We start from the raw sequence: 54,546 nt of genomic DNA, 5'->3' as shown, positions 1-54,546 counted from the left end.
CCGGCGTCAGCGAGGGCCTTGTTGGCCGCGCTGAACGGGCGGGAGCCGCGGAAACCCTTCGGGTTGAGCGGGCTGGGGTGCCCCGCTTCCAGGACCGCATGCACCGGGTTGGTGATCAACGCGGCCTTCTTGCGGGCATAACCGCCCCACAGCAGGAACACCACGCGCTCCTCGCGGGCGTCGAGCGCCCGGATGGTGGCGTCGGTGAACGCTTCCCAGCCCTTGTTCGCGTGCGACGCCGCCGCGGCCGCGCGGACCGTCAGGACGGCGTTGAGCAGGAGCACACCTTGCCGCGCCCAGCCGGTGAGGTCGCCGCTGGTGGCCGGCGGCACGTTGACGTCCTCGGCCAGTTCCTTGAAGACGTTGCGCAGCGACGGTGGGATCCGCACCCCCTCGCGGACGCTGAAGCTCAGCCCGTGGGCCTGACCCGGCCCGTGATAGGGGTCCTGCCCGAGGATGAGCACCCGGGTCTGCTCCGGCGGGCACAGCCTGTACGCCGCGAAGAGGTCCTCGATCGGCGGGTAGACCGTCTGCGTCCTGTACTGCTCGTCCACGAACGCGCTCAGCGACGCCGTGGCGTCCGCGTCGAGGAACGGGGTCAGCTCCGTACGCCAGGCGTCAGGAAGCAGGTCAGGCAGGTTCACATTTTCTCCAGTCGGGCGGCCCAGTCGCCGCCGCAGGGAACGAGGTCGATGATCCGGGTGTCGTCGTCGAGCCGGTCGATCCGGACGGCCAGGTATTCGTCGTTGAGCTGCTCCACCAGGCCCGCACCCCACTCGACCACGGTGACCGAGTCGTCCGCGGAGGCGTCGAGGTCGAGGTCGTCGATCTCGGCCCGCGGATCGATGGCATCCCCCAGCCGGTACGCGTCAGCGTGCACCAGCGCCACCGAACCGCCCCGCACGGGGTCGGGCCGGTGCACCCGGGCGATGACAAACGTCGGCGAGGTGATGGCGCCCAGGACACCGAGGCCGGCACCGATCCCCTGCACCAGCGCGGTTTTCCCGGCGCCGAGCGGACCCGTCAGCAGCAGCAGATCGCCGGGCCGCAACACGGCAGCGAGCCGCCGGCCGAACTCCTGCGTGTCCTCCACAGTGGCCAGCCGGATCCCGGTGGTGTTCATGAGATCTTCTCCAGGAACGGGATCAGCGCGGCGTTGACCTCGTCGGCCTTCTCGAGCATGACCACGTGCCCACTGTTGTCGATCTTCACGAGCTCCGCCTCGGGCAGGTGCCGGAGGATCTCCTCGGAATGCGTCACCGGGGTCAGATAGTCCTTGGTTCCGACCAGTACGAGCACGGGCACACCTCGCAACGCGGAGAGCGCCGGGAAACGGTTGTGCGTGTAGAGGGTGTGCAGGTATTTCGTGAGGGTCTCGACGGAGGTCTTGGAATTCATCTGCTCCACGAAGGTGACCAACGACGGACTCGGCCGGGCATCACCGAAGCCGTACCGGCGGGTCAGCAGCCAGGCCAGGTCCGAGGAGGCGTACCGCGCCTTGTCGATCGCGCCGCCGCCGAGCCGGGCCGCACCACCCCAGATCGGGAAGAACGGCGCGCTGGCCCGCGCGACCAGTGACTGGATCCCGAGCTTGGTCTTGTCGACCAGACCGGCCGAGGTCGACATCAGCACCACACCGGTCACACGGTTCCCGAACCACTCCGGATACTGCTCGGCGAACGCCATGATCGTCATGCCGCCCATCGAGTGCCCGACCAGAATGATGTGTCCATCGGGGACAGTCGCATCGAGCACCGCGGCGAGCGACTTGCCGAGCGCGGCGATGTCGTAGTCTCCGGACTGGAGCCGGCTGGACCGCCCGTGCCCGGGCTGGTCGTAGAAGACGAGCCGCTGATCACCGCGTTCGGTGAGAGCCTGCCGCTGGAAGTAGAACGTCCCCATGTCGAGCGCAAAGCCATGCACAAAAACAATCGTGGGTTTGCCGGCGTCCGTCCGCGGCTCCACGATCTCGACATGCAGATCGGTGCCGTCGGCTGCGGTGACGGTCAGCTCGGTGTCGAAACGCTGATCACCGAACCCCTCGTCGGCGTGCGGATCACCGGGCGCGTTGAGCGACTTGCGCACAAGCACCCGCTCAACGGCAAAGGCAGTGGCCAGGCCGGCCGCGGCAACACCGATGGCGGCGCCGACGATCCCGACCTGCTTGGCCCGCCGCCGCGGACCCGCCTTGACAGGCGGCTTGGCCTGACTCATGCGCCCTCCCCGCCCGAAGCCTCAGCAGGCAGAACCCCACCGTCCCGCCCCGATCCGAACGCCCCGCGCGCACCCAGATCAGCCCCGCCCGAGCCTGCGCCGCCCGGCAGAACGTCCGAGGCCCCTGCCCCGCGGCCCGACAGCAATACGTCCGACGCCGTCACCGCGCTCCCCGACGGCAAAGCTTCCGAGCCCCCCACCGCGACGCCCGACGGGGAAACGGCCGTAGCCCCCACCGCACCGCCCGACGAAGAACGTGCCGTAGCCCCCATCGCACCGTCCGACGGAGAAACGTCGGAGGTCCCTGCCGCGCGGCCCGACGGCAATACGTCCGACGCCCCCACCGCGCTCCCCGACGGCAAAGGCTCCAAGCCCCCCACCTCGCCGACCGACTGAGAAACGTCCGTGGCTGCTGCTGTGGGCGGCTCGGCTGGGAGGCCGGCGGTGCCGTCGTAGACGCGGGGGACGCGGGAGCCGCCGAAACGCGTCACGATCTCGTAGTTGATCGTGTCGATGGCGTCGGCCCAGTCGGTGGCGGTCGGCGTGCCGTTGTCGCCGGGGCCGAAGAGGACGGCCACGTCGCCTGCCGCGACCGGGTCGTCGCCGCAGTCGAGGATGATCTGGTCCATGCAGACGCGGCCCGCGATGGTCCGGGTGCGCCCGCCGAGCGAGACCGGGCCCACATTGGACGCGTGGCGGGGCACCCCGTCGCCGTATCCCAGCGGCACCAGGGCCAGCGTCGTCTCGCGCGACGTGTAATACGCGTGGCCGTACGAAACGCCTTGCCCGGCCGGGACCCGTTTGGTCAGCGTCACTCGGGCGCGGGCGGTCATAGCGGGGCGCAGACCGGTCTGGTGCTCACGGGGCAGCGGCGACAGGCCGTAGATGGCCACGCCGGGGCGGACCAGGTCGTAGTGGGCGTCGGGCCGGGTCAGCGTGGCCGCCGAGTTGGCGATGTGCCGGTAACGCGGCTCGATGCCGAACTGTTCGGCCGTCGCCAGTCCTTCGGCGAACACCGCCAGCTGGTGGTCGACGGTCTCGTGACCGGGCGAGTCGGCGTAGACGAAGTGGCTCCACACGCCCACGACGTCGATCTCGCCGTCGGCCTGGGCCTTGGCCGCCGCCTCGAGCAGCGCCGGCCAGTCGGCCGGGGTGGCGCCACCACGGGCGAGGCCAGTGTCGATCTTGAGGTGGGTCCGGGTCGGCCGCCCGGCGCGGCGCGCGGCCGTGACGAGCTCTCCCAGCTGGGCGAGGCTGCCCGCGTTGAGGTCGACATCGGCCGCCACACCCTCGTGCAGCGGCAGGCCTGGCGCCAGCAGCCAGGCGAGCACCGGCGCCGTGATGCCTTCCCGGCGCAGGGTCAGCGCCTCGTCGAGGGTGGCGACACCGAGCCAGGTCGCACCGCCGGCGAGAGCGGCGCGGGCGGACGGCAGCATGCCGTGCCCGTAGCCGTCAGCTTTGACCACCGCCATGACCTCTGCGGTGGTGCCCGCGCGCAGCGTCGCGACGTTGTCCCGGATGGCGTCCAGATCTACCCGGACCTCGGCCTGCCACATGCTCACCAGCCTACTGATCGGTATGACAGAACTGCGTCACAGCAGGTCCGCGAGCACCGGGCGCAACGCCGCGGCCACGTCCGGTGCGGTCACCGGTCCACCCTCCGCGGCGAGCCGGCCCGCAAGCCCGTGGGCGTAGGCCGCCATGATCGCCGCCCGCTCGGGCGGCAGACCGGCCGCCAGGAGCGAACCGAGCAGACCCGCGAGCACGTCGCCGCTGCCCGCGGTGGCCAGCGCGGAGCTGCCCGTCGGATTGACCCAGACCTCACCCGCTGGGGTCGCCACGATCGTCCGGTCGCCCTTGAGCAGCACCACGGCGTTGATCCAGGCCGCCAGCTTGCAGGCGGCACCGATCCGGTCCGCGCCTGGCCGCTCGAGAGCCAGCCGGGCGAACTCGCCGTCGTGCGGCGTGATCACCAACGGGGCATCCCGGCGCAGGTCGGTCGCGTGCTGGCCGTCCACGAGCAGCGTCAGCGCGTCCGCGTCGAGCAGCACGGGCAACGACGTGGCGAGGACGCTGCGCAGCTCGGTGCGGGCGCCGTCGTCGGTGCCGAGCCCCGAACCGCAGACCCAGGCCTGCACCCGGCCCGCGTCGGCAACCCGCTTGGCGGCGACAACCGACGGATGGTGCTGCACGACCTCGCTGTCGGCACTGCCCGCATAACGAACCATGCCCGTCGGGCCCGCGAGCGCACCGGCAACGGAGAGGATCGCCGCGCCGGGATAGGTCGCCGACCCGGTGGCCACACCGACCACACCGCGGCTGTATTTGTCCGAGCCCGGCCCGGTCCGCGGCCACCACTCGGCGATGTCGGCCGCGTCGGGTACGCGTACAGCAGGGTCGGCGTGCAGCGTCGCACCCAGGCCGATGTCGACGAGCTCGACGTGGCCCGCCAGGGCCGCGGCAGCACCGACCACGTGCGCGGGCTTGAGGCAGCCGAAGGTGACGGTGACGTCCGCCTGCACCGCGTCGCCGGGCACGTCACCGGTGTCGACGGCGACCCCGCTGGGCACGTCGACGGCCACGACCGGCGGCCTGGCACCGTCCCGGCCCCGAAGGTCGGACAGGCTCTTGACCAAGGCGGCTGCCGGCTCGCGCAGGCCACCGCTCGCCCCGATGCCGACGATGCCGTCGACGACCAGGTCGGCACGGGACGGAAGGCCGGCGACCGTGACACCGCCGGAGCGGCGCAGGGCGGCGAGCCCGGCGAGATGCACCCGCTCGGGGCTCAGGAGGATCGCTTTCACCGCCGCACCGCGGGCGGCAAGGGTGGCACCCGCATAGAGCGCGTCACCACCGTTGTCACCGCTGCCGACCAGCAGCACGACGGTCGAGCCGTAGACGCCACCGGACTCCCGCAGCAGCAGCGCGCACCGGCGGGCCAGACCGGCCGCGGCCCGCTGCATCAGTGTGCCCGGCGGCAACGTCGCCATCAGGGCCTTCTCCGCAGCGCGAACGTCCGCCACCCGCCATGCCTGCCGCATGCTGCAACTCCCTCCGCGCTCGGCGCGCGACGTAGATCAGGCCTCCGCGACCACCATCGCCGAGGCGATGCCGCCGTCGTGCGACAGCGAGAGGTGCCAGCGGTTGACACCTCGCTCGGCGGCCACCGCGGCGACCGTACCGGAGACGGTCAGCCAGGGTCGCCCGTCCGGATCGGTGACGACCTCGCAGTCGTGCCAACGCATCCCGACAGGCGCACCGAGAGCCTTGGCCACCGCTTCCTTGGCCGCGAACCGTGCGGCCAGTGACTCCGGTGATCGCGGGTTGCCGGACGAGGTCAGGCGCTCCGAATCGGTGAAGAGGCGGTCGGCGAGCAGCGGTGTGCGCTCCAACGCCCTCCCGAACCGCTCGACCAGCACGACGTCGATCCCGACAGACACGATCACAGGCCCAACCCTAGCGGCCCCGGCCCGCTCACGGTCCGTCGTGCGCCCTGCCTGTGGACAACCCGCAGCCCGTTGTCCACAGGGGCAGTTCCGCACCGCCGGACTCCCCTAACGTCTGCGGCCCGAACCGTTCCCACAGGAGGTTGCCGATGACGTCCGAGCTCGAGGTCGACACCGCGGCGGTCCGCGCCTGGGCGGCGGCGCTGTCCGGCACAGCTGCCCGGATCAGCAGCGCTCCCCCGTCGCCGCCGGGAGGGCCGCTCTGGTCCTCCACCGAAGCTGCCGTCGCGGCGGCCGACGCAGCGCAGGTGCAGGTGCGGCTGTTCGCCGACGCCGTCGCGGAGGCAGCACGCCAGGTGCGGGCGGCAGCCGACGACTACGACGACGCGGACGATCGTGCGGCCGCCCGGCTCCGGAAGATCCGATGACGGACGCTGCGGCACGGCTCCGGGCGACGGAGCCGGCGACCTGGCGCGACACCGCATCGGCCTGGCGTTCGTGGGCGTCCGCGGCGGGCCGGTGGGCTGCCGAGCTGCGCAGCCATGCGGCCCGGCTGGCGGCGATCTGGACCGGGTCAGCGGCCGCGGCGGTGACGACACGACTCATCCGGCTGATTCATCGGCTGACGGTGTTCCGGCTGGGGTGCTGGGCGGCTGACCAGGCGTTGAGCGAGTTCGCGGCGGATCTGGCCCGCGGCCGGGCGATGCTGGCGGCCGCCGGCGAATCCGGGGTGGCGAGGCAAGCAATCCTGTCGCTGGTCGCGCGCTCCGACGCCGCCACCTGCGAGCGCCTGAATGAGCAGGCCGACACCACCACGGCCGAGGTGGGGAGCACACCTCCGTGCACGGCGACGCCGGCGGAGGTCCAGCGCTGGTGGCAGACGTTGAGCCCGGCCCAGCGCCGCGAGATGCTCGCCACACGTCCTGGCTGGGTCGGGGCTGCTGACGGCGTACCGGCCGGGGTCCGGGATCTGGCCAACCGGCTGACCCTGGAGGAGGCGCCGGGCCTGGACCGGCTCAAGGAGCGGCTCGACGACGGGCGGTGGCCGCGGCCGTATTTGATGCAGCTCGACACCGCGCAGGACGGCCGGGCCGTGGTCGCGCTGGGTGATCCGGACCGGGCCGGTGCCGTGCTGACCCAGGTGCCGGGCATGACCGCCGACCTGGAGTCCTTCGGCAAGGAACTGGCGCGGGCCGAGCGGATCGCGGTTCGCGCGACGGAACTGACCCCGGGGGCTTCGACCAGCGCGATCCTGTGGCTGGGCTACGACGCCCCGGACTTCGTGGACGAGGCGGCGAACCGGTCCAGGGCCGAGGCGGGCGCCGCCGGCCTGCGACGGTTCCAGGACGGTCTGCGCGCCACGCACCTCGGTGAACCCGCGCACCAGACCCTGCTCGGGCACAGCTACGGCTCGCTGGTGGTGGGTGAGGCCGCGGCCGAGCGGGGCCTCGCCGCCGACGACGTGGTCTTCGTCGGCTCACCCGGCGTCGGGGTCGACTCGGCGGCCGAGCTGCACGGCGCGCCGGCCGGTCGGGTGTGGTCGTCGACCTCCTACACCGACGTCATCCAGTGGGCGGCCGTCTCGCCCAAAAGTCTGGTCGAGGACCTGATCGTCGGCCAGGCCGTGCCCGGCGGGGCTTTGACGGCCTTCGCCCGGCCCGAGAACGATCTCTTCTACGGCACCAACCCGAGTGACCCGGCGTTCGGAGCCCGCGTATTTGCGAGCCGGCCGGACGCCGGGCACGACGGTTACTGGAACGCCGGGAGTGAGTCTCTCGACACCCTCGCGGCCATCACAACAGGGCAGGGCGATGTCATTCCACGGTGACGGACTTCGCCAGGTTGCGCGGCTGGTCGACGTCGTAACCCCGGGCCGACGCGATCTCGCAGGCGAGGATCTGCAGCGGCACGGTGGTCATCAGCGGCGCGAGCAACGTCGGCGTACGCGGCACCTGGATCAGGTGGTCGGCGTAGGCGCGGACCTCCTCGTCGCCCTCCTCGGCGATCACGATCGTGCGGGCGCCGCGGGCGCGGACCTCCTGGATGTTGGAGACCACCTTGTCGCGCAGCACACCACGACCGGCGGGCGAGGGCACCACGCACACGACAGGTGTCCCCTCCTCGATCAGGGCGATCGGGCCGTGCTTGAGCTCACCCGCCGCAAAACCCTCGGCGTGCATGTAGGCGAGCTCCTTGAGCTTGAGCGCACCCTCGAGCGCGACCGGGAAGCCGACGTGACGCCCGATGAAGAGGACCGTCGACGCCGTCCGCAGATCGCGGGCCAGGGCGCGGACGTCCTCCATGCCGGCGAGCAGGTCGCGCAGGTTGTCCGGCGTGCGGCGGAGTCGCGACACGACGGCGGCGACCTCGTCGGCGTACATGACGCCGCGGATCTGGGCCAGGTGGAGCCCGATCAGGTAGCAGGCGACCAGCATGGTCAGGAACGCCTTGGTCGACGCGACAGCGATCTCCGGGCCGCCGTGGGTGTAGAGCACGGCGTCCGACTCCCGCGGGATCGTCGAGCCGTTGGTGTTGCAGATGGCCAGCACCCGGGCCTTCTGCTCCTTGGCGTGCCGCAGCGCCATCAGTGTGTCCATGGTCTCGCCGGACTGGCTGATCGCGATGACCAGCGTCGAGCGGTCCAGCACCGGGTCGCGATAGCGGAACTCGCTGGCCAGCTCGACCTCGCACGGGATCCGCACCCAGTGCTCGATGGCGTACTTCGCCACCATGCCGGCGTGGTAGGCCGTACCGCAGGCGATGATGAAGACCTTGTCGACGTCACGCAGGTCCTGATCGGTGAGGCGCACCTCGTCGAGCACGATGTCGCCACGCTCCGAGAGGCGGCCCAGCAGCGTCTCGGCGATCGCCTGAGGCTGCTCGGCGATCTCCTTGAGCATGAAGTAGTCGTAGCCACCCTTCTCCGCGGCCGAGGCGTCCCAGTCGATGTGGAACTCCTTGCCCGTGGCGGGCGCGCCGGTGAAGTCGGTGATCTCGATGCCGGCGGGCGTGATCAGGACAACCTGGTCCTGGCCCAGCTCGACCGCTTCGCGGGTGTGCTCGATGAAGGCCGACACGTCGCTGGCCAGGAAGTTCTCACCGTCGCCACGACCGACGACCAGCGGCGAGTTGCGGCGGGCGGCGACCACGGCATCCGGCACCTGCACGTCGACCGCGAGCAGGGTGAACGCGCCCTCGAGCCGGCGGACCGTGCGGCGCATGCCCTCGGCCAGCAGCTGCGGGCCGTCCTCGGCGCCGGACTCGCGCAGGGCGCGCATCTCGGCCGCCAGCAGGTGGGCGGCGCACTCGGTGTCGGTGTCACTGACGAACTCGACGCCGGTCGCCTCGAGCTCGGCGCGCAGGCGGCCGAAGTTCTCGATGATGCCGTTGTGGATCACCGCAACGCGGCCGTCGGCCGACACGTGCGGGTGGGCGTTGCGGTCGGTCGGGCCGCCGTGGGTGGCCCAGCGGGTGTGGCCGATGGCGGTGGGGCCCACCGCGATGCCGTCACCCGCCCGGTCCGCCAGCGCCTTTTCCAGGTTTGCCAGCTTGCCGGCCTTCTTCTCGGTCAGGATGACGGAGTGGTCGATGACCGCGATGCCGGCGGAGTCATAACCGCGGTACTCCAGCCGGCGGAGCCCGTCGAGGACGATTTGCAGAGCCGGCCGACTGCCGACGTAACCCACGATCCCACACATGTGGGGGAGCGTAGCGGACTTCCGCTCACGACTGCTGCGCAAGAACCATACTTTCGCGCATCACACGTGATCGAAAGGACCGTTCAGACCGCTGCGCACCGACCGGTGGGCTGGTCAGCAGCGCGTGTGACACGACCGGGTGATCCGGATCTGGCGCCGGTCGCGTACCGTCGGGCGGACGCCTGCTCTGGAGAGACTTTTGAGCTACCCACCGCCTTCGGACCCGACTCGCCAGTACCCCGGGGACGGCCCCGTGTCCGGGCAGCCGTGGTCCTCACCGTCGGGCGACCCCCTCGCGGCCGAGCCGTACCAGCCGCCACCGCCGCCCGCGCCCACGTTCCAGCCCGGGTACGCCTCACTGCCAACACCGAGCGAACAGGCCAGCGGGCCACCGGACGGCTACCCGCCGACCTCGATGTTCCCCGCCGACCCCGGGCAGTACCCGCCTCCGGGCTACCAGCCGCCGCTCGGTCAGGCTCCCCCGGGACAGATGCCGCCACCCGGGTACGGCCCGCCACCCGGCTACGGACCACCGCCCGGGTACGGCGCACAGCCGCCGCCCCCACCCAAGCGCAGCAACGCGCCGCTGATCGCCGTGCTCATCGCGGTGACCCTGCTGCTCTGCGCCGGTGGTGTGACCTCGGCCGTGATCCTGGTCAACAACGCGACGAACAAGGCCAAGGAGACGATCGACTCGCTCCCCCGGCCGACGTTGCCCACCGAACTGCCGACGGACCTGCCGACAGACCTCCCCACGGAGCTGCCGACCGACCTGCCCACCGGCCTGCCGAACCTGCCGGACGTCGACCCGAACCAGCAGATCGAGGTCGAGTACGAGGTCACCGGCGACGGTCCGGTCGAGATCGTCTACATGGAGGAGCTCGGCGGCGAGCCGCAGCGTGTCCGCAACGCCTCCCTGCCCTGGACCAAGAAGCTGACCATGAAGGGCTCCTCACTCGTCTCGGTGGTGGCCGTCCGCGGCAGCACCGAGGAGGGCGAGCTCAACTGCAGCGCCAAGGTCGACGGCGAGGAAGTGGCCCAGAAGAGCACCTCGGGCACCTTCATCACGGCGTCGTGCACCAAGGTCGTCTTCTGACGGAACGCCGCAGTCGTAGGCTGTCGGCGTGACGACGTCGACCCCGGCCGATCCCCTCGTCGGACGCATGCGCGCGTTCGGCACCACGATCTTCACCGAGATGTCCGCGCTCGCCGCGCGGACCGGCTCGGTCAACCTCGGACAGGGCTTCCCGGACACCGACGGGCCACCTGAGATGCTGGCTGCCGCCGCCGAGGCGCTGCGGTCGGGTGCCAACCAGTACCCGCCGCTGCCCGGCATCCCGGCGCTGCGAGCAGCCATCGTCGAGCACGAGCACCGCTTCTGGGGGCTGAGCCGCGACCCGGACACCGAGGTCGTCGTCACCGCCGGCGCCACGGAGGCGATCGCGGCCAGCATCCTCGGGCTGTGCGAGGCGGGCGACGAGGTTGTGTGCTTCGAGCCCTACTACGACTCGTACGCCGCGTCGATCGCGCTGGCCGGCGCGGTCCGGCGACCGGTGACCCTGCGACCTGGCCCGGACGGCCGCTACGGCTTCGACGAGGACGAGCTGCGGGCGGCCTTCGGCCCACGCACCCGGCTGATCCTGCTGAACACCCCGCACAACCCCACCGGCAAGGTCTTCACCGCCGACGAGCTCACCCTGATCGCCCGCCTCTGCCAGGACCACGACGTGTACGCCGTCACCGACGAGGTCTACGAGCACCTGGTCTTCACCGACGCCGCCGCACCGCACATCCCCCTGGCCGGACTGCCGGGCATGCGGGAACGCACCCTGCGCATCTCCTCGGCGGGCAAGACGTTCTCCTGCACCGGCTGGAAGGTCGGCTGGGCAACCGGTCCGGCACCACTGGTGTCGGCGGCACTGCGGGTCAAACAGTTCCTGACGTTCGTCAACGCCGGGCCACTCCAGCCGGCCGTGGCTGTCGCACTGGGCCTGCCGGACTCGTACTTCGAGGGCTTCCGCGCCGGCCTGCAGTCTCGCCGGGACCGGCTGGTGGCCGGCCTGACCGACGCGGGCTTTCACGTGCTGCCCTCGGACGGCACCTACTTCGTGACAGCCGACATCACCCCACTGGGCGGCACGGACGGCGTCGACTTCTGCCGGGCGCTGCCCGAACGCTGCGGGGTGGTGGCGGTGCCGACCCAGGTCTTCTACGACCACCAGGAGCAGGGACGCCACCTGATCCGCTTCGCCTTCTGCAAACGCGAGGACGTCATCGACGAGGCCGCCAAACGCCTCCGCACCCTCGCCTGACCAACCCGACCAAGCCCGCCTCCAGGCCGGACAAACCATGCCGCGCTCAGCGCGGGTCCGGGCCGGGCGCTGCGGTCCGGCTTGCTGCCTGGCCCGGTTGGGTGGGCTCGGAGCTTGCGGACTCCGGCCGCGGGCCTGGCCGGTTTGAGCACGGCCCGCGCCGGGCCGTGCTCAGGCGCGCCAAGCCGGAACCCACAAACGCCCAACCCGGCGGCGAGGTGTGGGCGCAGGTGGAGCAGAAGGCCGGCCAGGCGAGCCGGACCGCAGCGCCCCGGTCAGGCCGGGCTGGCTGTGCGGACTTCGTCGGCTACGCGTTCGGCGATGGTGCGGGCCTGGTCCTCGGTGGCGGCTTCGACCATGACGCGGACGAGGTGTTCGGTGCCGGAGGGGCGGAGGAGGACGCGGCCTGTCTCGCCCAGTTCGTTCTCGGCCAGAGCCACCGCGGCCTGCACGGTCGGGGCTGCGGCGCCGGCCTGGCGGTCCTTCACGGGCACGTTGATGAGGACCTGGGGAAGCTTGTGGAGCACGGAGGCGAGGTCGGCCAGGGACTTGCCGGACGACGCGATCGTGGCCATCAGGTGCAAGCCGGTCAGGACGCCGTCGCCGGTGGTGGCGTACGCGGGCATGACGATGTGGCCGCTCTGCTCGCCGCCGAGGGCGAAGCCGCCGGAGGCGAGTTCTTCCAGGACGTAGCGGTCGCCGACCTTGGTCTCCAGGAGGCGGATGCCGGCCTGCTTCATGGCCAGGCGGAGGCCGAGGTTGCTCATGACGGTCGCGACGAGGGTGTCGTCGGTGAGGGTGCCGGCGTCGCGCATGGCCAGGGCCAGGATCGCCATGATCTCGTCGCCGTCGACCACGTCGCCGGCGGCGGTCACGGCGAGGCAGCGGTCGGCGTCACCGTCGTGGGCGAGGCCCAGGTCGGCGCCGTGTTCGAGGACGGCCTCGCGGACGGCTTCGAGGTGGGTCGAGCCGCAGTTGTCGTTGATGTTGAGGCCGTCCGGCTCGGCGTGGATCTTGATGACCTCGGCGCCGGCTTCCTCGTAGGCGGTGGGGCCGACCTCGCTGGCCGCGCCGTTGGCGCAGTCGACGACCACCTTGACGCCGTTCAAGGGGTGAGGCGTCGCTTCGAGCAGGTGCTTGATGTAGTGCTCGGCGCCGTCGAGCAGGTCGTGCACGCGGCCGACACCGGCGCCGGTCGGGCGGCCCACCAGGCCGTGCCCGTCCGCGATCGCCTTCTCGATCTTCTCCTCGAGCTCGTCCGGGAGCTTCTGGCCGCCCGGGGCGAAGAGCTTGATGCCGTTGTCCGGCATCGGGTTGTGCGAGGCGGACAGCATGACGCCGAGGTCCGCTCCGGCCTGGCCGACGAGGTAGGCGACCGCGGGTGTCGGCAGGACGCCGACCCGGACGACGTTGGCTCCGGCGCTGGTCAGGCCGGCGACGACCGCGGCCTCGAGCATCTCTCCGCTGGCGCGGGGGTCGCGGCCCACGATCGCCAGCGGCTGGTGGCTGGCGTCGCTCTCGATGAGGACCCGGGCGGCCGCGACGGCGACCGACAGGGCCAGTTCCGGGGTGAGGACATCACCGTTCGCGAGGCCGCGGATGCCGTCCGTGCCGAAGAGTCGCCCCATGGCGGTCGTTTCCTTTCGCCGGCCTCCTGCCCCACTCGCGGAGTGGCGGACCGGTGCAGTTTGTGGGGAGGGAAACGCGAACGGCCGGGCACGCCCCGAAGTGAGGGGGCGCACCCGGCCGTCCGGTCAGACGTGGTGCAAGACGAGCGCTGCGATCAGCGCTTCGAGTACTGCGGAGCCTTACGGGCCTTCTTGAGACCGTACTTCTTGCTCTCCTTGACGCGGGAGTCCCGGGTCAGGAAGCCGGCCTTCTTGAGGGCCGGACGGTCGTCCGGGTCGTTCGTGATGAGCGCACGGGAGATGCCGAGGCGCAGCGCGCCGGCCTGACCGGTGATGCCGCCACCACGCAGGTTGGCGACCACGTCGAACATCTCGGGCTTCTCGGCGGTGGCGAGCGGCTCACGGATGAGCTGCTGGTGCACCTTGCTCGGGAAGTAGGCCTCGAGGTCGCGGCCGTTGCAGGTGATCTTGCCGGTGCCCGGCACGAGGCGCACGCGGACGATGGCCTCCTTGCGGCGGCCCACGGTCTGGATCGGACGGTCACCCGGACGGGGAGCGCGAACGGCCGGCGCCGGCGCCTCGACGACCACAACGGTCTCAGCCGGGGTCTCGGCGGAAGCCTCGGCCGGGGTCTCGGCAGGGGCCTCAGCGGGAGTCTCGGCGGGGGCCTCAGCGGCGGGCTCCTCGACGGTCTCGACGACCTCGGGCTCGACGATGTCGGTCATGCTGTTTCCTTCGCCCGCGCTCACTGCGCGATCTGCTTGATTTCGAACGGCACCGGCTGCTGCGCGGCGTGCGGGTGCTCGGCGCCCGGGTAGACCTTCAGCTTCTTGAGGATCTGACGGGCCAGCTTGTTGTGCGGGAGCATGCCCTTGACGGCCAGCTCGACCGCGTGCTCGGGGCGCTTGGTCAGCAGCTCCTCGTAGCGGACCTGCTTGAGACCGCCCGGGTAACCGGAGTGACGGTAGGCGACCTTGGTCTGCCGCTTGTTACCGGTCAGCGCGACCTTGCCGGCGTTGATGATCACCACGAAATCGCCGGTGTCGACGTGCGGGGCGAACGTGGGCTTGTGCTTGCCGCGCAGGAGCGTGGCGGTGTGGGTGGCGAGCCGGCCCAGAACGACGTCGGAAGCGTCGATGATGTGCCACTGACGCTCGATCTCACCCGGCTTCGGGCTGTACGTACGCACAGAATTACCTTGTCTCGTCGTCGGTCTGGGGGCGCGCGCTGGTCGCAAAACGCACGAACATCGAGCGTACCCGAAGGGACACGCTCGCAGCTGTCGCACAACAGCAGGCAACAATACCCGCCTGCGCGGCGCGCGGTCAAAACGGGCGGTGGGCCCGTCGAGCAGACGGGACCGGATAACGTAGCGCCACCAGTTTAGGCGGTGACCCACGGCACGCCGACACGGGGTTGCGTGATTCCACCCACGGTGGTGACCAGCGTGCGTGAATGCCTCTTAGCAGGTTCGAAACATACGGGACCCGGATCGGAAATTACCCCCCGGCACGCTTCCCGACATGGCGAGTGGTGCGGTCACCTCGACGATGCGGCCAGGGCTCCGGCCCGGTGGCGCGTCCGGGCGCATCACCCACGAGCCGCCGCCAGGGTTGAGGACGGACCTGGCGGTGCCCGCCGGACCGGTAACACGGTCCGGCAAAGGGAAGCCGCGGCGTGTGCCGGCCGGAGGTATGGCGGAGAACGCAGGCGTGACATGGGAGCGGGTCGACGCCGAGGACGGCGGTCTCCGAGCGTGCCCTTCGGTGGACCGGTCGGCCACGCCGCGGCTTTCTGAAAACTCTCCCTGCGCCCAGGCGCAGGGAAACCCTCCCCGCGCTCAGGTGCAGGGAGATCCTCCCGGCGCTCAGGTGCAGGGAAACCCTCCCCGCGCCCAGGCGCAGGGAAACCCTCCCAGCACTCAGGTGCAGGGAAACCCTCCCCGCGCTCAGGTGCAGGGAGGGCGGACCGCCGGATGACGACGGACCGCACCGGGGAGAAGCGCAAAACCGTGATCACGGCCTCGGCTCTCACGGAGCCGACGGCATCACTGTCCGGCTACACGATCGGCGTAACTTCCGACCGCCGCCGCGACGAGCTCGCCGGTCTCCTCGAACACCGCGGAGCCCGTGTCGTGATCGCCCCGGCTCTCCGCATCGTCCCGATCGCCGACGACGCCGAGCTCCGCGCGGCCACCCGGGCCTGCCTCGAGACACCTCCGGACATCCTGCTGGTCAACACCGGTATAGGCATGCGCGGCTGGCTCGAGGCGGCCGAGGGCTGGGGGCTGGCCGAGCCGCTGAGGGTGGTGCTCTCCCGCGCGTACCTGGTGGCCCGGGGTCCCAAGGCCCGCGCGGCGATCAGGTCGGCCGGTCTGCACGACCAGTGGTCTCCCGAGGGTGAGAGTTACGAAGAGGTCGTGGAGCATCTGACGGCCCGTGGCATCGCCGGTCTGACGGTGGCCATGCAACTGCACGGTGAGAGCCAGCCGGAGTACACGGAGGCCCTGCGGTCCACGGGCGCCCGTGTGATCGAGGTTCCGGTCTACCGCTGGGCGCCCCCGGTCGACCCGGCGCCGCTGCACCGCCTGGTCGATCTGATCACCAGCCGTCTGGTCGACGCCGTGACCTTCACCTCGGCCCCGGCGGTCGCCGCCCTGCTGCGGGCGGCCGGTCCGAGCACCGACACCCTGCTGGAGGCCCTGCGCGGCGACGTCCTGACGGCCTGCGTCGGCCCGGTGACGGCTGCTCCCCTGCGCCGCCACGACATCCCGGTCGTCACTCCGGCCCGGGCGAGACTGAGCGCACTGGTCCGCACGATCGTCGACGAGTTGCCCCAACGGGCCATGAAGCTCGAGGTCGCCGGCCACTCCCTGGTCCTGCGCGGCCACGCGGCGATCGTCGACGGCGACCTGAAACCGCTCGCCCCGGCACCGATGGCTGTTCTCCGCGCGCTGGCGGCGACACCGGGCCGGGTTCTCTCCCGCGCCGCGCTGCTGCGCACGCTCCCCCGGGGCGCCGACGAACACGCGGTCGAGATGGCCGTGGCCCGTCTCCGCGCCGGCCTGGGCACCCCAGGGGTGGTCCAGACCGTCGTCAAACGCGGCTACCGCCTGCCCGCCTGACCGTTCCTCAGCACGACAAAGGGATGGACCGCACGATCGCGACCCATCCCCCGTGACAACGAACGGTCAGCCGACGGTGGCGGGGAATCCGCGGCCCTGCTCGGCGACCAGCGTGCGCATGGCGTGCTCGACCACACCGACCAGGACGGACTTCACCGAGTCGCGGTGGCGGGCGTCGCACATGATCAGTGGCACGTGGGGCGCGATCGCCAGGGCTTCACGGATCTCCTCCGGCTCGTACCGGGGTGCACCGTCGAAGCAGTTGAGCGCCACCAGGTAGGGCAGGTGACGGTTCTCGAAATAGTCGAGCGGCGCGAAGGCGTCGGAGATGCGCCTGGTGTCCACCAGGACGGCCGCGCCGACGGCACCTCTGATCAGCTCGTCCCACATGAACCAGAAACGGGTCTGGCCGGGCGTGCCGAAGAGGTACAGGATCAGGTCGTCGGCCATCGTGATGCGGCCGAAGTCCATGGCGACCGTGGTGGTCTCCTTGCCGGGCACCTTGGACGCGTCGTCGATGCCCTGCCCCGCCGAGGTCATCACGGCCTCGGTGGTCAGTGGCTCGATCTCGGAGACCGCACCGACGAGGGTCGTCTTGCCCACGCCGAACCCGCCGGCTATGACGATCTTCGCGGAGGTGATCTCCTTGGGTTGCGCCCCCGCCCGCTCAGAGCTTGCGAAGTCCACTCAACACCCTTTCCAGCAGATCCATCCGCTCCGTGAAGCCTTCCTTGGGAGCGGCACTGTGCAGCGACAACAGCCCGTCGGCGACCATGTCGGCGACGAGCACCCGGGCAACACCCAGCGGGAGCCTGGAGTAGGCCGCGATCTCGGCCAAGGACTGCGCCCGCGGCTCGCACAGCACGGCGATGCGGTACTTGTCGTGCCCGGCGAACCGGGCTTCCTGAACGGCGGCCTGACTGGCGACCAGAACCGCCTCGATGGGGATGTCGCGACGCGGCTCCGTCCGGCCCCGGGTGACCGCGTACGGACGGACCAGGTTGCCCCGGGGGTCGTTGGGCTGCCCCATCGTGCGGTCACCTCCTTCCGGCTCTCAGCTGCGTTGCGGGGTGGTACGGGTGGTACGGGTCAGACCTGGTGGGACACGGCCTCACGAGGCGCGGGCACCAGGGCGGCACCGACCCGTTCGACCAGCAGTGCCATTTCGTAGCCGACCTGACCCACGTCGCAGCTGCGCGCGGCCAGGACGGCCATCGACGATCCGTCACTGATCGACATCAGGAACAGATAGCCGCTGTCCATCTCGATGATCGTCTGCTGCACCTCGCCGGCGTTGAACATGCGTGAGGCACCGTCGGTGAGGCTGACGACGCCCGACGTGATCGCGGCGAGCTGGTCGGCACGGTCCGCCGGCAGGTCCCGCGACGACGCCAGCAGCAGGCCGTCTGCGGAGACCGCGACGACGTGCGCGATACCGGCCACGCTGTCGGCGAAGTTGCTGAGCAGCCAGCCCATGTCCTGCATGGTGGGGGGCCTGGTCACTGTTCGTTCTCCTTCGGAGCAGGGGCGCCCGCGGCAGCTTCTTCACTGCCGGCCGTACGCCCACGTTGCACACCGCGGTGGTACGCGGAGAGGAGGCCGCGTACCTCGTCCGGGCTGCGACGGTTCTGGTTGCGCGGGCTGCTCTGCACGCCACCGGGGACGAGCTGGGCCTGGGGTACCCGCTTGGGTAGTCCGGAGCGGGTGGTGTCGGCCACGGTGGGTTCCGCCGCCGCCATCGCCCGCTGCCATCCATCGTCGGCGGCGGTGCGCCAGGCGTCCTCGGCCGACTTGCGTGGCCGGGGCACAGCTTGGGCACCGCTGTCCGGACCGGCATCCGCCGGCCGCGAACCATTCTGCCCCGCGTTCGGAGAAGCGGAAGGGGGCCTGGAGATCGGTGCAACCGGCGGTACGGCCGGCGAAACCGGGGCGGGCCGGGCCGGCGGGGCCGGCCGTGCGGGCGCGGCGACCGGAGCGGCTGCTGCCGGTGCGGCCGTCGCAGCCGCGGATTGCGGCTGGTTCGGCGGTGGCGCGTAGCCCGCAGTCGGCATGCTCCACTCCTCGGAAATCGGCCCGTCGTGACCCTTGAACCAGCTCTGCTGCATTTCGAGGAAGATCGGCGAGGTCTCGGCCCGATCGTCCGCTCGCGCCGGCGCCGGCGGCGGGGGTGCCGGCGGCATGGACGCGAGCGCGGCTCCCCAGCCGTTCGGGTCGGGGCTCGCGGGCCGCCGGGGCGCGGGGATCGTGCCGCCCTCCGGGGTGACAAATCCCACCGACGGGGCGAGGTTCTGTTGCACCTCACGGTCCGGCGCCGCGGTCTTCATCGTCGGGTACGCCATGGTCGGCGATCCGGCGCCGTAGGCCGGGGCGGGCTCACCGGGCGGCACAGGTTGCGTGACGCGGGTGGGCAGCGGCGGCCGGTCGGCGGGCGAGCTGTCGCCGCGCTTGGGCAGGGCCGGGCGGTCCGGGGTCGGGAAGCCGTCGCCGCGTCCGGGCAGCTGTGAGGGCTGGACGGGCAGGTGCGGGTGGGCCGGGAGTTCCGGCTGCCGCTGCGGCGGTGCGGAGATGGTCGGGAGGCTGCCGGAGCGCTGGCCGCCCCACGGCTCGGGGGCGATCGCCGGCAGGGTCGCCGTCGCGGCGCCACCGCGGCCGAACGGCATCGGGTCGTTCCAGCTGGCCGGGGCCGGCTCGAGCTGGCGGTTGCCGCGGGTCGGCGGGTCCAGCGGCCGGCTGTTCGGCAGGACGACGATGTGGTTCGGGAGCACGACCTGGGCGACCGTGCCGCCCTCGATGTTGGCGCGCAGCTCGACGCGGATGCCGTACCGGTTGGCGAGACGGCTGACGACGGCCAGGCCCATCAGCCGGAACGCGGCCACGTCGACGTCGGGCGTCTCGGCGAGGCGGCGGTTCAGCGAGTCCATCTGTTCCTCGGACATGCCGAGGCCGCGGTCCTCCACCTGGATCACCACGTAGTCGCGGATGCGCCGGCCGTCCGCCACCACCACCGTGTTCGGGGGCGAGAAGCGTGTGGCGTTGTCGAGGAGCTCGGCCACGAGCCGGACGACGTCGTTGACGGCCACGGCCATGATCGAGATGTCGGTGTCGACCGTGCCGAACTCGATGCGGTTGTAGAGCTCGACCTCGGACTGGGCGGCGCGCAGGGCGTCGACCACGAGGGCGTCCTCGCGGCGCGGCGCGCTGGAGTCGGCACCGGCGAGCACGAGCAGGTTCTCGTCGTTGCGGCGCATGCGGGTGGCGAGGTGGTCGAGTTCGAAGAGCTGCGCGAGCCGCTTCGGGTCCTCTTCGCCGCGCTCGATCTGGTCGAGTTCGCCGATCATCCGGTCGACCAGGCTCTGCGAGCGGCGGGCCAGGTTGAGGAACATCGCCGAGACGCTGGTCCGCAGGGCGGCCTGCTCGGCCGCGATGCGGACGGCCTCGCGGTGGACGACGTTGAACGCCTGGGCCACCTGGCCGACCTCGTCGCGGTTGGTGAGGCGGATCGGGTCACGCACCTGCCGGACGATGTCGTCGGCACCGCCGTCGCCGAGGTTGCGGACGTCGCGGAGCCGGGCGACCGCTTCGGGCAGGTCGCGGTTGGCCACCGCCAGGGCGCCTTCCCGCAGGCGGCGCAGCGAGAGGTTGAGCGAGCGGGCCAGCACCACGGCGAGCGCGATGGCGATGATCAGGGTGAGCAGCACCAGGGCGGCCTCGAGGGCGGCCTGGCGGGTCACCGAGGAGCTCTCGTCCGAGGCCAGGGTGAGGGTCTGCTGCTCGAGTCGCTGCTCGGCCCAGCGCATCAGGTCGACCACGGCACCGAAGGACTGGGTGACCTCGAGCGAGGCGACCGGGTCACCGCGGCTGAGCCGGGTGGCGATGCCGTCGGCGAGGTTGACCGCGTCACCCGTGACCGTGTTGTCCACGAGGGACTGCTGCTGAGGTGTGGCGACCAGCGCAAAACCTTCGAGCGCTTCCTGCTGGCTGGTCTGCGTGGCGGTGAAGACGGAGAGCTGTTCGGCGCTGACGTCACCGGAGGCGCGGGCCGCGTAGGCGACCGCTTCCTGTTCGGCGGTGCCGGCCTTGGCCCGGGAGAACGCGGAGACGGCGCGCAGGCTGTCGGCGACCTGGCCCTCACCGGCGTACTGGCTGAGCACCTCGCCGTAGCCGACGAGGTCGGTGATCACGACGCCGTAGCGCAGGACCGCCTCGGAGATGGCGATCTCGTCCCGGTCGGTGATCTTCTTGCGGGTCGCGTCGATCGTCTGGAGGTGCTCGTCGATGCGTCGCAGACGGTCCTGCACGGCCGCCGGCGGATCATCGAGCTCACCGCGGTCGGTGGTGTACGCCTGGATGCGCCGATCACTCTGCGCGCTCGCGGCGCTGTAACTGTCTGCTTTGGCGCCGGGGTCCGCGAGGTACTGAGCAGCCGCCATCCGTTCTTTGTGGATGTACTGCGTCAGGTCGGAGATGTCGGTGGAGAGCCGCGTCAGATCCTCGACCTGACCTGCGTCGAGGGCCCTGCCGCCGACGTCGACGAGGCGTACGGTGGCGAGCAGGACAACGGCGAGCAACGGTACGAAAAGGATCAGTGCGAGCTTGGAACGGATGCGGGCGTCACGCAGCCGGGGGATGCGGCCACGCCGTTCCCGGGTGCCGGACCCGCTCGATCGACCGGCATCCCCGCTGCTACCGGCGGGTAGGCCGGTGCCGCCCGCGGGGTAGGTCGAAGCCTGGGCCGAAGAACCGGTGCTCACGACATCTCCTCGCTGGTCATCCCCGCTTCTCTTCGCCCACCCGGGTACTGGTGCCCGGGCACAGCCGAATCGAGCGGCAGGGCTGGTGCCACACGCGACACGGCCGCGATTTCATCAGAGTCGGCGACTGTTTGGGAAGTCTGCGACGTCCCGGAAACAGCGTTCACGAGGCGCTGACAATCGCCCGTTCGGCTCGACAATCGACACTGCGTAGGCGTTGACGTGCACGAATGTAACCATGACCACGATCCGTGTCGGTGCAGTGACGCTGATCCATCAAGATTCCAACCACTATGTGGGAAAGCCATCCCGCTCACCGTATTCGGCGCAGCTTGACCAGGGACCTTCACGTTGGCAAGGTTTGGCGCGATCGGACGGACGGACTGTCCGTGTTCGCGCGGTCCACACCGGACAACGTTGCGTTCGCCGGGATAGTTCAGATCCCGTGTTCCGCCCTCTAGGAGGCACCCGCAGTGAGGCTCCCCCGCCGTCTGACGGCGTCCGTGGTCGCGTCGACGCTTGTCGTCACCGCCCTCGCGGGCTGCGACTCGGACACCGAATCCGGCGACATCACCGACATCGTGATCGGTGCCGATCTGGCGTCCGGCGATCTGGCGTACAGCCGGGCTCTGCAGCTCAGGGTCGATCAGGTCAACGCGTCCGGCGTGCTCGGCAACCGCCGGCTCGTCCTGCGTACCCAGGAGAACCGCTCGGACCCGACCGTGTCGCTGCGCAACGTCACCGGCTTTGCCCGGGACCCGGCCGTCGCCGCCGTGATCATGGGTTCCTGTGACACCTGTGTGGTCAACGCCGCCAAGACGATCAACGACCTGCGGATCCCGACGATCGCGCTGTCCGCGGCCGACGAGGTGACCAGCCCGGTCGAGAGCCGCCGCTACATCTTCAAGCTCGGCCCCAACTCGACGGACAGCTCGTCGGCGCTCGTCGCCGAACTCATCCGCAAGAAGGCCAAGACCGCGTCGCTGCTCTACTCCGATGACCTCTACGGTCGCGGTGGCCGGACCAAGATGGTGCGCAAGCTCGAGGACGCCGGCATCGACGTCAAAGCTTCACTCGGCGTCAAGCCGACCGCCACCGACATCACCCAGGCCGTCGGCACGCTGACCGACGCCGACCCCGACGCCCTGGTCGTCTGGACCGGCGCCGACCAGGCCACCCTCGCCGCGACCAGCGCGAAGGCCGCCGCTTTCACCGGTGACGTGTACTTCGACGCCGCTGCTGCGGGCGACCTGTTCATCCCCCGGGCGGCGGCCGCCGCCACGGACAAGACGACCATGGTCTTCACCCAGATCCTGGCGATCGACGACGTGATCGCGACGACCCCGGCGAAGGCCACCCGCAAGCAGTGGTTCCGCGACTACACCTCCCGGTACGGCAGCTACTCGGGTGTCGCGTCGTTCGCCGCCGACGCGGTCGACCTGATCTCCGAGGCCGTCGGCAAGGTCGGTGGCGACCGCCAGCGGCTCCGGGACGTGCTCGAGACGTCGCAGACCGACGGCCTGTCCGGCCCGATCCGGCTCACCCCCGACAACCACTCCGGTCTGATGCCGCAGGCGCTGACCCTGCTGGTCGCCCGCAGCGGCCGCTGGCGTCTCCTGAGCTGACCGCAGGACCCACGAGAAAGCCGGCCGACGGATTCCGTCGGCCGGCTTTTTCCGTACGCCCTCAGCGCTGCGACGTCGTCGCCCGCACCCAGGGGAGCAGCAACCGTTCGATCACCACGAGCAGGTAGTAGAGGACGATGCTGATCAGCGCCAGCAGCATGATCGCGGCGAACGCCGTCGCGGTGTCACCCTGGCCACTGGTCTGCACGATGATCGTGCCCAGTCCGCTCTCGCCGTACTGCATCTCACCGACGACCACGCCGATGACGGCGAGCGGCATCGCGACCTTGAGCCCGACGAAGATCTGCGGGAGGGCGGCGGGTAGCCGCACCCGGGCGAAGGTCTGCAGGCGGGACGCGTCCATCGAACGGGCCAGTTCGGCCAGATCGGACGGTGTGCTGGTCAGGCCGGTCGCGGTGGAGAGGACGATCGGGAAGAAGCAGACCATGAACGCCATCGCGAGCACCGGCGTCTGCCCGTAGCCGAACCAGATCAGCATCAGCGGCGCGAGTGCCACCTTCGGGACGGCGTTGAACGCGACCAGCAGCGGCGAGAACATCCGCTCGAACGGGCGCCAGGCCGCGATGGCCGTCCCGATCAGCACGCCCACCAGCACGGACAGCAGGAAGCCGAGCACGGTCGCGTACGTGGTGTGCCAGGTCTCGGTGAGCAGGTACTCGGCGTACCGGCGGAATCCGTCGATCACCTCGGGCGGCGACGGCAGGACCACCGTGTTGATCGCGAAGATCTCGGTGCAGGCCCACCAGACGCCGATCGCGACGGCCAGGCCGAAGATCGGCCAGACCACGGCCGAGAGGCCACGGCCGCGCACGGGGCCCGTTGTGGTGCCCGCCGCGGGCGCGGGGGCTGTCGCCAGGTCAGTCATGTCTCATCGCTTCCACTCCCGGAAGCCCGGGATCCGTCCGGCGTGCGACGGGTCCCGGGCCGTGAGCCGGATCAGGCGTTCGGCACCAGGTCGAAGTTGATGACCTGTTCGGGCGTGAGACCGGCCTGGATCTGACCGGAGCCCTGGAGGATCGCGATGCTGCGCGCGACCCGCTGGCTGTCCAGCGCGCCGACCGGCACACCGGAGGCCTCCGAGCGCACGAACGGCGCCATCAGCGTCAGCTCGGCCGCGGCCGACTTCGGGTCGGCGGTCGGCACGTTCTTCTTCAGCACCGTGCCGGCCTCGTCGGGGCTCGTGATCGAGTCCTGCAGACCCTTGAGCAGGGCGGCCGTGAACTTCTTGACCTTCTCCGGGTTCTCCTTGGCGTACGTGCTGTTGGTGATCAGCGCGTTGCCGTAGAGGTCCTGGAGGTAGTCGCTGTACGGCAGCAGGACAGCGGTCTTGCCCTTGGCGATGCCCTCGATGGTGGGCTTGCCGACCACGAACTGGCCGATGCCGTCCACCTTGTGCTGTGCGAGCGTGCCGAACAGCGTCGTCGGCGCACCGTTCACGAACTTGACCTTGGCGGGGTCCACGTTGGCCGCTTTGGCGTACGTCGGGAACAGGTTGCGGACCACCGAGCCGGGCAGGTCGGCGAGGGTCTTGCCCTCGAGGTCCTTGGGCGAGCTGATGCCGTAACCGTCGAGCGTCATGATCGCGGCCATGGTGCGCTGCTGGATCGCCGCCACCGCGGTGAAGCCGGTGACCTTGCCCTCGCCGCCGACGGCGAGCAGGCCACCGGTGAGGTCGATGGGCGTGAACTGCGCCTGACCGGCGACGATCTGCTTGATGTTCTCGCCGCTGCCGGAGCCGGGCTTGATCTCGACGTCGAAGCCGGCGTCGCGGAAGTAGCCCTTCTCCTTGGCCACGTATGCGTACGAGTCGCGGCCGAAGTTGCCGAACGACGTGAGGTAGGTGATCTTCTCCAGCGCCTGCGATCCGCTGCCCGCGCTGGTGTCGTCACCGTCGTCGCTGCAACCGGCTGCAGCGAAGAGGGTCGTGGCCAGCGCGGCGGCCACGAGCGTGCGGGTGAACGTTCTTCTGTGCACCGTGTTCCTTCCCAACCGAGGGGGTGTTGAGCTGGTCGGCGTCGGGCGGAGGGTGCACCGGCGCCGGGAGGTGTTGTGCTGACTCGGCCGTTAGCGTAGGGGAACCCAGCGCTTTGATCGATGACAGGTATGTCTCGAACGCCCTTGTGGACAGCCTGCTCACCGCCCGGCAACATGAGATGGCTACAGTGTCAGCGCATTGATCCGACGCTATCGGGAGCGCGCGCAGATGATCCGTCTCACCGGCGTCTCCCGAACCTTCGCGGGCCGTTCCGGCACTGTGGAGGCGTTGCGGGGGATCGACCTCGAGGTCCGCGACGGCGAGTTCGTCGCGATCCTCGGCCGCTCCGGCTGCGGAAAGTCCACACTGCTGCGACTCATCTCCGGCCTGCTCCCGGCCACCGGCGGTGAGGTGCAGGTTTCAGGCGACCGGGTGACGAAGCCCCGCCGCGACATCGCGATGATGTTCCAGAAGCCGGCCCTGCTGCCGTGGCGCTCGGTGCTCGACAACGTCCTGCTCCCGGTGCAGATCTTCGGCTGGAAGAAGGCCGCCCACCGCGAGCGCGCGCACGAGCTGCTGACCATGACCGGCCTCGCCGGTTTTGAGAAGCGCCTGCCCCACGAGCTGTCCGGCGGCATGCAGCAGCGGGTGGCGCTGTGCCGCTCGTTGATCGCCAACCCGCGGGTCATGCTGATGGACGAGCCGTTCTCGGCCCTGGACGCCCTGACCCGCGAGGAGCTCTCCGGTGAGCTGCAGCGGGTGCACATGGAGCTCGGCACCACGATCGTCTTTGTCACCCACTCGATCGACGAGGCCGTGCTGCTCGCCGACCGGGTCGTCGTGCTGAGCCCGCGCCCGGGCCGGATCCGCGAGATTCTCGACATCAAGATCCCCCGACCGCGCACGCTGGGCCGCGGCGCCCACCTCGAAGAGGTCGCGCGGTGCAGCGCTGAGCTGCACGAACTCCTGATGGCTTAGGAATGGCCGATGCGCGTTTGCCTGTTCACGGAGCCGCACCGCGGCGCCACCTACGACGACCAGCTCCGGCTGGCCCGGCTGGCCGAGGACGCCGGTTTCGAGGGCTATCTGCGCGCCGACCACTACCAGTCGATGGGCGCCGACCCCGGGCTGCCGGGTCCGACCGACGCGTGGATCACCCTGGCCGGTCTCGCCCGCGAGACCTCGCGCATCCGGCTGGGCACCCTGGTCAACTCCGCGACGTTCCGCCTGCCCGGCCCGCTCGCGATCATGGTGGCTCAGGTCGACGCGATGAGCGGCGGCCGCATCGAGCTGGGCATGGGCGCCGGCTGGCTGGAGCGCGAGCACACGTCCTACGGCATCCCGTTCCCCCCGCTCGGCGAGCGGTTCGACCGGATGACCGAGCAGCTGGCGATCATCACCGGGCTGTGGGCGACACCGGACGGCGAGCGTTTCTCCTACGACGGCAAGCACTATCAGCTGCTCGACGCGCCCGCGCTGCCCAAGCCGGTGCAGCGGCCGGGCCCGCCGATCATCGTCGGCGGCCGCGGCCCGAAACGCACGCCCGAGATCGCCGCCCGCTTCGCGGACGAGTTCAACATGCCGTTCAAGACGGTCGCGGAGACAGCGCAGGCTTTCGGGCGGGTCACCGAGGCGGCTCAGCGGTACGACCGCAGTCTGCGTTTGTCGGCGGGCATCGTGGTCGCCCTCGGACGCACCGACGAGGAAGCCCAGCGGCGTGCCGCACCCCTGCACGTCCCGAGCGCCCTTCCACCCGAGGACCCGGTGGTCGGCTCGCCGGACCTGCTGGTGCAGCGCATCGGCGAGTTCGCGGCGATCGGTGCGACCCGCGTCCACCTGCGCGTGATCGACATGTCCGACCTCGACCACGTGGAGCTGATCGCTTCGCGGGTCCTCCCCCAAGTAGGAGAACTGTGACCGAGCAGGTGCTGAGCCCCGTCGGCCAGGAGATCATGCTCGAGAACGACAAGGTGCGGATCTGGCACATCACCTTGGCCCCGGGCGAAACCCAGCCGCTGCACCACCACGGCCTGGCGTACGTCGTGGTGGCCGTGCAGGGTGCCAAGAACGTGATCCACACGGCGGCGGGTGAGCGCATCGACGTCGAGGAAAAGACCGGTGCGGTGGTCTTCCGGGAGCCCGGCCAGACCCACATGCTGACCAACGCCGGTGACACTGTGTATATCGGTCGAATCATTGAGTTGAAGACCGGCTTCGATCGCGCCTGAGCGGAATTTTGGCCTGTCTTAAGAAGCGGGCTCCGGACTGGCCGCGCCACGGACCATTCCGTACCCTCCCCGGCATGGCATTTCGGACCTGGGCCAAGCTGTTGGCCGCCACCCTCGGCGTGGGCGCGCTGGCCGGCGCAAGTCAGCTCGGCCTCGCGTACGGTCTCGGCATCGTCCGCCTGACCCGCGTGCTGGACGTGACCACGCGTGATCAGTGGACGGCCCAGCTGGCCTGGGTCACCTGGTACCCGATGGTCGCAGCCGTCGTCGGCGCCCTGGTCGGCAACGTCCTGTTGCAGCGCTGGGCACCCGGCGCGCCCCGGCCCGGGGTCGGCACCGAGCTCGCACTGTCCTTCTCGGCCGCCATCGGCGCCGGTGTCGTGGTGCCGCTGACCATGCAGCCCGCCCGCACCGCCCAGGTCGCGGGTGTGAACGAGGTTGTCGTGATCGCCATCTGCGCCGGTCTCGGCGCCCTGGTCGGCGTCTTCGCGGCGTGGGCCGCGCTGGCGCAGACCGTGGCCCGGTGGAGCCTGGTCACGGTGGGCATCACGGTCTGGGTGATCGCACTGGTCTCGGTCGCGCCGTCGCTGGCGCCGAGCGACCCGCTGCCCGCCGTCCGCCTGGGTGTCTTCGACGCCGGTTTCCTGTCGCCCGCGGTGACCCAGCGGACTGCGCTGGCCACGATGCCCGCTCTCGCCCTGCTGATCGGGGCAGCGCTGGGCTGGCTGGCCCGCCGCCGCGAGATGCCCACCCTGACCATCGCCCTGGCCGGTCTGCCCGGTCCGGCCCTGCTGACCATCGCCTACCTGGTCGCGGGCCCCGGCGCGGGTGACGACCGCTACCAGGTCGTGCCCTACTGGGCGGCGATGACCGCCACCGGCGCCGGTGTCCTCGGCTCGGTGCTGGCCGCGGTCCTGCGCCGCAACGCCGACCCCGATGACGAGGACGGCACCGAAGAGGGTGGCACCGGCGACGACAAGCCGGCGCTGCCGAAGCGCACGAGCCAGCCGGACTCCGCGATCGCCGCAGCCGCCGCGCCTCCGGTCTCCCCCGCGGCGCCGAATGCTCCCGGCGCAACACCGACCGCGGACATCCCCCTGCGTCCGTCCGACACCGCGGTCTTCGACGTCCCACCCGGCCGCCCCACCAGCCCGCCCCCGGCCCCCGGCCGGTCCGCGAGCTCGGCGGCGGCTTCCGGACGCTCCGAGAGCTCGCCGCCGGCTTCCAGCCACCTCGCCGGTCCGCCGCCGGCCGGCACCGGTCCGAGGCACCAGCCGCAGCCCACCACGCCGCCCGCTCAGCGCACTCCGGAACCGCCCGCGAGACCGTCCCCGCTGGCCGGACTCGGCGGCCCGGCCGAGCCCAAGCAGGAGAAACCCCGCCGGGGCGGCCGCCGCGCGAACGTCGCGGACGCCTTCATCAGCCGCACCGGCGAGTTCCCCACGACCGGCGGTGTGGCCGTGGGCGACTACGCCAGCCCGGAACCACCGCCCTTCGACGCCTTCGCCCGCGGCAACCAGAGCCCGGCTCCGAGCTCGGCTTCGAGTCAGGCTCCGAGCCGGGCTTCCAGCCAGGCGCCGAGCCGGGCTTCGAGCTCGTCTCCAAGCCCGGCCCCGAACCCCGCACCGGCCCAGGAGCAGCCCACCAAGCGCGGCCGCTCGAAGGACGCCCCGTGGTCACCGGCCGCCGAGCCGAAGCCCTACGTCCCGGAACCCGCAACCCGCCCGCTGCCACCCGAGGCCCTCCAGACACCGACCGCCGAGCAGCCCCGCGCGGCGGGCGGCCGTCTGGGCCGGAGCTTGCGCCCGTTCGCCCGGGGCCGGTCCGCCGAGCCGCTGACACCGGAGCCGACCGCGATCAGCGCGCCGCTGCCGCAGCCCGACCCGATCACGCCGCCGCTGCCGGTGACCCCGGCCCAGCGGCCGGAGCCGGACCAGCCGGCTCCGGCGCAGCCCGCCGACGAGGCCGGGGACGGCAAGCGCAAGCCCAAGAAGGCCAAGGACGAGGACTACGTCGACTGGGTCAGCGGCCTCGGCAAATAGCCGGCGACCTAGGGCAGGACCGGCAGGTAGACCTTGCTGCCGGAGGACAGGAACTCGTCGCTCTTGTCCTTCATGCCCTGGGCTGCGTAGTCCTTCAGTTCCTGTGTGATCTTCATGGAGCAGAACTTCGGTCCGCACATCGAGCAGAAGTGCGCGGTCTTCGCGGGCGCGGCCGGCAGGGTCGCGTCGTGGTACGCGCGGGCGGTGTCCGGGTCGAGGGCCAGGTTGAACTGGTCCTCCCAGCGGAACTCGAACCGGGCCTTGGACAGCGCGTCGTCCCAGGCCTGGGCGCCGGGGTGACCTTTGGCCAGGTCGGCGGCGTGGGCGGCGATCTTGTAGGCGATCACTCCGGCCTTGACGTCGTCGCGGTCCGGCAGGCCGAGGTGTTCCTTGGGCGTCACGTAGCAGAGCATCGCCGTGCCGAACATCCCGATCATCGCCGCGCCGATCGCGGACGTGATGTGGTCGTACGCGGGCGCGATGTCCGTCGTGAGTGGACCGAGCGTGTAGAACGGCGCCCCGGAGCACAGCTCCTGCTGGAGGTCGACGTTCTCCTTGATCTTGTGCATGGGTACGTGACCCGGGCCTTCGATCATCACCTGGACACCGTGCTCCCAGGCGACGTGGGTCAGCTCGCCGAGGGTGCGCAGCTCCGCGAACTGCGCCGCGTCGTTGGCGTCCGCGATGGACCCGGGCCGCAGCCCGTCTCCCAGCGAGAACGTCACGTCGTACCGGGCGAGGATCTCGCACAGCTCGGCGAAGTTCGTGTAGAGGAAGTTCTCGGTGTGGTGGGCGAGGCACCAGGCCGCCATGATCGAGCCGCCGCGCGACACGATGCCGGTGACCCGGTCGACGGCCAGCGGCACGTACGGCAGCAGCACCCCCGCGTGCACGGTCATGTAGTCGACGCCCTGTTCGGCCTGCTCGATCACGGTGTCGCGGAAGATCTCCCAGGTCAGCTTGACCGGGTCGCCGTCGACCTTCTCCAGCGCCTGGTAGATCGGGACGGTGCCGATGGGCACGGCCGAGTTCCGGACGATCGCCTCACGGGTCTCGTGGATCCGCTTGCCCGTGGACAGGTCCATCACCGTGTCGGCACCCCAGCGGGTGGCCCAGGTCAGCTTGTCGACCTCCTCGGCGATCGAGGACGTCACCGCGGACGTACCGATGTTGGCATTGACCTTGACCAGGAACCGCGCCCCGATGATCATCGGCTCGATCTCGGGGTGGTTGACGTTGGCCGGCAGGACGGCCCGCCCGGCCGCGATCTCCTCCCGGACCACCTCGGGCTCGACACCCTCGCGGATCGCCACGAACTCCATCTCGGCGGTGACGATCCCGGCCCGGGCATAGGCGAACTGCGTGGGTCGCACCCCCGCCAGCGGCGTGCCCGGTCCGGAGACGGGAGCGACGTCACCACGCCCGGCGATCCAGGGCGCGCGCAGCGGCGGCAGCCCCACCTCGGGATCGCTGCCCGGGCCGGACGTGTCGTAGAGCCGCACCGGCGGGTTGTCCCCGGCCAGCTCGACCTCCGCGAACGGCACCCGCAGGTCCGGCCGGGATCCCTCGACGTACACCTTGCGCCTCATAATTCCTCCCCAATCGTGACGAACAGGGCAGCGAACGGCCGCGCGTCAGCGCACAACCGGTCGACCGGTCCCTCAGACGAAGTGGTGCAGCGGACCCGGCCCGTGGCCGAGCTTCCAATGACGGCCGCCGGCGAGTGCCCGGGCGACGTACTGCTTGGCAAAACGCACCGCGGCGACGACGTCGTCACCGAGGGCCAGCCGGGCCGCGATCGCGGACGAGAAGGTGCAGCCCGACCCGTGGTTGTTGACGGTCGGCACCGGCTCACCCGTGAGCACAACCGTCCGTCCGTCGTGGTGCAGCACGTCCACGGCGAGTTCGCTGCCGGTCACCACCACGGCGTCCGGCCCGCGGGCCGCCAGCTCGGCGGCTGCCTCGGCCATCTCCTCGGCGGTGCCCACCGGCCGTCCGAGCAGGGCGCCGGCCTCGTGCCGGTTCGGCGTCAGGACCCGGGGGTACGCCACCAGTGGCTCGACAGCCGCAACACCGGAGAGCCGGCTTCCGCTGGTGGCCACGAGCACCGGATCCACCACGAGTGCGGGCAGCTCGGCGGCCCGCCCGGCCAGCAGTTCGGCCACCGCCGGATCCCCGATCATCCCGACCTTGACCGCTGCGACGGTGAAGTCGTCGAGCACCGCGTCCAGCTGGGCGGCCACCACGTCGGCGGGTACGGGGTGAATGGCGGTGACCCCGAGAGTGTTCTGTGCCGTGATCGCGGTCAGCACCGAAACGCCGTAGACGCCGAGGGCCGCGAACGTCTTCAGGTCGGCCTGGATGCCCGCGCCCCCACCGGAGTCGGAGCCGGCGATGGTCAGCACCACGGTCGGCGTCATGCCGGCACCCCCGCCGCGGCGACAAGATCACGGGTCACCGCTTCCGGATCGGCTGCCCGCATCACGGCTCCGAGGACCGCCACCCCGGCAGCCCCCGCGGCCAGGCATTCGGCGACCCGAGCGGGTGAGTCGATGCCGCCGAGGGCGAGCCACGGCACGCTTCCGGCCAGCGCCGCCGCCCGGGCCGGCCCGAGTGCGGGCCCGTACCCCGGTTTGGTAGCCGTCGGATAGATCGGCGACAGGGTGACGTAGTCCTCGGTGGACAGCTGGGGCGTGCCGTGACAGGACCGGCCGACGAGTGCCACACCCGGCGGCACCGGGTCGGTCGCGGACAGGTGCACGGCGTCACCGCCCAGCGGGTCCGGGCCGGCGATCACGAGTCGTCCCGGCGGCACCACCGCTCGCAGGGCTGTCGCGAGGGCGCGCCTGTGGGCGTACCCGAGATCCTTGTCGCGGAGGACGACCCACGCCGCGCCGCCGCGGATCGCCGCCGCGACCACCTCGACGAGCGGTCGCGCCGCGAGCCGGCGATCGGTGAGCAGCACCAGGCCGGAGGGGATCACCATGCCGGCCGCCCTTCGTCCGAGGTGGACGCCAGTGCGTGGTAGCGCCGCGGGATCCGGCCGGCGCCGAACGCCAGTCGGCCGGCTTCGACGGCGTGGCGCATCGCGGCGGCCATCCGCGCGGGGTCCTCGGCCCGGGTGACGGCGCTGGCCACGAGGACCGCGTCGCAGCCGAGTTCCATCGCCAGCGCGGCGTCCGAGGCGGTGCCGATGCCCGCGTCGAGGATCACCGGCACGTCGACGCTGTCGCGGATGAGCCTGATGTGGTGCGGGTTGGAGATGCCCAGCCCGGACCCGATCGGGGCACCGGCGGGCATCACCGCGGCGCACCCGGCGTCGGCCAGCCGCCGGGCCAGGATCGGGTCGTCGCTGGTGTACGGGAACACCTGAAACCCGTCCGCCACCAGCGTTTCGGCGGCCCGCAGCAGCTCCACGCCGTCCGGCAGCAGGGTGCGTTCGTCACCGATGACCTCGAGTTTCACCAGGTCCGTCTCGAACGCCTCGCGGGCCAGGTGCGCGGCTTTGACCGCGTCGGCGGCGGTGTAACAGCCGGCGGTGTTCGGCAAGATCCGCATGCCGAGGTTGTCGAGCATCGGCAGCAGCCCGGGTCCGGCGGCGTCGACCCGGCGCAGGGCGAGGGTGACCATGTCGGTGCCGGACGCCACGATGGCGGCCTCGAGCGCGGCCAGGCTCGCCGCGCCGCCGGTTCCCATGATCAGGCGAGATCGGTCGAACACGTCAGCCTCCCTGCGCCGCGGTCAGGACCTCGACCCGGTCGCCGTCGTGCAGCGGGGCGCCGGTCCACGCGGACCGCGGCACGACCTCCCCGTTGACGGCGACCGCGACCCCGCGCCTCGCCTCGGTCAGCTGCGCGACCAGCGCGGCGACATCGGCCACGTCGACCTCCCGGGCAGCACCGTTCAGGATGAGCCTCACACGAACCTCCCCGGCGAGAACGCGTCCAGCAGCGGATCGGGCTTCCCCCACGCGACCAGATCGGCGATGAGGTCGGCGGTGACGGGCGCCAGCAGCACCCCGTTGCGGTGATGACCGGCCGCGACGATCACGTCGCCTGCCGCACCGAGCAGCGGTGCGTTGTCGGGTGTGGCCGGCCGGTGCCGCACCACCGTCTCCACCAGGTCGAACTCCCCCAGCACCGGCACCAGGTCGGTGGCCGCGCGCAGCAGGTCGAGCACGTGCCCGGCGGTCACGGTGTGATCGGTGCGCTCCTCCTGGGTCGCGCCGACGATCACCTCACCGTCGGCACGCGGCACCAGATAAACGTGCCGCCCGTCGGCCCAGCCGCTCACGACGTGCCGCAGCACACCCGGCTCACCGCGCAGTCGCAGCACGAGCCCTTTGACCGGCCGCACCGGAAGACCCGTCAGCCGCGCGGTCCCGGAACCCGCCGCGACCACCACCGGCACACCCGCCGGCACCTCGTCGACCCGGCGCCGGACAACAGCGTCACCCAGGATCGCGCGCAGGGCGGCGACAACCCGGCGCGGGTCGACCTGGCGGTCATCGGGCGCGTGCGCACCACCCCGCAACCGCGGCGACAGCGCCGGCTCCAGGTCGCGCAGCGCGCTCGGCCCGAGCGGGCTCACCCCCAGACCCAAACTCCTCCGGTACGCCCACAGTCGCTGAGCCTCAGCCAGGTCGTCGGCTGTCAGGGCCACGGTCAGCGTTCCCGTGCTGTCGTAGCCGACGTCGATCCCCGTCTCCCGCGCCAACTCAGCGGCGAACGCCGGCCACCGCCCCGCGGACTCGACCATCAGCTCGGTCAGCGTGTCCTGCCCGAAGCCCGCCTCCCCGGCCGGGGCGAGCATGCCCGCGGCGGCGTACCAGGCACCGTCATCACCGCCGTCGTCGTGCACGGTCACGGCCAGCCCGCGCTGCACACACCGCCAGGCCACGGCCAGCCCGATGATCCCGCCCCCGACCACGACCACCTCACCGGCGGTCATGCGACGGCCTCGAGGAGTTCTTCGGTGGCTCGCAGCGGGTCGGTGGCGTTCATGATCGCGCCGACGACCGCCACCGCGGCGGCCCCGGCGGCACGCAGCCCGGCAGCGTTCTTGGCCGTCACCCCGCCGATGGCGACGATCGGGGTGTCCGGCACCGCGGCGGCGACCACCCCGATCGCGTCCACGCCCAGCGGATCCGGCAGCCCGGTCTTGGTCGTGGTCGCAAACGCGGGCCCCACACCGAGATACGAGGCGCCCGCCCGCCGGGCCGCCCGCGCCGCGTCCGCGTCACGGCACGTCGCGCCGAGCATCGCCGACGATCCGAGCACCCGGCGTGCCGCCGCGACGGGCAGGTCCGCGGCACCCACGTGCCCGCCGTCCGCCCCGACCGCCAGTGCGACATGAAGACGATCGTTGACCAGGCACAACACCCCGTGGGGGCGGCACAGCTCCAGCACCGCGTCGGCCAGCTCGTAGGCGTCCCGGTCGGTGACGTGGTCCTCTACGCGTACCTGGATCGCCAGCCGGTCGGTGGCACCCAGCCGGGAAGCGGCAGCGACCGCGGCCGCGACGGCGGCCAGCGGATCTTGCCCGCCGGTGATCAGATGAAGGTGCGGAAAAACAGGGCCCACCACTCGCTCCTCCCTGCGCCGGCATGATCCGGATCAGGTTCGACGGTCGGGGGCCGCGACAGCCCCCCTCTCAGCCCGGTGCACCGGACTCCCGTGGGGTTGGTTCCGCGGAGACCGTAACCCCGCGCCGGGCCCGCCGTAAACCCCCGCTTTCCCGCGCACCGCGTCCACGCTGGAACAACAGGGGAAAAGTCAGGTTGACAACAAGTGTTGTCAGGTGGTGGAGTCAGCCATGGGATACGAATTGCGGGATTTCCTCTGGGCGGAGACCCGCCGGGAGCAGCCGGACCTGCCCGAATCACCGTGGGCCGAGGGCCTGACCAGCGACGACAGACGCCAGGCGTGGCTCGCGCTGCTGGCCGCCCTCACCACCGCCGAGCGCGAGGTCGCCCGGCTGGCCACCGTCGCGGCCGAACGGGCGGCCGAGCACGGCGCCGACTACCCCGACCTGGGCGCCGCTGCAGGCATGACCCGCCAGGGCGCCCGCCGCCGCTGGCCGGGGCTCTCCCGCCGCGGCCTCCGGGGTCAGCGCACACGTATGTCCGATGTGGCCACCGACCGCCGCCTCGCCGCGGACCCGGTCAACCTCGCGGCCGACAAGGTCTAACGCACGTCCCAGACGGGCTCAGGGGTCTCGACAACTTCGCCGTCGCTCTGGAAAAGCACAAAACGATCGAAGCCGCGGGTGAACCAGCGGTCGTGGGTCACCGCGATCACGGTGCCCTCGAACGCCTGCAGGCCCTCCTCGAGCGCTTCGGCCGAGGCCAGGTCGAGGTTGTCCGTCGGCTCGTCCAGCAGCAGAACGGTCGCACCGGACAACTCCAGCAGAAGCACCAGGAAACGCGCCTGCTGGCCGCCCGAGAGTGTGCCGAAAACCTGGTCGCCCTGCGCCGCCAGCTCGTACCGGTTGAGGGCCTTCATCGCGCCCGCGCGGTCCATGCCGGAACGGTGATCGTCGCCGCGCCACAGGATCTCGACCAGGGTGCGTTTCAGCAGCTCGGGGCGGTCGTGTGTCTGCGAGAAATGCCCGGGCCGCACCCGTGCGCCGAGCCGGGCGACGCCGTTGTGCGCGACGTGGGCCAGCGGGGCGCCGTCGACCGGTTTGTTGTCCACATCGGGCGAAGTGCCACCGGCCGCGAGCAGCCGCAGGAAATGCGACTTTCCCGTGCCGTTGGCGCCGAGCACCGCGACCCGGTCGCCGTACCAGATCTCCAGGTCGAACGGGAAGGTCAGGTTCTCCAGCTCCAGGCCCGTGCACATCACCGCGCGCTTACCCGTACGCCCGCCGCGCAGGTTCATCCGCAGCGACTGCTCCTTGGGTGGCAGTGGCGGCGGACCGGCCTCCTCGAACTTCCGCAGACGCGTCTGCGCCGCCTGATAGCGCGAGGCCAGCCCGTCGTTGTACGCCGCCTTGTTCTTCAGCGTGAAAACGAGCTCCTTGATCTTCTCGTGCTCCTCGTCCCAGCGCCGCCGCAGCTCGAGCAGTCGTTCGTGGCGGTCGGAGCGGGCCTCGTGCCAGGACGCAAAACCGCCCGGATGTGTCCACGCGCTGCCACCCTCGACGGCGACGACCCGGTCGGCGGTCTGCGCCAGCAGCTCCCGGTCGTGCGACACGAAGAGCACCGACTTCGACGACTCGCGCAGCCGCGTCTCCAGCCAGCGTTTGCCGGGCACGTCGAGGAAGTTGTCCGGCTCGTCGAGCAGCAGCACCTCGTCACTGCCGCGCAGCAGCAGATCGAGGGCGAAGCGTTTCTGCTGGCCGCCGGAGAGTGTCCGCACCGGACGGTGCCTGACCTCCTCCCACGGCTTGCCGAGGATGCCCACGGCCACGACGTCGAAGAGCACCTCGGCGTCGTAGCCACCGGCCTCACCCCAGCCGGCGATGGCGTTGGCGTAGGCCAGCTGCGCCTTCTCGGCGTCGGGCTTGGCGTCGAGCGTGGCCTGTGCCGACGCCAGCAGCGCACCCGCCGCGCGCAGCGGCGGCGCGACCAGGGACAACGCCAGGTCGTCGAGCGTGCGGTCGTCGCCGATCATGCCGATGAACTGCCGCATGACACCGAGGCCACCGGCACGGGCGATCGTGCCGATCGGCGTCGGTGTGTCCCCGGCGACCATCCGCAGCAACGTCGTCTTACCGGCGCCGTTCGGCCCGACCAAGGCCACCTTTGCACCCTCGCCGACCCGGAACGACACGTCGGCGAAGAGCTCACGGCCGTCCGGCAGCACAAAACCGGCCCCGGAAACGTCTACATAACCCACGCGAGCATCCTGCCCGAGAAAGAGACGCAGGTCAGTCGGTTTTCCGGGTCACCCGCAGCACCCGGAACCCGCGCTGGCTGGCCGTACGCGCCACGTCCCACCCCCACGAGGTGAGCCAGGTGTGCAGCGAATCACCACCAAGGTTCCGGTTGATCACGATCCAGGCGGTGCCGCCGGGCCGGAGCCGCGGCATCCAGCGTTCCAGCAAAGTGTGCAACTCCGCCTTGCCGACGTGGGTGGGCGGGTTGCTCCAGATCTGATCGAAGAGCACCTCCCCGGGTACGTCGTCCGGGGCGGCCACGCGCACCCGGCCGGCCAGGCCCAGGGTCTTGGCGTTCTCCTCGGTGAGCTCCCGTGCCCGGGTGTTGACGTCGATCGCCCACACCGTCGCATCCGGCGCCTCGGACGCGAGCACGCAGGCGATCGGGCCGTAGCCGCAGCCCAGGTCGAGGAACGTGCCACCGGTCGTGGCGCTGGGCAGATCACCCTTGCGCAGCAGGACGGCGGTGCCGGGGTCGAGCCGCCCGGCGGAGAACACCCCGCCGGCGACAGCCAGGTCGTACGCCTTCCCGGCGGCGGTGAACTCGATGCGGCTCCGGCGCCCGGGCGCAGCCGGATCGGCGCTGAAGTAATGGTCGGCGGTCACCCCGTCATCCTCCCCCAGCCCCCGCACAGCAACGACGGGAGGACCCACGGGGGTGCCGCACATCCTGTGCGTTCATCGATCACGGTGCGCTCCTACCGTGACGTCCATGCTTGGCAATCCGCACTCCCGTTCCGCTCGTCGTGCGACGGCTCATGCCCATCACGCAGATGTCCGTCGTGCGGATCCTTCTCGCGCTCCTCGTGGGAATGCTCATCGTGCGGAGCCGGAGGGCGGGCTCGCGTTGCTGACGCGACAGGCGCTGGGCGGACCGGCCCTCGCCCGCCAAGCGTTCGCCCGGCAGGGCCTGACCCGACAGGCCCCGCCGCAGCACCGCCAGACCCGCGCCGCAGCACCGCGGCGCGGGCCTCAGCGGCGGGCACCCCGTGAGCCGCAGCAGGCGCTGCAGTCGCTGATGAGCGGCATGGCCGCCCTGATCATCACGTCGATCGTCGGCCTGAGCGCCTTTTTCATCATCGCCGACGAGCGACGCGGCCACGGCGGTGACTCCGCCGCCCCACCGCCGCCGGTCTCGTCGCTGGCGATCAGCAGCCGGGCGCTCGACGACAAGCCGCTGACCCAGGGCGAAGTGTTCCCCGAGCAGGAGATCCGCCTGGTCTCGGGTGCGGCGCCCTACCAGGTCACGATGACCCACATCGACACCGACTGCCAGATCGCCACGACCGGTGACCTCGGTGCGCTGCTGGCCGAGAACGACTGCAGCCAGGTCGTCCGGGCCGGCCTCACCGCACCGTTCGGCGGCTACCAGGTGACCGCGGGCATCTTCAACCTCGCCGACGAGGGCAGCGCCGCGCTGGTCACCGACAAGGCCGGCGACCTGGTCGAGGAAGGCCGGGGCAGCTTCGCCGCGATGGGCGGGCTCGGCAGCGACCCGCTCGCGGAGCCCCTGGCCCAGGTCGGCTGGCACTCCCGCGGCCACTTCCTGCTCTACTGCGTGATCGCCCGGCCGGACGGTCAGCTCGTCGCCGACGACGACCCGTACGCGGAGCGGATCACCGCCGACCTCGTCGAGCAGTACCTCGGCGAGACGATCGTGGCCAAGCGTGCGATCGAGCCGTAAGCCCCGTCAGGCGCGCACGCGACGCGTGGCTTCGGCCCGCTCGGCGCGCGCGCCGCGTCAGGCACGCAGCCGGCGGGTGGCCTCGGCGCGCTCGGCGTAATCGGCCTCCGCGGCGTATCCCACGGCGATCAGCGTGAGCCCGTGCGCGGGCGCGACGGTGACCTCGCTCGAGCGTTCCCGCAAGGACAGCAGCTTGGCCGGCCACTCCGGCGCACGACGCCCGTCGCCGACCGTCAGCATCGCGCCGACCAGGCTGCGGACCATGGCCTGGCAGAACGCGTCCGCCTGCACGGTCGCCACGGCCACCCCGTCGGCCTCGCGGCGCCAGTCGAGGCGGGTGATCGCGCGGACGGTCGTGGCGTGCTCCTTGCGCTTGCAGAACGCCGCGAAGTCGTGCAGACCCACCAGGCCGTCGGCGGCCTGCTGCAACCGGTCCAGGTCCAGCGGGCGTACCCACCAGAGCGTGTCGTGGCGGCGCAGCGGCTCGGGTCCGAAGGTGGTGTCGGCGATGCGGTACTCGTACCGGCGGAAGGTCGCCGAGAAGCGCGCGTCGAACGTGGACGGCACCGGCGTGACGGCGCGGACGCGGGCGTCGGGTGGCATCAGCGCGGCCAGGCGGCGCACCAGCGAACTCTCCAGCGCCGACCACGTCGCCGTGGGCAGGTCGATGTGGCACACCTGGCCGGTGGCGTGCACCCCGGCATCCGTACGCCCGGCAACCGTCAGACCCAGCGCCACGTCGGGGCCGGTGAGTCGCTCCAGGGCCTCGAGGAGCACCCCGGCGACCGTACGCCGCGACGGCTGCACCGCCCAGCCCGAGAAGTCGCGGCCGTCGTAAGAGACGTCCAGGCGGAGGCGCGTCGTCTCGTCCATGCTGGACCTCTCCGTGCGTACCGGGAAAAGGAAAGCCCGGCACCCACGAAGGGTGCCGGGCCTCTCAGAACCTTGGCCTGGATCAGGCCTTGGCGTCGGGGTCTTCGCCCTCGGCCTTGTCACCCGGGCCCTCGGCGCCCTTGTCACCGGAAGCGTTGACCGGCGGCTCGGCGTCCTGGTCACCGGCAGTCTCGGACGTGGTGGTCGTGGCGGGAGCCTCGTCCTCGCGGGCGAGCGCCTCGACCTTGTCCTGCTGCGCGGCGGCCTTGCGGGCCGCCTTCTTGGCCGGCGCCGTGGTGGCCGCGACCTGCAGCTCCTCGACCAGCTCGATGACGGCCATGGGAGCGGCGTCACCCTTGCGCGGGCCGGTCTTGGTGATCCGGGTGTAACCACCCGGGCGGTTGGTGTACCGCGGCGCGATCTGCTCGAACAGCGAGTAGACGACGTCCTTGTCCTTGACGACACCCAGGACCCGGCGACGGGAGTGCAGGTCACCGCGCTTGGCCTTGGTGATCAGCTGCTCCGCCAGGGGGCGCAGGCGCTTGGCCTTGGTCTCGGTGGTCTTGATCTTCCCGTGCCGGAAGAGCTCCGTGGCCAGGTTGGCCAGCAGCAGCTTCTCGTGCGCCGGGGAACCGCCGAGGCGGGGACCCTTGGTGGGCGTGGGCATTTCTGGGCTCCTAAAGAATGGCGGGCAGCCGGATTACAGCTGCTCGGTCTCGCGGTAGTCGTCGGTGTCGTAGTCCACGTCGCCGAACGAGTCGACCACGTGCGCCGGGTCGAAGGACGGCGCGCTGTCCTTCAGTCCCAGGCCCATTCCGGCGAGCTTCATCTTGACCTCGTCGATCGACTTCTGACCGAAATTCCTTATATCCAGAAGGTCGGCCTCCGTCCGCCCGATCAGTTCACCGACGGTGTTGATGCCCTCGCGCTTGAGGCAGTTGTACGACCGGACCGTGAGGTCCAGCTCCTCGATCGGGAGAGCCAGGTCGGCGGCGAGCTGAGCGTCCTGCGGGGACGGTCCGATGTCGATGCCCTCGGCGGTCTCGTCCAGCTCGCGGCAGAGACCGAACAGCTCGACCAGGGTCGAACCGGCCGACGCCAGCGCGGTACGGGGCGAGATCGACGCCTTCGACTCGACGTCGATGATCAGACGGTCGAAGTCGGTGCGCTGCTCGACACGGGTCGCCTCGACGCGGTAGGTCACCTTCATGACCGGCGAGTAGATCGAGTCGACCGGGATGCGGCCGATCTCGGCACCGGCGCTCTTGTTCTGCGCGGCCGTGACGTAGCCACGACCCCGCTCGACGGTGAGCTCCATGTCGAGCCGGCCCTTGCTGTTCAGCGTGGCCAGCTTCAGGTCGGGGTTGTGCACGGAGACGCCGGCCGGGGGCTGGATGTCGCCCGCGGTGACGTCGCCCGGGCCCTGCTTGCGCAGGTACATGCTGACGGGCTCGTCGTGCTCGGAGCTCACGGTCAGCTCCTTGACGTTCATGACGAGCTCGACCACGTCCTCCTTGACACCGGGGATGGTGGTGAACTCGTGCAGCACGCCGTCGATCTTGATGCTGGTGACCGCTGCGCCCGGGATCGACGACAGCAGGGTCCGCCGGAGCGAGTTGCCGAGGGTGTAGCCGAAGCCCGGCTCCAGGGGCTCGATCGTGAACCGGGAGCGGGTCTCGCTGAGCGACTCTTCCGAGAGGCTCGGGCGCTGGCTGATGAGCACGCGTTTCTTCTTTCGTTCGGGGCGTCCGCTATATGACGCCCGTCCTGTGGTGATGCGGTCCCGGCACCCCGTGCAGGGATGCCGGGACCCGGAGCGCTACTTGGAGTAGAGCTCGACGATCAGCTGCTCCTGGACCTGCGTGTCGATGACCTGACGCGCCGGGAGCGTGTGGATCAGGATCTTCATCTCGCTCGGGATGGGCTCCAGCCACGCCGGCGTCGGGCGGGAACCCGCCTGAGCCTGCGCAACCACGAACGGCGTCATCTCGCGGGACTTCTCCCGGACCTGAACGATGTCGTGGTCCTTCACCCGGTACGACGGGATGTCGACCTTGATGCCGTTGACCAGCAGGTGGCCGTGCTTGACCAGCTGACGGGCCATGTCGCGGGACGCGGCGTAACCGGCCCGGTAGACGACGTTGTCGAGACGCGACTCGAGGATCTGCAGCAGCACCTCACCGGTCTTGCCGGGCTTGGTGACAGCCTCCTCGTAGTAACCGCGGAACTGCTTCTCGAGCACGCCGTAGGTGCGGCGGGCCTTCTGCTTCTCGCGGTGCTGGAGCAGGTACTCGGTCTCCTTGGTCCGGCCACGGCCGTGCTGGCCGGGCGGGAAGGGACGCGACTCGAACGGGCACTTGGGCCCGTCGCACTTGCTGCCCTTGAGGAACAGCTTCATCTTCTCGCGGCGGCAGCGCTTGCAGTCCGCCCCTGTGTAACGAGCCATGCTTCTTGTCTCTCCCTTAGACCCGGCGACGCTTAGGCGGACGGCAACCGTTGTGCGGCTGCGGCGTGACGTCGGAGATCTGACCGACCTCGAGGCCCGCGGCCTGCAGCGAACGGATGGCGGTCTCCCGGCCGGAACCGGGGCCCTTGACGAACACGTCGACCTTGCGCATGCCGTGCTCCATGGCCCGGCGAGCGGCGGCCTCGGCGGCCAGCTGCGCGGCGAACGGAGTCGACTTGCGGGAGCCCTTGAAGCCAACCTGGCCGGACGAGGCCCAGGAGATCACAGCACCGGTCGGGTCGGTGATCGACACGATGGTGTTGTTGAAGGTGCTCTTGATGTGCGCCTGCCCGTGGGCGACGTTCTTGCGTTCCTTGCGCCGGACCTTTTTGACAGGGGCCCCAGCGCGTGCCTTCGGTGGCATAAGTCAGTGCGCTCCTATTACTTCCGACCGGGCTTCTTCTTGCCAGCGACCGTGCGCTTCGGACCCTTGCGGGTACGAGCGTTGGTCCGCGTCCGCTGTCCGCGGACGGGGAGACCCCGGCGGTGGCGGATGCCGGCGTAGCAGCCGATCTCGACCTTGCGGCGGATGTCGGCGGCGACCTCGCGGCGCAGGTCGCCTTCAACCTTGAAATTGCCCTCGATGTAGTCGCGGAGCTGGACCAGCTCCTCGTCCGTGAGGTCCTTGGCGCGCTTGTTCAGGTCAATGCCGGTCGAAGTGAGCGCCTCGACAGCGCGGGTCCGACCGACCCCGAAGATGTAGGTGAGCGCGATCTCCATCCGCTTTTCGCGGGGAAGATCGACGCCGACGAGTCGAGCCATAAGTGGGCGTACTCCTCAGGTGTCTCACGGAGGTCTGTGCCAGTCCCATCCCGCCTGCCCGGGCGGGCCCCGGCCTCCGACCGGGGGTGAAACCGCGACTCATCGACGTGATGACCCGGCGGCTGGGACGAGCTTGTTCATGGAACGGATCTGACAGCGTGCGGCTGAGAAATCAGCCCTGGCGCTGCTTGTGGCGCGGGTCGTCGCAGATGACCATGACCCGGCCGTGCCGGCGGATGACCCGGCACTTGTTGCAGATCCGCTTGACGCTCGGCTTGACCTTCACGGTTGTGCCTTAACTCTCGTCAGACGGGACTGGGTAAGCCCCCGCGACCGATTACTTGTAGCGGTAGACAATTCGCCCGCGGGTCAGGTCGTACGGCGAAAGCTCGACGACGACTCTGTCCTCCGGGAGGATGCGGATGTAGTGCTGCCGCATCTTGCCGCTGATATGAGCCAGTACCTTGTGACCATTTGCAAGCTCCACACGGAACATGGCGTTCGGCAGAGGCTCGATCACTCGGCCTTCGATCTCGATGGCTCCGTCTTTCTTTGGCATGTCCTCCGCTACCTGACATCGGGTTCTGGGGCGGGCTCACAACGTTCATTCCGGGGCGAGGGATCGACCCGGAACCAGCCGCGGCTCTTCCTCCACCGAAGCGCTGGTGGACATGGAAGAGTGGACGCTGCGCGCCAGCTAGCCAGTGTACGCGCGCCGGTGCATCGACACCAAACCGAGGTCGCCGCAACCCGGGGTCGGGTGTGTCGACGGGTGTCAGAACAGGACACAAGCGGGCAATCAGCCCGCTTTGTGCTCCTTTTCCGCCAGTGCCTTGCGCTCCCGCTTCAACTGCTTCGCCTGCTCCTTGCGGGCCTTCTTCTCGGCCTGCTTGCGCGGCTCGCCGCTGGCCAGGCCCGCCACCGTGGCGAAGACCAGGAACGCACCCCACGGCCCGGCGACCCAGATGGGCCAGAAGTACGCGTTCTCCCCCGACGACGCGATCCACGAGATCAGCCAGATCGCCGTGGTGATGCCGACCACGGGGAACCAGCTGCCCCACACCTCGAGAAGCCACCGCCGGGTCAGCTCGGCGTTGGAAGCAGACACCAGAGCGGCGGACTCCGGCGACCGGGGCGCCGGCACCGCGGCCGAGGGCAGATCACCGAGCAGGGGCTGCAACTCGCCGTAGGTCTTGGCGGCATACGCCTGCTGCAGCCGTTCGTCGTACTCGTGCAGATCGAGCCGGCCCTCGTCGAGCGCGGCTTTCAACTGGTCGGCGACAGCCTGCCGATCGCCGTCGGCCGCTCGCATCTCGTCCCGCCCCATGCCCTCCAGCATGCCAGGGCGGGACCACGATCGGCGCTAGCGATTTTTGTTGTTGTACCGGCCGAGCAGCCCGAAGACGAGCGGGATGAGCATCCACCCGGGCCAGAAGTAGCGGAGCTCGCCCGAACCCAGACTCGTGAGGGCCCAGATGATGACGCAGACGAGCACCACACCGCCGTAGGAGACCACGAACTGACCGGCACCCTGCTGCTTGGACTTCTTGCCCGTCGTCGCGGCTGTCTGCGGCGCTGAGGGCGCCTGATAGGGCTCCACGCGGGACTGCTGGGTGGGAATCGTCCCCGGCAGATCGGTCACCAGTGTGTCGAGATCACCGAAGGTCTTCGCCGAGTACGTCTTCTGCAGCCGCTCGTCGTACTCGTGCAGATCGAGCCGGCCCTCGTCGAGCGCGGTCTTCAGCTTGTCGGCGGTGGCTTGGCGCTCGCTGTCGCCGGCCCGCATGTCGTTGCGCTCCATGGGACCTTTTTACTCCGAGAGCGAGTCAACCGCAGGCTGGCGGGACGTCACCAGGTCGCCCAGGCGGGCCCGGCCGCCGTCGACCGCGGTGGTCACCCAGACGCCGTCGTCGAGCAGCGCCATCGTGTGCTCCACGTGGGCGGCCATCGAAGCGTCTCGGGTGACAACGGTCCACCCGTCGTCCAGCTCGACCGTCCGCGGCGAACCCATGGTGATCATGGGCTCGATCGCCAGGCACAGACCGGGCACCAGGCGCGGGCCCTTGCCGGGCTTGCCGTGGTTGAGCACGTGCGGGTCCTGGTGCATCTCCGTGCCGATGCCGTGACCGCCGTACCCGTCGACGATGCCGTACCGGCCGGCCTTGCGGACGGCCTTCTCGACGTTGAACGAGATGTCGGTCAGCCGGCCGCGGCCGTTGGCCGCACCGCGGGCGGCAGCGGCGATGCCGGCCCACATGGCGTCCTCGGCCACCTCGGCCAACCTCAGCAGGGCCGGGTCGGTCTCGCCGACCCCGACGGTGATCGCGGAGTCGCCGTGCCAGCCGTTCAGGATCGCCCCGCAGTCGAGCGACAACAGGTCGCCCTCCTTGAGGACCTGATCGGCCCCGGGGATGCCGTGCACGACCTGCTCGTTGACCGAGGCACAGATCGAGGCGGGAAAGCCGTGGTAGCCCTTGAACGACGGGACCGCGCCCGCGTCACGGATGACCTTCTCCGCGATCGCGTCGAGGTCGGCGGTGGAGACACCCGGCGCCACCGCATCGCGCATCGCGTCGAGCGCGGCGGCGACCACGAGGCCCGCGCCGCGCATGAGCTCGATCTGCTCCGGGGTCTTCAGCTGAATGTCCAGCTGCTGACGGCGCATCTCAGCCCCCGTAGGACCGCAGGGCGTCGATGGCGCGCACCGTGACGTCCTCGACCGGTCCGGTCGCGTCGATGCCCACCAGCTTGCCCTGGGCACCGTAGAAGTCGACCAGCGGCGCCGTCTTGTCGGCGTACTCGACGAGGCGGTTCGCGATCGTCTCCGCCTTGTCGTCGTCCCGCTGGAACAGCTCGGAACCACACCTGTCGCAGATGTTGTCCTTGCTGGTCGGGTCGAACTCGACGTGCCAGATCTTGCCGCAACCGCGGCAGGTCCGGCGGCCCGAGAGCCGCCGGATCACCTCGTCGTCGTCGACCACGAGCTCCATCACCAGATCGAGCGCGATGCCGAGGTCCGCCAGGAGTTTGTCGAGGGCCGACGCCTGCGGGACGGTTCTCGGGAAACCGTCCAGCAGGAAACCGTCGCCGGCGTCGGGCTCGGCCAGCCGATCGCGAACCATGTTGATGGTGACCTCGTCCGGGACGAGGTTGCCCGCGTCCATGTACCGCTTGGCCTCGACGCCGAGGGGAGTTCCCTGCGACACGTTGGCCCGGAAGATGTCACCGGTCGAGATCTTCGGTACGGCGAGATGGGCAGCGATGAACTCAGCCTGGGTCCCCTTGCCGGCCCCCGGAGGGCCCACCAGTACCAGCCGCACCTACATCGCCTCGCTTCGGTGAGAACGAGCCTCGCAAACCACAGACGCAAGAGCCCCCCGGCTCCGCGCCCCCACTACCGGAGGAACCCTTCGTAGTTGCGCTGCATCAGCTGGCTCTCGATCTGCTTGACCGTCTCCAGACCCACACCCACCATGATCAGCACCGCCGTACCACCGAACGGGAAGTTCTGGTACTGGGCATTGTTCAGCCAGATGAAGAAGAAGTTGGGCAGAACCGAGATCAAACCGAGGTAGAGCGCGCCCGGCAGGGTGATCCGGCTGAGGATGAAGTCCAGGTAGTCGGCGGTCGGCTTACCGGGCCGGATGCCCGGAACAAAACCACCGTACTTCTTCATGTTGTCCGCGACCTCGGTCGGGTTGAACGTGATCGAGACGTAGAAGTACGTGAAGAAGATGATCAGCAGGAAGTACGTGGTGATGTAGATCCAGTGGCTCGGGTTCGCCAGGTTGTTCTGGATCCACTGCTGATAACCCTTGAGGTTGTTCTGGTCGAAGAACTGCAGGTACAGCTGCGGCAGGTAGAGCAGCGAGGACGCGAAGATGACCGGGACGACACCGGCCTGGTTGACCTTGAGCGGGATGTACGTCGAGGTTCCGCCGTACATGCGCCGGCCGATCATGCGCTTCGCGTACTGGACCGGGATGCGGCGCTGAGCCTGCTCGATGAAGACGACCGCGCAGATGACGATCAGCACGAGCGCGATCACCAGCAGGAACTTGCCCGTGCCGCTGGTCTGCTTGATCGTCCAGCCCTCGCCGGGGAGGCGGGCGGCGATCGAGGTGAAGATGAGGACCGACATGCCGTTGCCGACGCCGCGGTCGGTGATGAGCTCACCGAGCCACATGACCACACCGGTACCGGCGGTCATCGTGATGACCAGCATGACCAGGGTCAGCCACATCGGTACCCCGGTGTTCTCGGGGACGATCTGGAAGTTCGACTGATCCTGCGGGCAGGCGTTGGCGAAGAGCTGGCCGGAGCGGGCCAGGGCCACGAACGCCGAGGACTGCAGGACCGCGAGACCCAGGGTCAGGTAGCGGGTGTACTGGGTGATCTTCGCCTGGCCGGACTGGCCCTCCTTGCGGAGCTGCTCGAGGCGGGGAATCACCACGGTCAGCAACTGCAGAATGATGGAGGCCGTGATGTACGGCATGATGCCGAGCGCGAAGACCGACAGCTGAAGAAGCGCACCGCCGGAGAACAGGTTCAGGAGGTTGAGCACCCCGCCGCCGGCGTTGGTGCTGTTCACCACGTCGAGACAGTTCTGGACGTTGGTGTAGGACACGCCTGGGCTGGGCAGAGTGGCACCGAGCCGATAGACCGCGATGATCGCTACTGTGAACAGCAACTTCTTGCGCAGGTCAGGCGTCCGGAACGCACTGGAAAAGGCGGAGAGCAACTTCTTCCTCCTGCGCGAGGTGACCGCCTGGAAACCGGCGGATGGGGGGAGGCATCGGTCCGGACGACCGATATCCCTAGCTGGGAACGGACTTTAACAGTCTGACGTGCCTGTTGTGAGGCACGGTCGCCGCATCTGTGACGCCCGGGGACGAAGGGCGATCCGGCAACCGGTGGAACATTTGCGCCCGCTCTGACAAAAGGCCAGGTCAGACGCCACAACGGGGATGCTGCCCGAGCATCTCGCGATGCCCGGGCGAGCATCCCCGGAAAGCCTCACAGCTCGGTGGCGGAACCACCAGCAGCTGCGATCTTCTCCTTGGCGGACTCGCTGAACGCGTGCGCAGAAACCTGCAGCGTCACGCTACCCAGCTCGCCGGAGCCCAGAACCTTGACCGGGTGGCCACGACGGACCGCGCCGGCGTCGGCGAGCTCCAGCGGGCCGACCTCGCCACCGTTCGGGAAGAGCTCGGCCAGACGCTCCAGGTTCACGACCTGGAAGACGACCTTGTTCTTGTTCTTGAAGCCCTTCATCTTGGGCAGGCGCATGTGGAGGGGCATCTGCCCACCCTCGAACCGGGCCGGAACCTGGTAACGCGCCTTCGTGCCCTTGGTGCCGCGGCCGGCGGTCTTGCCCTTGGAGCCTTCACCGCGACCCACACGGGTCTTCGCGGTCTTGGCGCCGGGCGCCGGACGCAGGTGGTGAACCTTGATCGCCATTACTCGACCTCCTCGACACTGACGAGGTGGTTCACGGCGAAGATCATGCCCCGAATTTCGGGACGGTCCTCCTTGACCACCACATCGTTGATCCGCTTCAGCCCGAGCGACCGCAGGGAGTCCCGCTGGTTCTGCTTACGGCCGATGCCGGACCGGAGCTGGGTGACCTTCAAGCGTGCCATCAGCGCACCGCCGCTTCCGCGCGCGACGCCAGCATGGCCGCAGGGGCGACGTCCTCGACCGGGAGGCCACGGCGGGCCGCAACGGCCTCCGGGGACTCCAGGCCCTTCAGGGCCGCCACAGTCGCGTGCACGATGTTGATCGGGTTCGAGGAGCCGAGGCTCTTCGAGAGCACGTCGTGGATACCGGCGCACTCCAGGACGGCGCGCACCGGGCCACCGGCGATGACGCCGGTACCGGCGGAGGCCGGCTTGAGGAGCACGACACCGGCGGCGGCCTCACCCGTGATCGGGTGGGGGATCGTCGCGGCGATGCGCGGCACCTTGAAGAAGTGCTTCTTGGCCTCTTCGACACCCTTGGCGATGGCCGCGGGCACCTCCTTGGCCTTTCCGTAGCCGATGCCGACCGTGCCGTCGCCGTCGCCGACGATCACGAGGGCGGTGAAGCTGAAGCGACGACCACCCTTGACGACCTTGGCGACACGGTTGATCGCTACGACCCGCTCGAGATGCGGGGTCTTCTCGACAGGCGCGTTACCGCGTCCGCCTTCACGGCGGTTGTCACGGCGGCCACCTTCGTTGTTACCGCCGGTCCCGCCGCCTCGACGCTGCTGACCAGGCATAGGTCATCCCTCCTAGAACTCGAGTCCGGCTTCGCGGGCGGCGTCGGCCAGCGCGGCGATCCGCCCCGCGTACCGGTTGCCACCGCGGTCGAAGACGACCTTGGAAACGCCCGCGGCCTTGGCCCGCTCGGCGAGAAGAGCCCCGACCTTGCCGGCCAGAGCGCTCTTGTCACCCTCGCCGCCCCGCAGGGAGGCGTCGAGCGTGGAGGCCGACACGAGCGTGTGGCCCTTGAGGTCGTCGACGATCTGCGCGGTGATGTTCCGCGTGGACCGGGTGACGACCAGACGGGGACGCTCGGCGGTGCCGCTGACGTTCTTGCGGACCCGGAAGTGCCGACGTGCCTTGCCGACGGCGCGCTTGTACGACGCACCGCCGCCATTGCGGCGCTTGAGCAGCGTGGCGGTCACTTCTTACCTGCCTTTCCAGCCTTGCGGCGGATGACCTCGCCCTGGTACTTGACGCCCTTGCCCTTGTACGGCTCCGGCGGGCGGATCTTCCGGATGTTCGCGGCAACCTCGCCGACGAGCTGCTTGTCGATGCCGGTGACCGTGAACTGCGTCGGCCGCTCCACCGAGAAGGTGATGCCGGCCGGCGGAACGACGTTGACCGGGTGCGAGAAGCCCAGGGCGAACTCGAGGTCCTTGCCCTTGGCGGTCACGCGGTAACCGGTGCCGTTGATCTCCAGCGTCTTCTTGTAGCCCTCGGTGACGCCGACGATCATGTTGGCGACCAGGGTACGCGAGAGGCCGTGGAGTTCCTTGGCCCGGCGCTCGTCGTTCGGGCGGTTGACGGCGAGCTCGCCGTTCTCCGCCTTCTCGACAGTGATGGGCTCGGCCACGGTGTGCGAGAGCTCGCCCTTGGGGCCCTTGACCTTGACGGTCTGGCCCGTGATGGTGACGTCGACGCCGGCCGGTACCGGGATCGACTTACGTCCGATTCGCGACATGTCAGAGTCTCCGTTACCAAACGAAGGCGAGGATTTCCCCGCCAACGCTCCGCTTGCGGGCCTGCCGGTCGGTCAGCAGCCCCTGGGACGTCGAAACGATCGCGACACCCAGGCCGCCGAGCACCCGGGGGAGCTCGTCGGACTTGGCGTACACCCGGAGACCGGGCTTGGACACGCGCTTGATGCCGGCGAGGCTGCGCTCGCGGCTCTGGCCGTACTTGAGCTCAACGACCAGGCGCTTGCCGACTTCGCCTTCAGCGGGGTCCTCGGCCGTCCAGGAGGCGATGTAGCCCTCTGCCTTGAGGACCTCGGCGATGTTCGCCTTGATCTTCGAGAAGGGCATCGTCACCTTGTCGTGGTACGCCTGGTTGGCGTTACGCAGACGCGTGAGCATGTCTGCGATCGGGTCCGTCATCGTCATGGGTATTCGTCAACCTTTCTCGCCGGGGTTCCCAGGGGTCCCGGGCCTACGGCGAAGCGGTATTACAAGCTTGGATTACCAGGAAGCCTTGGACACGCCGGGCAGTTCACCGCGGTGGGCCATGTCCCGGAGACACACCCGGCACAGACCGAACTTGCGGTAGACCGAGTGCGGACGCCCGCATTTCTGGCAGCGGGTGTACGCACGAACGGCGAACTTCGGCTTCGCGGCCGCCTTGATGATCAGCGCCTTCTTAGCCATGCTCAGTTCTCCTTGAACGGGAAGCCGAGGAGCTTGAGCAGCTGCCGGCCTTCCTCGTCGGTCGCGGCGGAGGTGACCACCGTGATGTCCATGCCCCGGGTCCGATCGATCCGGTCCTGGTCGATCTCGTGGAACACCGACTGCTCGGTCAGACCGAACGTGTAGTTGCCGTGGCCGTCGAGCTTGCGCCCGTCCAGACCGCGGAAGTCACGGATACGCGGCAGCGCGATCGACAGCAGCCGGTCCAGGAACTCCCACATCCGGTCGTTGCGCAGGGTGACCTTCGCGCCGATCGGCATGCCCTCACGCAGCTTGAACTGCGCGATGGACTTGGTCGCCCGCCGCACCAGCGGCTTCTGACCGGTGATCGTGGTCAGGTCACGCACGGCGCCGTCGATCAGCTTGGCGTCGCGGGCGGCCTCGCCCACACCCATGTTCACGACGACCTTCACCAGGCCGGGAACCTGCATGGGGTTGCCGTACTTGTACTGCTCCTGGAGCGCAGAGATGACCTCACTGCGGTACTTCTGCTTCAGGCGGGGCAGCGTCTTCGTCTCGGTAGCGGCAGTCATCACAGATCCTTACCGGTGCTACGCGCGACGCGGATCTTCTGGCCGCTGTCGTCGATGCGGTACCCGACGCGGGTCGGGTTGCCCTCGGAGTCCACGAGCTGCACATTCGAGATGTGGATCGCGGCTTCCTGCGTGACGATGCCGCCGGTCTTGGAACCGCGCTGCGTCGTGCGGATGCGTTCGTGCTTCTTGATGCGGTTGACGCCCTCGACCAGGACCTTGTCGCGACGCGGGAAGGCCGCGATGACCTTGCCCTTGGCGCCCTTGTCCTTGCCGGCGATGACGACGACCGTGTCGCCCTTCTTGATCTTCACGGTCAGAGCACCTCCGGCGCCAGGCTGATGATCTTCATGAACCGCTTGTCGCGCAGCTCACGGCCGACCGGGCCGAAGATGCGCGTACCGCGGGGGTCGCCACCGTCCTTGATGATGACGGCGGCGTTCTCGTCGAAGCGGATGTACGAGCCGTCGGGACGGCGGCGTTCCTTGGCGGTGCGAACGATGACGGCCTTGACGACGTCACCCTTCTTCACACCCGCACCCGGAATGGCGTCCTTGACGGTGGCCACGATGACGTCACCGATGCTCGCGTAACGGCGACCGGAGCCGCCCAGTACGCGGATGCACAGGATCTCCCGGGCACCCGTGTTGTCGGCGACGCGCAGTCGCGACTCCTGCTGGATCACGTCTGTCTCCTATGTCTGCCAGTTCTTCGGCGGTGCGCCGAAGCTTGGCGGAACGATGGTCCGCCGGGCCGGCAGGTCAACACCTGCCGGCCCAGCAAACTCACTTGGCCTTTTCGAGGATCTCCACGACACGCCACCGCTTGGTACGCGACAGCGGGCGGGTCTCCATCAGGGAAACCCGGTCGCCCACGCCGCACGCGTTCTGCTCGTCGTGCACCTGAAGCTTGCGGGTGCGACGCAGAACCTTGCCGTACAGGGCGTGCTTGACGCGATCCTCGACCTCGACGATCACGGTCTTGTCCATCTTGTCGCTGACCACGAGGCCCTCGCGCGTCTTGCGCTGGCTCCGGGGCTCAGCAGCTGCGTTCTCGCTCATGCTGTAGTCACCTCAGTCGGCGCGGCCGAGAGCCCCAGCTCACGCTCACGCATGATCGTGTAGATCTTCGCGATGTCCTTGCGAACGACCTGCAGACGACGGTGGTTGTCGAGCTGACCGGTCGCACCCTGGACGCGGAGATTGAACAGCTCCGCCTTGGACTCCCGCAACCGCGACACGAGCTCCTCTTCAGGAAGCTCACGCAGCTCGGAGGCCTTAACGCCCGCTGCCATCAGTTTTCACCCACTTCGCGCGTCACGATGCGGCACTTCATCGGGAGCTTGTGGATCGCGCGACGCATCGCTTCGCGCGCGATCGTCTCGTTCGGGAACGACATCTCGAAGAGAATGCGTCCCGGCTTGACGTTCGCCACCCACCACTCCGGCGAGCCCTTGCCGGAACCCATGCGGGTCTCGGCGGGCTTCTTGGTCAGCGCCTGGTCCGGGAAGATCGAGATCCAGACCTTACCGCCACGCTTGATGTGACGCGTCATGGCGATACGGGCCGACTCGATCTGCCGGTTGGTCACGTATGCCGGCTCCAGAGCCTGGATACCGAACTCACCGAAGACCACCCGGTTGCCGCCCTTGGACGCGCCGTGGCGGTCCGGGTGGTGCGGCTTGCGGAAGCCCTTCGGGGGCTTACGCGGCATCAGCATCTGTCAGCCCTCCTGCTGCGTTTCGGCCGCAGCCGGAGCAACGGCGGTGTCGGTCGTGGGCGCAGCCTCCGCCGGAGCGGGGCCGGCCGCCGCGGCCTCGTGCGGCGCGGCCGGCCTCGGTGCCACCCGCGGTCGTGCCGGACGAACCGGAACGGCCACGACGCGGACGCTCGGGACGGTCGGCACGGTCACGGCGCGGACGCGCGGGCGCCTCGGGGGCGGCCTCGCGACCCGGCACGGCGTCGCCCTTGTAGATCCAGACCTTCACGCCGATGCGGCCGAAGGTCGTACGGGCCTCGAAGAAGCCGTACTCGATGTTGGCGCGCAGCGTGTGCAGCGGGACGCGACCCTCACGGTAGAACTCCGTGCGGCTCATCTCCGCGCCGCCGAGGCGGCCGGAGACCTGGACCCGAATGCCCTTGCAGACCGGGTTCTTCATCGCGGACTGCATCGCCTTGCGCATCGCCCGGCGGAAGCTGACCCGGCTGGACAGCTGCTCGGCGACGCCCTGCGCCACGAGCTGTGCGTCCGACTCCGGGCTCTTCACCTCGAGGATGTTGAGCTGGACCTGCTTGCCGGTGAGCTTCTCGAGCTCGCCGCGGATCCGGTCGGCCTCCGCACCCTTACGGCCGATGACGATGCCCGGCCGGGCGGTGTGGATGTCCACGCGGACCCGGTCGCGGGTGCGCTCGATGTCGACCTTCGAGATGCCGGCCCGCTCGAGCCCCTTGGACATCATGCGGCGAATCTTGACGTCCTCGCCGATGTAGTCCTTGTAGAGCTTGTCCGCGAACCAGCGGCTCCGCCAGTCGGTGGAAATGCCGAGGCGGAACCCGGTGGGGTGAACTTTCTGACCCATTACTCGGCACCCTCCGTGCTCCGGGATTCGGCGGCAGGCGCCGCCTTCTTCGCAGGCGCGGCCTTCTTAGCGGCGGCCTTGCGGGCCGGAGTGGTCACCTGGACCGCCTCGACCGCCACAGTGATGTGGCAGGTGCGCTTACGGATCCGGTACGCCCGGCCCTGCGCACGCGGCCGGAACCGCTTGAGCGTCGGACCCTCGTCGACGAACGCCTCGCTGACGAGGAGCGCATCGGGGTCGAGCCGCTCGTTGTTCTCTGCGTTCGCAATCGCGCTCGCGAGCACCTTGTAGACCTGCTCACTCGCGGCCTGCGGTGCGAACTGCAGGACCGTGAGAGCCTCCTTCGCGGGCAGACCGCGGACGAGGTTGATCACACGGCGCGCCTTGTTCGGCGAGATGCGCACGTGGCGCGCAACCGCCCGCGCGCCCGGAAGCACCGGAGCGTCGCCCTTGACTGGCATCGCTGTAACCCCTCTTGTTTCTTGTCCGTGGACTGCTTAGCGACGACGGCTCTTGCGGTCGTCCTTCTCGTGACCCTTGAACGTGCGGGTCAGAGCGAACTCGCCGAGCTTGTGCCCGACCATGGCCTCGGTGATGAACACCGGGACGTGCTTGCGCCCGTCGTGCACGGCGATCGTGTGCCCGAGCATGTCGGGAATGATCGTCGAGCGTCGCGACCAGGTCTTGATGACGTTCTTCGAGTTCTTCTCGTTCTGGACTTCCACCTTCTTGATG

Annotated in this window: 64 protein-coding genes, 2 pseudogenes and 1 riboswitch (2 of these 67 running past the window's edge); of the genes and pseudogenes, 12 read left to right on the top strand and 54 right to left on the bottom strand. The window is 70.0% G+C overall.

The window, feature by feature from the left end; genetic code table 11:
• The 6 genes and pseudogenes from AFR_RS04905 to AFR_RS04880 form a co-directional block, all read right to left on the bottom strand.
• Positions 1–644, bottom strand: the 5' portion of a protein-coding gene (locus AFR_RS04905) for a uracil-DNA glycosylase (protein WP_023358298.1). It extends 34 nt beyond the left edge of the window; the window shows 644 of its 678 coding nt (coding positions 1–644); its start codon is at positions 642–644; its stop codon lies off the left edge, out of view.
• Positions 641–1,123, bottom strand: coding sequence for a tRNA (adenosine(37)-N6)-threonylcarbamoyltransferase complex ATPase subunit type 1 TsaE (gene tsaE, locus AFR_RS04900; RefSeq protein ID WP_023358296.1), 483 nt, complete (start codon positions 1,121–1,123; stop codon positions 641–643). Before tsaE ends, AFR_RS04905 begins: the two co-directional genes overlap by 4 nt.
• Positions 1,120–2,214, bottom strand: a complete 1,095-nt coding sequence (locus AFR_RS04895; protein WP_023358294.1) for an alpha/beta fold hydrolase — start codon at positions 2,212–2,214, stop codon at positions 1,120–1,122. Before AFR_RS04895 ends, tsaE begins: the two co-directional genes overlap by 4 nt.
• A gap of 446 nt (positions 2,215–2,660) precedes the next feature.
• Positions 2,661–3,770 (bottom strand): annotated as a pseudogene (alr, locus tag AFR_RS04890) (alanine racemase); the annotation flags it as partial.
• 36 nt (positions 3,771–3,806) lie between these two features.
• Positions 3,807–5,255 (bottom strand): bifunctional ADP-dependent NAD(P)H-hydrate dehydratase/NAD(P)H-hydrate epimerase, encoded by a 1,449-nt coding sequence (locus tag AFR_RS04885; RefSeq protein WP_041840606.1) that lies wholly within the window; start codon positions 5,253–5,255, stop codon positions 3,807–3,809.
• 36 nt (positions 5,256–5,291) lie between these two features.
• Positions 5,292–5,660, bottom strand: a complete 369-nt coding sequence (locus AFR_RS04880; protein WP_023358288.1) for a holo-ACP synthase — start codon at positions 5,658–5,660, stop codon at positions 5,292–5,294.
• A gap of 149 nt (positions 5,661–5,809) precedes the next feature.
• Between AFR_RS04880 and AFR_RS04875 the strand changes: the two genes are divergently transcribed.
• Positions 5,810–6,088, top strand: a complete 279-nt coding sequence (locus AFR_RS04875; protein WP_023358286.1) for a type VII secretion target — start codon at positions 5,810–5,812, stop codon at positions 6,086–6,088.
• Positions 6,085–7,488, top strand: a complete 1,404-nt coding sequence (locus tag AFR_RS04870) for an alpha/beta hydrolase (protein ID WP_023358284.1) — start codon at positions 6,085–6,087, stop codon at positions 7,486–7,488. Before AFR_RS04875 ends, AFR_RS04870 begins: the two co-directional genes overlap by 4 nt.
• Here AFR_RS04870 and glmS read toward each other — a convergent pair.
• A complete protein-coding gene (glmS, locus tag AFR_RS04865; protein WP_023358282.1) occupies positions 7,475–9,358 on the bottom strand; it encodes a glutamine--fructose-6-phosphate transaminase (isomerizing) in 1,884 nt (627 codons plus the stop codon). The genes AFR_RS04870 and glmS overlap by 14 nt on opposite strands.
• 253 nt (positions 9,359–9,611) lie before the next feature.
• Here glmS and AFR_RS44800 point away from each other — a divergent pair, with 253 nt between their 5' ends.
• Both AFR_RS44800 and AFR_RS04855 read left to right on the top strand, forming a co-directional pair.
• Positions 9,612–10,454: an MmpS family transport accessory protein gene (locus tag AFR_RS44800; RefSeq protein ID WP_023358280.1), complete on the top strand. Its 843-nt coding sequence runs from the start codon at positions 9,612–9,614 to the stop codon at positions 10,452–10,454.
• Between the two features lie 67 nt (positions 10,455–10,521).
• Positions 10,522–11,670, top strand: a complete 1,149-nt coding sequence (locus AFR_RS04855) for a pyridoxal phosphate-dependent aminotransferase (protein ID WP_052359649.1) — start codon at positions 10,522–10,524, stop codon at positions 11,668–11,670.
• 275 nt (positions 11,671–11,945) lie between these two features.
• Here the strand turns inward: AFR_RS04855 and glmM are convergent, their stop codons facing one another.
• The 3 genes from glmM to rplM all read right to left on the bottom strand — a co-directional run bounded on the left by glmM (position 11,946) and on the right by rplM (position 14,487).
• A complete protein-coding gene (glmM, locus tag AFR_RS04850; RefSeq protein WP_023358276.1) occupies positions 11,946–13,298 on the bottom strand; it encodes a phosphoglucosamine mutase in 1,353 nt (450 codons plus the stop codon).
• 155 nt (positions 13,299–13,453) lie between these two features.
• Entirely contained in the window at positions 13,454–14,023 is a 570-nt protein-coding gene (rpsI, locus tag AFR_RS04845; RefSeq protein WP_023358274.1) for a 30S ribosomal protein S9, read from the bottom strand.
• Between the two features lie 20 nt (positions 14,024–14,043).
• Positions 14,044–14,487: a 50S ribosomal protein L13 gene (rplM, locus tag AFR_RS04840; RefSeq protein WP_023358272.1), complete on the bottom strand. Its 444-nt coding sequence runs from the start codon at positions 14,485–14,487 to the stop codon at positions 14,044–14,046.
• Positions 14,488–15,273: 786 nt separating this feature from the next.
• Between rplM and AFR_RS04835 the strand changes: the two genes are divergently transcribed.
• A complete protein-coding gene (locus AFR_RS04835) occupies positions 15,274–16,422 on the top strand; it encodes a uroporphyrinogen-III synthase (RefSeq protein WP_023358270.1) in 1,149 nt (382 codons plus the stop codon).
• 66 nt (positions 16,423–16,488) lie between these two features.
• Here the strand turns inward: AFR_RS04835 and AFR_RS04830 are convergent, their stop codons facing one another.
• From AFR_RS04830 to AFR_RS04815, 4 genes are read right to left on the bottom strand one after another with little or no spacing between them, the layout of a single operon-like run.
• Positions 16,489–17,109, bottom strand: a complete 621-nt coding sequence (locus AFR_RS04830; protein WP_023358268.1) for a GTP-binding protein — start codon at positions 17,107–17,109, stop codon at positions 16,489–16,491.
• Positions 17,090–17,452, bottom strand: coding sequence for a DUF742 domain-containing protein (locus AFR_RS04825; protein WP_023358266.1), 363 nt, complete (start codon positions 17,450–17,452; stop codon positions 17,090–17,092). Before AFR_RS04825 ends, AFR_RS04830 begins: the two co-directional genes overlap by 20 nt.
• A 59-nt stretch (positions 17,453–17,511) precedes the next feature.
• Entirely contained in the window at positions 17,512–17,925 is a 414-nt protein-coding gene (locus tag AFR_RS04820) for a roadblock/LC7 domain-containing protein (RefSeq protein ID WP_023358264.1), read from the bottom strand.
• The gene (locus tag AFR_RS04815) at positions 17,922–21,173 is read right to left on the bottom strand and encodes a sensor histidine kinase (RefSeq protein ID WP_023358262.1); all 3,252 of its coding nucleotides are present in this window, start codon (positions 21,171–21,173) and stop codon (positions 17,922–17,924) included. Before AFR_RS04815 ends, AFR_RS04820 begins: the two co-directional genes overlap by 4 nt.
• Before the next feature lie 473 nt (positions 21,174–21,646).
• Between AFR_RS04815 and AFR_RS04810 the strand changes: the two genes are divergently transcribed.
• Entirely contained in the window at positions 21,647–22,798 is a 1,152-nt protein-coding gene (locus AFR_RS04810) for an ABC transporter substrate-binding protein (protein ID WP_023358260.1), read from the top strand.
• A 61-nt stretch (positions 22,799–22,859) separates the two neighbouring features.
• Here AFR_RS04810 and AFR_RS04805 read toward each other — a convergent pair whose 3' ends face one another.
• The gene (locus AFR_RS04805) at positions 22,860–23,684 is read right to left on the bottom strand and encodes an ABC transporter permease (protein ID WP_023358258.1); all 825 of its coding nucleotides are present in this window, start codon (positions 23,682–23,684) and stop codon (positions 22,860–22,862) included.
• 71 nt (positions 23,685–23,755) lie between these two features.
• Positions 23,756–24,793, bottom strand: coding sequence for an ABC transporter substrate-binding protein (locus AFR_RS04800; RefSeq protein ID WP_041840604.1), 1,038 nt, complete (start codon positions 24,791–24,793; stop codon positions 23,756–23,758).
• Between the two features lie 229 nt (positions 24,794–25,022).
• On the opposite strand from AFR_RS04800, the gene AFR_RS04795 reads away from it, so the two are divergent.
• The 4 genes from AFR_RS04795 (at position 25,023) to AFR_RS43365 (ending at position 29,064) form a co-directional block, all read left to right on the top strand.
• Complete coding sequence (locus tag AFR_RS04795; RefSeq protein WP_023358255.1) at positions 25,023–25,772, top strand: ABC transporter ATP-binding protein; 750 nt, start codon at positions 25,023–25,025, stop codon at positions 25,770–25,772.
• A 9-nt stretch (positions 25,773–25,781) separates the two neighbouring features.
• Positions 25,782–26,711: an LLM class F420-dependent oxidoreductase gene (locus AFR_RS04790; protein ID WP_023358253.1), complete on the top strand. Its 930-nt coding sequence runs from the start codon at positions 25,782–25,784 to the stop codon at positions 26,709–26,711.
• A 35-nt stretch (positions 26,712–26,746) separates the two neighbouring features.
• A complete protein-coding gene (locus AFR_RS04785) occupies positions 26,747–27,022 on the top strand; it encodes a cupin domain-containing protein (RefSeq protein WP_052359647.1) in 276 nt (91 codons plus the stop codon).
• A gap of 74 nt (positions 27,023–27,096) precedes the next feature.
• Positions 27,097–29,064, top strand: a complete 1,968-nt coding sequence (locus tag AFR_RS43365) for an MFS transporter (RefSeq protein WP_023358248.1) — start codon at positions 27,097–27,099, stop codon at positions 29,062–29,064.
• Positions 29,065–29,072: 8 nt separating this feature from the next.
• Here the strand turns inward: AFR_RS43365 and thiC are convergent, their stop codons facing one another.
• From thiC to thiE, 7 genes are all read right to left on the bottom strand, one after another.
• Entirely contained in the window at positions 29,073–30,653 is a 1,581-nt protein-coding gene (thiC, locus tag AFR_RS04775) for a phosphomethylpyrimidine synthase ThiC (RefSeq protein WP_041840603.1), read from the bottom strand.
• A gap of 72 nt (positions 30,654–30,725) precedes the next feature.
• Positions 30,726–31,484: a bifunctional hydroxymethylpyrimidine kinase/phosphomethylpyrimidine kinase gene (thiD, locus tag AFR_RS04770; protein ID WP_023358244.1), complete on the bottom strand. Its 759-nt coding sequence runs from the start codon at positions 31,482–31,484 to the stop codon at positions 30,726–30,728.
• A complete protein-coding gene (locus tag AFR_RS04765; RefSeq protein WP_023358242.1) occupies positions 31,481–32,050 on the bottom strand; it encodes a thiamine phosphate synthase in 570 nt (189 codons plus the stop codon). The genes thiD and AFR_RS04765 overlap by 4 nt, the downstream gene beginning before the upstream one ends.
• Complete coding sequence (locus tag AFR_RS04760) at positions 32,044–32,760, bottom strand: thiazole synthase (protein WP_052359646.1); 717 nt, start codon at positions 32,758–32,760, stop codon at positions 32,044–32,046. Before AFR_RS04760 ends, AFR_RS04765 begins: the two co-directional genes overlap by 7 nt.
• Positions 32,761–32,785: 25 nt before the next feature.
• Positions 32,786–32,983, bottom strand: coding sequence for a sulfur carrier protein ThiS (gene thiS, locus AFR_RS04755; protein WP_023358238.1), 198 nt, complete (start codon positions 32,981–32,983; stop codon positions 32,786–32,788).
• Positions 32,980–34,014 (bottom strand): glycine oxidase ThiO, encoded by a 1,035-nt coding sequence (gene thiO, locus AFR_RS04750; protein WP_023358236.1) that lies wholly within the window; start codon positions 34,012–34,014, stop codon positions 32,980–32,982. The genes thiS and thiO overlap by 4 nt, the downstream gene beginning before the upstream one ends.
• Positions 34,011–34,619 (bottom strand): thiamine phosphate synthase, encoded by a 609-nt coding sequence (gene thiE, locus AFR_RS04745; protein WP_438829935.1) that lies wholly within the window; start codon positions 34,617–34,619, stop codon positions 34,011–34,013. Before thiE ends, thiO begins: the two co-directional genes overlap by 4 nt.
• 20 nt (positions 34,620–34,639) lie before the next feature.
• A riboswitch (TPP riboswitch) is annotated at positions 34,640–34,751 on the bottom strand.
• Between the two features lie 127 nt (positions 34,752–34,878).
• On the opposite strand from thiE, the gene AFR_RS47370 reads away from it, so the two are divergent.
• Entirely contained in the window at positions 34,879–35,253 is a 375-nt protein-coding gene (locus AFR_RS47370) for a hypothetical protein (protein WP_023358232.1), read from the top strand.
• On the opposite strand, the gene AFR_RS04735 is transcribed toward AFR_RS47370, so the two are convergent.
• On the bottom strand, positions 35,250–36,905 hold the full coding sequence (locus tag AFR_RS04735) for an ABC-F family ATP-binding cassette domain-containing protein (RefSeq protein WP_023358230.1): 1,656 nt from the start codon (positions 36,903–36,905) through the stop codon (positions 35,250–35,252). The genes AFR_RS47370 and AFR_RS04735 overlap by 4 nt on opposite strands.
• 31 nt (positions 36,906–36,936) lie before the next feature.
• Positions 36,937–37,551 carry a class I SAM-dependent methyltransferase gene (locus tag AFR_RS04730; protein ID WP_023358229.1) on the bottom strand — a complete coding sequence of 205 codons (615 nt, stop codon included), beginning with the start codon at positions 37,549–37,551 and terminating at the stop codon, positions 36,937–36,939.
• A 241-nt stretch (positions 37,552–37,792) separates the two neighbouring features.
• Here AFR_RS04730 and AFR_RS43360 point away from each other — a divergent pair, with 241 nt between their 5' ends.
• The gene (locus AFR_RS43360) at positions 37,793–38,629 is read left to right on the top strand and encodes a hypothetical protein (protein ID WP_148307873.1); all 837 of its coding nucleotides are present in this window, start codon (positions 37,793–37,795) and stop codon (positions 38,627–38,629) included.
• A 57-nt stretch (positions 38,630–38,686) separates the two neighbouring features.
• Here AFR_RS43360 and truA read toward each other — a convergent pair whose 3' ends face one another.
• The 29 genes and pseudogenes from truA to rpsS all read right to left on the bottom strand — a co-directional run.
• A complete protein-coding gene (truA, locus tag AFR_RS04720) occupies positions 38,687–39,502 on the bottom strand; it encodes a tRNA pseudouridine(38-40) synthase TruA (protein WP_023358225.1) in 816 nt (271 codons plus the stop codon).
• 82 nt (positions 39,503–39,584) lie between these two features.
• Positions 39,585–40,169, bottom strand: a complete 585-nt coding sequence (rplQ, locus tag AFR_RS04715) for a 50S ribosomal protein L17 (protein ID WP_023358224.1) — start codon at positions 40,167–40,169, stop codon at positions 39,585–39,587.
• 33 nt (positions 40,170–40,202) lie between these two features.
• Complete coding sequence (locus AFR_RS04710; protein WP_023358222.1) at positions 40,203–41,225, bottom strand: DNA-directed RNA polymerase subunit alpha; 1,023 nt, start codon at positions 41,223–41,225, stop codon at positions 40,203–40,205.
• A 96-nt stretch (positions 41,226–41,321) separates the two neighbouring features.
• Entirely contained in the window at positions 41,322–41,948 is a 627-nt protein-coding gene (gene rpsD / locus AFR_RS04705) for a 30S ribosomal protein S4 (RefSeq protein ID WP_023358219.1), read from the bottom strand.
• Positions 41,949–41,964: 16 nt separating this feature from the next.
• The gene (gene rpsK, locus AFR_RS04700) at positions 41,965–42,372 is read right to left on the bottom strand and encodes a 30S ribosomal protein S11 (protein ID WP_015619020.1); all 408 of its coding nucleotides are present in this window, start codon (positions 42,370–42,372) and stop codon (positions 41,965–41,967) included.
• 17 nt (positions 42,373–42,389) lie between these two features.
• Positions 42,390–42,770 carry a 30S ribosomal protein S13 gene (gene rpsM, locus AFR_RS04695; RefSeq protein ID WP_023358218.1) on the bottom strand — a complete coding sequence of 127 codons (381 nt, stop codon included), beginning with the start codon at positions 42,768–42,770 and terminating at the stop codon, positions 42,390–42,392.
• 172 nt (positions 42,771–42,942) lie between these two features.
• Entirely contained in the window at positions 42,943–43,056 is a 114-nt protein-coding gene (gene rpmJ, locus AFR_RS04690; RefSeq protein ID WP_023358216.1) for a 50S ribosomal protein L36, read from the bottom strand.
• Positions 43,057–43,107: 51 nt separating this feature from the next.
• Positions 43,108–43,329 (bottom strand): translation initiation factor IF-1, encoded by a 222-nt coding sequence (gene infA / locus AFR_RS04685; protein ID WP_007073013.1) that lies wholly within the window; start codon positions 43,327–43,329, stop codon positions 43,108–43,110.
• A 240-nt stretch (positions 43,330–43,569) separates the two neighbouring features.
• Complete coding sequence (locus AFR_RS04680) at positions 43,570–44,082, bottom strand: DUF1707 SHOCT-like domain-containing protein (RefSeq protein ID WP_041841790.1); 513 nt, start codon at positions 44,080–44,082, stop codon at positions 43,570–43,572.
• Between the two features lie 51 nt (positions 44,083–44,133).
• Complete coding sequence (locus AFR_RS04675; protein ID WP_023358212.1) at positions 44,134–44,571, bottom strand: DUF1707 SHOCT-like domain-containing protein; 438 nt, start codon at positions 44,569–44,571, stop codon at positions 44,134–44,136.
• A 9-nt stretch (positions 44,572–44,580) separates the two neighbouring features.
• Complete coding sequence (gene map, locus AFR_RS04670) at positions 44,581–45,435, bottom strand: type I methionyl aminopeptidase (protein WP_023358210.1); 855 nt, start codon at positions 45,433–45,435, stop codon at positions 44,581–44,583.
• Between the two features lies 1 nt (position 45,436).
• The gene (locus AFR_RS04665) at positions 45,437–46,090 is read right to left on the bottom strand and encodes an adenylate kinase (protein ID WP_023358207.1); all 654 of its coding nucleotides are present in this window, start codon (positions 46,088–46,090) and stop codon (positions 45,437–45,439) included.
• Positions 46,091–46,164: 74 nt separating this feature from the next.
• A complete protein-coding gene (gene secY, locus AFR_RS04660) occupies positions 46,165–47,511 on the bottom strand; it encodes a preprotein translocase subunit SecY (RefSeq protein ID WP_023358205.1) in 1,347 nt (448 codons plus the stop codon).
• A gap of 275 nt (positions 47,512–47,786) precedes the next feature.
• A complete protein-coding gene (gene rplO / locus AFR_RS04655; RefSeq protein ID WP_023358203.1) occupies positions 47,787–48,230 on the bottom strand; it encodes a 50S ribosomal protein L15 in 444 nt (147 codons plus the stop codon).
• The gene (rpmD, locus tag AFR_RS04650) at positions 48,230–48,412 is read right to left on the bottom strand and encodes a 50S ribosomal protein L30 (protein WP_023358201.1); all 183 of its coding nucleotides are present in this window, start codon (positions 48,410–48,412) and stop codon (positions 48,230–48,232) included. The genes rplO and rpmD overlap by 1 nt, the downstream gene beginning before the upstream one ends.
• Entirely contained in the window at positions 48,412–49,032 is a 621-nt protein-coding gene (gene rpsE / locus AFR_RS04645; RefSeq protein ID WP_023358199.1) for a 30S ribosomal protein S5, read from the bottom strand. Before rpsE ends, rpmD begins: the two co-directional genes overlap by 1 nt.
• 12 nt (positions 49,033–49,044) lie before the next feature.
• Complete coding sequence (gene rplR, locus AFR_RS04640) at positions 49,045–49,440, bottom strand: 50S ribosomal protein L18 (protein WP_023358197.1); 396 nt, start codon at positions 49,438–49,440, stop codon at positions 49,045–49,047.
• Positions 49,437–49,979 (bottom strand): 50S ribosomal protein L6, encoded by a 543-nt coding sequence (rplF, locus tag AFR_RS04635; RefSeq protein WP_023358196.1) that lies wholly within the window; start codon positions 49,977–49,979, stop codon positions 49,437–49,439. The genes rplR and rplF overlap by 4 nt, the downstream gene beginning before the upstream one ends.
• 13 nt (positions 49,980–49,992) lie before the next feature.
• Entirely contained in the window at positions 49,993–50,400 is a 408-nt protein-coding gene (gene rpsH / locus AFR_RS04630; RefSeq protein ID WP_023358193.1) for a 30S ribosomal protein S8, read from the bottom strand.
• Positions 50,401–50,475: 75 nt separating this feature from the next.
• On the bottom strand, positions 50,476–50,661 hold the full coding sequence (locus AFR_RS04625) for a type Z 30S ribosomal protein S14 (protein WP_023358191.1): 186 nt from the start codon (positions 50,659–50,661) through the stop codon (positions 50,476–50,478).
• A 2-nt stretch (positions 50,662–50,663) separates the two neighbouring features.
• Entirely contained in the window at positions 50,664–51,233 is a 570-nt protein-coding gene (rplE, locus tag AFR_RS04620) for a 50S ribosomal protein L5 (RefSeq protein WP_023358189.1), read from the bottom strand.
• Positions 51,233–51,553: a 50S ribosomal protein L24 gene (gene rplX / locus AFR_RS04615; RefSeq protein ID WP_148307872.1), complete on the bottom strand. Its 321-nt coding sequence runs from the start codon at positions 51,551–51,553 to the stop codon at positions 51,233–51,235. The genes rplE and rplX overlap by 1 nt, the downstream gene beginning before the upstream one ends.
• The gene (gene rplN, locus AFR_RS04610) at positions 51,550–51,918 is read right to left on the bottom strand and encodes a 50S ribosomal protein L14 (protein WP_023358185.1); all 369 of its coding nucleotides are present in this window, start codon (positions 51,916–51,918) and stop codon (positions 51,550–51,552) included. The genes rplX and rplN overlap by 4 nt, the downstream gene beginning before the upstream one ends.
• Positions 51,919–52,018: 100 nt before the next feature.
• Positions 52,019–52,294, bottom strand: a complete 276-nt coding sequence (gene rpsQ / locus AFR_RS04605) for a 30S ribosomal protein S17 (protein WP_023358183.1) — start codon at positions 52,292–52,294, stop codon at positions 52,019–52,021.
• Positions 52,291–52,527 (bottom strand): 50S ribosomal protein L29, encoded by a 237-nt coding sequence (gene rpmC, locus AFR_RS04600; RefSeq protein ID WP_023358182.1) that lies wholly within the window; start codon positions 52,525–52,527, stop codon positions 52,291–52,293. The genes rpsQ and rpmC overlap by 4 nt, the downstream gene beginning before the upstream one ends.
• A complete protein-coding gene (rplP, locus tag AFR_RS04595) occupies positions 52,527–52,952 on the bottom strand; it encodes a 50S ribosomal protein L16 (RefSeq protein WP_023358180.1) in 426 nt (141 codons plus the stop codon). Before rplP ends, rpmC begins: the two co-directional genes overlap by 1 nt.
• Positions 52,953–52,955: 3 nt before the next feature.
• Positions 52,956–53,811: pseudogene (rpsC, locus tag AFR_RS04590) on the bottom strand (30S ribosomal protein S3).
• A complete protein-coding gene (gene rplV, locus AFR_RS04585; RefSeq protein WP_023358176.1) occupies positions 53,811–54,272 on the bottom strand; it encodes a 50S ribosomal protein L22 in 462 nt (153 codons plus the stop codon). Before rplV ends, rpsC begins: the two are co-directional and overlap by 1 nt.
• Positions 54,273–54,308: 36 nt before the next feature.
• A protein-coding gene (gene rpsS, locus AFR_RS04580) for a 30S ribosomal protein S19 (protein ID WP_014440726.1) crosses the window boundary here: on the bottom strand, positions 54,309–54,546 show its 3' portion. The gene runs 44 nt beyond the window's last position; only the last 238 of its 282 coding nucleotides appear in the window; its start codon lies beyond the right edge, outside the window — the gene reads right to left on this strand; its stop codon occupies positions 54,309–54,311.

This window comes from Amorphoplanes friuliensis DSM 7358, from assembly GCF_000494755.1.
GTDB lineage: Bacteria > Actinomycetota > Actinomycetes > Mycobacteriales > Micromonosporaceae > Actinoplanes > Actinoplanes friuliensis.
The sequence above is the reverse complement of the archived record's forward strand: the minus strand, read 5'-3'. Positions and strand labels throughout refer to the sequence as shown.

What these genes read in the sequence shown, in the direction of transcription:
- AFR_RS04875 (WP_023358286.1), top strand. Translation starts at nt 5,810, where the DNA reads ATGACGTCCGAGCTCGAGGTCGACACCGCGGCGGTCCGCGCCTGGGCG.
- glmS (WP_023358282.1), bottom strand. Translation starts at nt 9,358, where the DNA reads ATGTGTGGGATCGTGGGTTACGTCGGCAGTCGGCCGGCTCTGCAAATC.
- map (WP_023358210.1), bottom strand. Translation starts at nt 45,435, where the DNA reads ATGCGCCGTCAGCAGCTGGACATTCAGCTGAAGACCCCGGAGCAGATC.
- rplQ (WP_023358224.1), bottom strand. Translation starts at nt 40,169, where the DNA reads ATGCCCACGCCCACCAAGGGTCCCCGCCTCGGCGGTTCCCCGGCGCAC.
- AFR_RS04795 (WP_023358255.1), top strand. Translation starts at nt 25,023, where the DNA reads ATGATCCGTCTCACCGGCGTCTCCCGAACCTTCGCGGGCCGTTCCGGC.
- AFR_RS04870 (WP_023358284.1), top strand. Translation starts at nt 6,085, where the DNA reads ATGACGGACGCTGCGGCACGGCTCCGGGCGACGGAGCCGGCGACCTGG.
- AFR_RS04805 (WP_023358258.1), bottom strand. Translation starts at nt 23,684, where the DNA reads ATGACTGACCTGGCGACAGCCCCCGCGCCCGCGGCGGGCACCACAACG.
- AFR_RS04680 (WP_041841790.1), bottom strand. Translation starts at nt 44,082, where the DNA reads ATGCGAGCGGCCGACGGCGATCGGCAGGCTGTCGCCGACCAGTTGAAA.
- infA (WP_007073013.1), bottom strand. Translation starts at nt 43,329, where the DNA reads ATGCCAAAGAAAGACGGAGCCATCGAGATCGAAGGCCGAGTGATCGAG.
- rpsM (WP_023358218.1), bottom strand. Translation starts at nt 42,770, where the DNA reads ATGGCTCGACTCGTCGGCGTCGATCTTCCCCGCGAAAAGCGGATGGAG.
- AFR_RS04895 (WP_023358294.1), bottom strand. Translation starts at nt 2,214, where the DNA reads ATGAGTCAGGCCAAGCCGCCTGTCAAGGCGGGTCCGCGGCGGCGGGCC.
- rpsQ (WP_023358183.1), bottom strand. Translation starts at nt 52,294, where the DNA reads ATGAGCGAGAACGCAGCTGCTGAGCCCCGGAGCCAGCGCAAGACGCGC.
- rplO (WP_023358203.1), bottom strand. Translation starts at nt 48,230, where the DNA reads ATGGCGATCAAGGTTCACCACCTGCGTCCGGCGCCCGGCGCCAAGACC.
- AFR_RS04855 (WP_052359649.1), top strand. Translation starts at nt 10,522, where the DNA reads ATGCGCGCGTTCGGCACCACGATCTTCACCGAGATGTCCGCGCTCGCC.
- rpmC (WP_023358182.1), bottom strand. Translation starts at nt 52,527, where the DNA reads ATGGCAGCGGGCGTTAAGGCCTCCGAGCTGCGTGAGCTTCCTGAAGAG.
- thiO (WP_023358236.1), bottom strand. Translation starts at nt 34,014, where the DNA reads ATGACCGCCGGTGAGGTGGTCGTGGTCGGGGGCGGGATCATCGGGCTG.
- rpsE (WP_023358199.1), bottom strand. Translation starts at nt 49,032, where the DNA reads ATGCCTGGTCAGCAGCGTCGAGGCGGCGGGACCGGCGGTAACAACGAA.
- rpmD (WP_023358201.1), bottom strand. Translation starts at nt 48,412, where the DNA reads ATGGCACGCTTGAAGGTCACCCAGCTCCGGTCCGGCATCGGCCGTAAG.
- rpsI (WP_023358274.1), bottom strand. Translation starts at nt 14,023, where the DNA reads ATGACCGACATCGTCGAGCCCGAGGTCGTCGAGACCGTCGAGGAGCCC.
- AFR_RS04625 (WP_023358191.1), bottom strand. Translation starts at nt 50,661, where the DNA reads ATGGCTAAGAAGGCGCTGATCATCAAGGCGGCCGCGAAGCCGAAGTTC.
- rplP (WP_023358180.1), bottom strand. Translation starts at nt 52,952, where the DNA reads ATGCTGATGCCGCGTAAGCCCCCGAAGGGCTTCCGCAAGCCGCACCAC.
- AFR_RS47370 (WP_023358232.1), top strand. Translation starts at nt 34,879, where the DNA reads ATGGGATACGAATTGCGGGATTTCCTCTGGGCGGAGACCCGCCGGGAG.
- truA (WP_023358225.1), bottom strand. Translation starts at nt 39,502, where the DNA reads ATGGACGAGACGACGCGCCTCCGCCTGGACGTCTCTTACGACGGCCGC.
- AFR_RS04885 (WP_041840606.1), bottom strand. Translation starts at nt 5,255, where the DNA reads ATGCGGCAGGCATGGCGGGTGGCGGACGTTCGCGCTGCGGAGAAGGCC.
- AFR_RS04765 (WP_023358242.1), bottom strand. Translation starts at nt 32,050, where the DNA reads ATGGTGATCCCCTCCGGCCTGGTGCTGCTCACCGATCGCCGGCTCGCG.
- rplF (WP_023358196.1), bottom strand. Translation starts at nt 49,979, where the DNA reads ATGTCGCGAATCGGACGTAAGTCGATCCCGGTACCGGCCGGCGTCGAC.
- AFR_RS04675 (WP_023358212.1), bottom strand. Translation starts at nt 44,571, where the DNA reads ATGGAGCGCAACGACATGCGGGCCGGCGACAGCGAGCGCCAAGCCACC.
- AFR_RS04785 (WP_052359647.1), top strand. Translation starts at nt 26,747, where the DNA reads ATGCTCGAGAACGACAAGGTGCGGATCTGGCACATCACCTTGGCCCCG.
- thiD (WP_023358244.1), bottom strand. Translation starts at nt 31,484, where the DNA reads ATGACGCCGACCGTGGTGCTGACCATCGCCGGCTCCGACTCCGGTGGG.
- AFR_RS43365 (WP_023358248.1), top strand. Translation starts at nt 27,097, where the DNA reads ATGGCATTTCGGACCTGGGCCAAGCTGTTGGCCGCCACCCTCGGCGTG.
- rplE (WP_023358189.1), bottom strand. Translation starts at nt 51,233, where the DNA reads ATGACTGCCGCTACCGAGACGAAGACGCTGCCCCGCCTGAAGCAGAAG.
- AFR_RS04835 (WP_023358270.1), top strand. Translation starts at nt 15,274, where the DNA reads ATGACGACGGACCGCACCGGGGAGAAGCGCAAAACCGTGATCACGGCC.
- glmM (WP_023358276.1), bottom strand. Translation starts at nt 13,298, where the DNA reads ATGGGGCGACTCTTCGGCACGGACGGCATCCGCGGCCTCGCGAACGGT.
- rplV (WP_023358176.1), bottom strand. Translation starts at nt 54,272, where the DNA reads ATGCCAGTCAAGGGCGACGCTCCGGTGCTTCCGGGCGCGCGGGCGGTT.
- thiC (WP_041840603.1), bottom strand. Translation starts at nt 30,653, where the DNA reads ATGAGGCGCAAGGTGTACGTCGAGGGATCCCGGCCGGACCTGCGGGTG.
- AFR_RS04825 (WP_023358266.1), bottom strand. Translation starts at nt 17,452, where the DNA reads ATGGGGCAGCCCAACGACCCCCGGGGCAACCTGGTCCGTCCGTACGCG.
- rpsK (WP_015619020.1), bottom strand. Translation starts at nt 42,372, where the DNA reads ATGCCACCGAAGGCACGCGCTGGGGCCCCTGTCAAAAAGGTCCGGCGC.
- rpsD (WP_023358219.1), bottom strand. Translation starts at nt 41,948, where the DNA reads ATGGCTCGTTACACAGGGGCGGACTGCAAGCGCTGCCGCCGCGAGAAG.
- AFR_RS04760 (WP_052359646.1), bottom strand. Translation starts at nt 32,760, where the DNA reads ATGGGAACCGGCGGCGCGGCGAGCCTGGCCGCGCTCGAGGCCGCCATC.
- AFR_RS04790 (WP_023358253.1), top strand. Translation starts at nt 25,782, where the DNA reads ATGCGCGTTTGCCTGTTCACGGAGCCGCACCGCGGCGCCACCTACGAC.
- rpsH (WP_023358193.1), bottom strand. Translation starts at nt 50,400, where the DNA reads ATGACGATGACGGACCCGATCGCAGACATGCTCACGCGTCTGCGTAAC.
- tsaE (WP_023358296.1), bottom strand. Translation starts at nt 1,123, where the DNA reads ATGAACACCACCGGGATCCGGCTGGCCACTGTGGAGGACACGCAGGAG.